Origin of the sequence: Pseudomonas sp. F01002, from assembly GCF_004402115.1 — a bacterium.
GTDB lineage: Bacteria > Pseudomonadota > Gammaproteobacteria > Pseudomonadales > Pseudomonadaceae > Aquipseudomonas > Aquipseudomonas frigoris.
In genome coordinates this window covers 115097-172767 of the sequence record NZ_SOPU01000013.1, presented here as the reverse complement: position 1 = coordinate 172767, position 57671 = coordinate 115097, and the positions used below count along the sequence as shown (strand labels likewise).

The window sequence follows — 57671 nt, the reverse complement described above, 5'->3', positions numbered from 1 at the left end:
TGGTGGCTACCTTGAAGGAAGGTCAGCGTCACATCTACGCCAAGCGTGACTTCTACATCGACGAAGACACCTGGCAAGCGGCCGTGATCGACCACTACGACGGTCGTAATCAACTGTGGCGTGTGGCGGAAGCTCACTCCCAGAACTACTACAACGTTCAAGTGCCGTGGTACACCCTGGAAACCTTGTACGACCTGCAATCGGGCCGCTACCTGGCACTGGGCATGAAGAACGAAGAGAAATCGGCGTATGACTTCGGCTTCACCGCCACCACCAGCGACTTCACTCCGGCCGCTCTGCGCCAGGATGGTGTTCGCTAAGCTGTCCTGAAAAGAGGCCGCATCCTCGAGAAACGCCCCGACTGGTTCGGGGTGTTTTTTTTGCCCGGGATTTGACCCATGAGTCTTCGGTGTCTGTGATGGCCTCTTCGCGAGCAAGCCCGCTCCCACATTTGATCTTCAGTGAGGATAAGATTTGTGGGCAATGGAGATCCAGTGTGGGAGCGGGCTTGCTCGCGAAGGGGGCGATACGGTCTGTCAGGAAAACTTCATCTCAAGCCCCGCAACTTCTGCTTGTATTCTTTTTGTAGCCATTTGTAGCAATAACCTTCATTCCCTCTTCGTTTACCGCTAGGCTGCGGACATCTGCAACGCCGCCAACCGCCATTCAAACAAGAGCCGGCCATGACTGATCTGTCCCCACACCCGGGCCCTGCAAGCGTTGCCGTCGCGGTACTGGACGGGCGTTTTTTTCGGCCTCCGTTGCCCGACGGCCATGTGCTGCGGCCTCGTCTGTGCGAACGCCTGAGTGCGGGCCTCGGTGGCAGGTTGTTGCTGGTCAGCGCACCGGCGGGGTTTGGCAAGAGTTCGTTGGCGGTGGAGTTCTGTCAGGGCTTGCCGGCTCACTGGCAAAGTCTGTGGCTGGGGTTGAGTCCGCGAGACAGCGATCCCGGACGTTTTCTTGAGCGGTTGCTCGAAGGCCTCCAGGACTTTTTTCCGCGACTGGGCAGCCAGTCCCTGGGGCTGCTGAAAATGCGGCAGCGCCACCAGCCGTTTGCCTTTGAAGAATGGCTGGACGGTTTGCTCGATGAGTTGGCCGTGCACCTGTCTGCGAGTACGCCCCTGCTGTTGGTGCTTGATGACTACCATCTGGCGCAGGGCCCGGTTCTCGATCGCTGCCTGCAATTTTTCCTCAATCACCTGCCTGACGGCTTGCTGGTCATGGTCACCAGTCGGCAGCGGCCGGACTGGCATCTGGCGCGCCTGCGGCTGTCGCGGCAACTGCTCGAGTTGAATGAACAGGACTTGCGCCTGACTCACGATGAAGCCTTGACCCTGCTTGATCGGCACAGCAGCTCCTTGCGCGGCGAAGCGCTGGAGAGCCTCATCCAGCGCAGCGAAGGTTGGGTCGCCGGACTGCGTTTCTGGCTGCTGGCGGCGTCTGAAGCGGGCTCCCAGGGTGCTTTGCCGCAGACGCTGCATGGCGGGGAAGGGCTGATCCGCGATTACCTGCTCGAAGAAGTTATCGATTGTCTGCCCGCCGAGGTGCAGTCATTTCTTTACGACACAGCACCTCAGGAACGCTTTTGCAGCGAACTGTGCGACGCCGTTCGCGAAGCCCATGACAGTGCCGAGATCCTGCGTTTTCTGCTGGCCCATCAGGTGTTCCTGGTGCCACTGGATGAGAACGGTCACTGGTATCGCTACCACCATTTGTTTTCCGACCTGTTGCGCACCCGGCCTACCGCGCAAGCGATGGTGCCGGCGGCCAGCCTGCACTTGCGCGCCTGTCGCTGGTTCAATGCCCAGGGGCTGCTCGATGAGGCGGTTGAGCAGGCGTTGCGTGCCGGGCACCTGGACGTCGCAGCGAACCTGGTTCAGAACCTCTCCGAAGAACAACTGCTGGCCGAACAGAACGTCGGCATGTTGCTGCGCTGGAAAATGGACTTGCCCGACAGCCTGCTGATCAGCACGCCACGGTTGATCGTGCTGTACAGCTGGGCGTTGGGGCTGGCTTGTCAGCTGGACGCCGCCGAGGAGCTGGCCAGTCATTTGAGCCGCTTCCTGCCGGCCCCGTCGGCCACTGCGCAGAAATCCATGCTGGCGCAATGGCTGGCCCTGAGCGGGATCATCGCCCGCGGGCGCGGCAATCGCGAGCTGACGCTGCTCTATTGCACCGAAGCGCAGGAGAGCCTGCCCGCCAAACGCTACGGGCAACGCCTGATGTGCCTCTCGACCCTGTCCAACCTGGCCATTGCCGACGGCGACTTGTGGCGTGCCCGCGGGTTGAACCGTGAATCTCTGGAGTTGGCGCAACGGGTCGGCAACCCGCTGTTCGAAGCGCTGGCCCATTACGACCGCGCTCGCGTGCTGCAAGCGCGAGGGGAAATTCTTCGTTCGCTGGATGAAGTGCGTCAGGGGCTGCAACGCCTGCAACGGTTATCTCCGCAACGGCTGTATGCCGTACGCGCCCGACTGACTTTGTACGAAGGTTTTTTGCTAGCCCTGCGCTTGCAGCCCCAAGCCGCACGGGCACGCTTGCAAGCCGGTTTGAATGAGGCACGCGCCTGTCGTGATATCAGCGTATTGATCGGTCATTGCGTGATCGCCAGGCTTGAGGGCAGCAGTGGCGAATTCGCCAAAGCCTTCGCTGAACTCGCCGAAGCCGAGCGCCTGATGCACATCTGGGACGTGCCACCGATCTACTACCTGGCGATGATCACCCTGGTCAAATGCGAACTCTGGCTGGCTCAGGGGCGTACCGATCTGGCCGAAGCCTGGCTCGCTCGCTTGGGTCAGACCTATAACGGTGAACACGCGGCAGCCCCTCCGGAGTTCCATCCGCAACTGCCGCTGCATATCGAGTTGCAGCAGGCCTTGCTGGAGGTCATTCAGGGACAGCCGATGCTGGCCGAAGGACGATTGAATGCGTTGCTTGAGCATGGGCAGCAAACCGGCAGGCAGCTGCTCAGCGTGATGGCACTGACTCAGAAAGTGACGTTATTGCTGGGGTGCGGACGCGAACCCGAGGCCCGCAAGGCCCTGAGTCAGGCGCTGGAAGCGGCGGCCGGGGGAGTTCTGCAACCGTTTGACAGGTTGTTGGCTGAACATTCGGACTGGCTGCGTGGACAACTTCAACTCGGTGCGCTGACGCCCGTTTCACAGAGCCTTTCAGAACAACTTCCGACAGTGGCAGCCCGTCCCGCAGCGGAGTCATCCGCCGCGGCGGAACAGCTCAGTACGCGGGAAATGGCTGTCCTGCGACTGATCGCCCAAGGCTGTTCGAATCAGGAGATTAGCGATCAGTTGTTTATCTCGCTGCACACGGTGAAAACCCATGCCAGCCATATCAACAGCAAGCTTGGGGTTGAACGGCGCACGCAGGCGGTCGCCAGGGCGAAAGAGTTGGGTGTATTGCAGTAATCGCCGTTTGAAGACCTCCGAAGCAAGTTGGGCCTTGCGATCAGAGGTTTTCGGTCATTTCTCCTCTGAGACAGTCACTCCGGATGTCTGCCCCACGTCGATGGAGTGCTTCAGGATCGACAGTAAGCCGATGGAGCAGTCATCTCCGGTTTTACTGGCGATGGACTGTTGCAGGTTGTCACGCAACACTTCCCTCATTTTTTTTCTGGGCAACGTTGCATTCCACTCCAGCAGCTCTTGGATCGCCGGGGCGGGGACGCCGCTGGATTTGTCATAGAGGCTTTCTGCGGTGCCGTCGCTCATGATCGCGAAGCCAGTGGTGGCTTCTATTTGCCCACGGTACAACCTGAGCCGCGACGCCGCTTTATGGTCAGTCAGAAGCAGGGTGGTATTGGCGATCTCGCCATTTTCTGGATGAGAAAGGGCCAGGAGTTGTCCGTCCGCATCAACGCTTGCGATAACGCCATCGCCCAAGTGGCCCGCCAGGTAGCGGCCTCGTGAGTAAGCGACGAACGACAAGGTGCAGGCCAGGTCGTTGATATCGCCGCCGAGCTTTGCAGATTTGCGTCTGAACGCGTCCAGGCAGCGATTGACCAGTCGCTGGGCTGCCTTCACGTTGTGTTTGTCCATGTTTTGCCAGAGGCTTTCAAAGTTTTTGCAGACAAAGGCCAGGGTGGCCGTGACCGCTACTTGGGCGCCGATGTCGGATCTGGCTCTGGAGTCAGCCCCATCGGCCAATGAAATGCACGTCACTTCGTTGGACTCTCTGGCCGCGACATAGTCCTGGCAAGGCGTTTGAGTCTTGAGGTGCGAGCGTCCTGCCACAAACGCGCAGGTTGTTTTACAGCTGAAGTCTTCCGGGATCTCAGGCATGGTTCAGACCTGTGCCCGGGCTTCAATACCTTTAATGTCCTGACGAAGGAGATAGTCTTCTTGCATGGGATTATCCTTTTTAGGCTGAGCGTTACAAATACCGCTTCAAGAATCGTTTGAACCAGGCATTGGCTTCCTGCCGTCTTGTTTCAAAATAGGCGCGGCGCGAGGATAACCTATCAATTTTGCGCATCACAACCGCAGTACCCAGCCTTGGCACCAGGATTAAACCCATGCAAACCCCGAATACAGCCCTCATCCGCGAAACCTTCCCCGTCGGCCCATTGCAGTGCAACTGCACGATCATCGGCGACCCGATTACTAAAAAAGCCATCGTGGTCGACCCGGGCGGCAATCACGAACTGATCCTGGCGCGGCTTGATGCCTTGGGGCTCAAGGTGGTCAGCATCATCCACACCCACGCGCACCTCGACCACTTCCTGGCCTCCGGTCAGCTCAAGGAGAAAACCGGCGCGACCCTCCACCTGCATAAAGAAGATCAATTCCTCTGGGACAATCTGGAGATGCAATGCCAGATGTTCGGCGTCCCTTACACGCCGGTGCCGCCGCCGGATCGCTGGTTGGCCGATGATGAAGAACTGGCCTGCGGCTGCGGCGTGGCGTTGCACACGCCGGGTCATACGCCGGGTTCCATGAGCTTTTGGTTTTCAGAGGCTAAGCTGCTGATTGCCGGTGACACGTTGTTTCGTCGCGGGGTAGGGCGCACGGATTTGTGGGGGGGCGATCAGGCAACCATCGTGCGGTCGATCAAGCAGCGGCTGTACACCCTCGATGAAGAGGCGACGGTGGTGACCGGGCATGGTCCGGACACCCGTCTGGGCGATGAAATGCGCGAGAACCCTTTTGTGCGGGCGTGATTGGTGCAGTTGCGTAGGCACGCCGCGGAATTATTTTCATCCGCAATGATCCAACGCCCGCAAAGATTTAATGCCTTAGTCCGTTGCACCACAGAATGCAAAAAGTAGGAGCTCTTCATGTTCACCAAGCAGCGTTTGATTATTGTCGCTACGGCTGTGGCCTTGCTGTCTGGCTGCGCCTCGCCTAACCCTTACGACAACCAGGGCCAGGCCGACGGTGGTTCCACGGGCATGAGCAAAACCGCTAAATACGGTGGCCTCGGCGCTCTGGCCGGTGCTCTGGCCGGTGCCGCCATCGGTCACGATAACCGTGGCAAGGGCGCGCTGATTGGCGCCGCCGTGGTGGGTGCCTCCGCTGCCGGTTACGGTTATTACGCCGACCAGCAAGAGAAAAAGCTGCGGGCCAGCATGGCCAACACCGGGGTGGAAGTGCAGCGCCAGGGTGATCAGATCAAACTGATCATGCCGGGTAACATCACCTTCGCCACCGATTCGGCGAACATCGCGTCGGGTTTCTATCAGCCGCTGAACAATCTGGCGGGCTCGCTCAAGGAGTTCAGCCAGAACCAGATCGAAATCGTCGGCTACACCGACAGCACCGGCAGCCGCCAGCACAACATGGACCTGTCCCAGCGTCGGGCCCAGAGCGTGGCGACTTACCTGACGTCTCAGGGCGTGAGCGGTGCCAACCTGTCGGCTCGCGGTGCCGGGCCGGATAACCCGATTGCCAGCAACGGTGACGTCAATGGTCGGTCGCAGAACCGTCGGGTCGAGGTCAATTTGAAGGCGATTCCGGGTCAGCAGTATGGTGGTCAGCAGCAGGGTACGGTTCAGCAGTACCCTTGATCGCCTGATTGAACCCCAGGCATAAAAAAACCGCCCGTTCCTCAACAGATCGGGCGGTTTTTTTGTGTCGCCAGTTCTGGCCCCTTCGCGAGCAGGCTCTCTCCCACAGGGGAACGCATTCCAAATGTGGGGGCGAGCTTGCTCCGGGCGGCGTTCCGACGATGGGGCCTGATCAGGCAACAAAAAACCATCAGCAATTAAAAAAGCCCCCGGACAATCACTCATCCGGAGGCTTTTTGTGTCGCGCGAAACCTGATTACTTCTTCAGGCCGTAATGCTCATCGAGCATGCCCGGCGCGTTCGGGGCTTTGGGGGCGTAATCGCGTGGCGGCTCCTGATTGCGCGGTGGCGTCAGGCGTTCGCGCGGGGCCTGGGCCGCGTCGGCGTGCAGGGAGGCCAGCAGGCGTTGGCGGGTTTGCTCGTCCAGGGCCAGGCGGTTGGCACCCTCGGCGAGATGATCCTGCACTTCCTGATAGCTCGCAGTCAGTTTCTTGACCAGCGTTGCAGTGCTGTTGAAGTGGGTGACCACCTCGTTCTGATAACTGTCGAAACGTTCCTGAACGTCATCCAGCTGACGTTGTGTGCTGCTAGGCGCGGCATTCGGCACCAGGCGAGCGATCAGGAAACCAATGGCGACACCCACAACCAGGGCAAGAGTCGGCAACAACCAAACTAAGAGCGAGTGTTCCACGAGTCCTTCCTCTATAAACGGCTTTGCTTTACGTTAACGGCTCGAACCTGCGCTGTATACCGCGATTCACTCGCAATAGATTGGCACAGACAATTTGCTAGACGAGTCGACCCGATTCGAGGTCACGGAGTTCCTTCCTTGCTTATGCGCGAAACCCCTGTAGTGATTGATGGCCCGGTTGGTCAACTGGAGTCCCTCTACCTGGATAACGAACAGCCCCGCGGCCTGGCGCTGATCTGCCATCCGAACCCGGTGCAGGGCGGCACCATGCTCAACAAAGTCGTCTCGACCTTGCAGCGCACCGCGCGTGACGCAGGTTTGATTACTTCGCGCTTCAACTACCGTGGCGTCGGTGCCAGTGAAGGCACCCACGATATGGGCACGGGCGAAGTCGATGACGCCCAAGCCGTTGCCGAATGGCTACGAGCCAAGCACCCCGAGTTGCCGCTGACGCTGTTCGGATTCTCCTTCGGCGGTTTTGTTGCAGCAAGTCTCGGCGGACGTCTGGAAGCCAAGGGTGAGCAGCTCAAGCACCTGTTCATGGTCGCGCCTGCGGTGATGCGTCTGGGCGATCAGGATCAACTGCCGCAACACGGCGAGCTGACCCTGATTCAGCCAGAAACCGACGAAGTCATTGATCCGCAGCTCGTTTACGAATGGTCCGACAAGCTCGAACGCCCCCATGAGCTGCTGAAAGTGGCAGAATGCGGACACTTTTTTCATGGCAAGCTGACCGATCTCAAGGATCTGATCCTGCCGCGTCTTTCGAATTGATTGCAGTCTGACAAGCGATTACCCATGACGACTCGTACCCGTATCCTCACCGGCATCACCACCACCGGCACGCCGCACCTGGGCAACTACGCCGGCGCCATCCGCCCGGCGATCCTTGCCAGCCGTGACAGCAATGCCGATTCGTTCTACTTCCTGGCCGACTACCACGCCCTGATCAAATGCGATGACCCGCTGCGCATCCAGCGCTCGCGTCTGGAAATCGCCGCGACCTGGTTGGCCGGTGGCCTGGATGTGGACCGCGTAACCTTCTATCGCCAGTCCGACATCCCGGAAATCCCCGAGTTGACCTGGCTGCTGACCTGCGTTGCCGCCAAGGGCCTGCTCAATCGCGCCCACGCCTACAAGGCTTCGGTGGACAAGAACATCGAAACCGGCGAAGACCCGGACGCCGGCATCACCATGGGCTTGTACAGCTACCCGGTGCTGATGGCCGCGGACATTCTGATGTTCAACGCCCATAAGGTGCCGGTCGGCCGTGACCAGATCCAGCACGTGGAAATGGCCCGTGACATCGGTCAGCGCTTCAATCACCTGTTCGGTCAGGGCAAAGAATTCTTCACCATGCCCGAGGCGCTGATCGAAGAAAGCGTCGCCACGCTACCCGGCCTCGACGGTCGCAAGATGTCGAAGAGCTACGACAACACCATTCCGTTGTTCAGCAGCGCCAAGGAAATGAAGGACGCGATTTCGCGGATCGTCACCGACTCCCGTGCGCCGGGCGAGGCGAAAGATCCGGACAACTCGCACCTGTTCACCTTGTTCCAGGCCTTCGCCACCCCGGCGCAGTCCGACGAATTCCGCAGCGAACTGTTGCAGGGCCTGGGTTGGGGGGAGGCGAAGAATCGTCTGTTCCAGCTGCTGGACAACGAATTGGGCGAGTCCCGCGAGCGTTATCACCAGCTGATCGAACGCCCGGCGGATCTGGAAGACATCCTGCAGATCGGCGCCAAGAAGGCCCGCTCGGTGGCGACACCGTTCCTTCACGAACTGCGTGAAGCGGTTGGCCTGCGCTCTTTCGTCGCTCAGACCCAGGTCGCGACCACCACCAAGAAGAAAGCCGCGAAAGCCGCGCGTTTTGTCAGTTTCCGCGAAGAAGACAGCAGCTTCCGTTTCCGTCTGCTGGCGGCCGATGGCGAGCAGCTGCTGTTGTCGCGCAACTTCGCCGACGGCAAAACCGCAGGTCAAGTGACCAAGCAGTTGCAATCGGGTCAACCGTTGGATGTGCGCAGTGAAGACCGCAGCTTCAGCGTCTGGCTGGAAGGCGAGTGCGTGGCCGACAGCCCGACTTTCGCTGACGACGCCGCTCGCGACGTCGCCATCGACACTTTGCGGGTTGCTCTGACGCCAGTTCAGGAATAAATCAGCGGCTCGGCCCGACCAAGGGCCGATTGCCATTCCCACGGGCCGTCGCTACAGTGACGGCCCGTTTTTGTTGCCTTGCTAACGAATTATGACGCCCCTAGAACGATATCAAGCTGATCTGAAACGCCCGGAATTCTTCCATGACGCCGCGCAGGAAACTGCGGTGCGCCATTTGCAGCGCCTGTACGACGATCTGGTCGCGGCCTCGCACAGCAAACCGGGTCTGTTCGGCAAACTGTTTGGCAAGAAAGACGCGGCACCGGTCAAGGGTCTGTACTTCTGGGGCGGCGTCGGCCGTGGCAAGACCTATCTGGTCGACACCTTCTTCGAAGCGCTGCCGTTCAAGGAAAAGGTCCGCACTCACTTCCACCGCTTCATGAAGCGAGTGCACGAAGAGATGAAGACCCTCGGCGGCGAGAAAAACCCGCTGACCATCATCGCCAAGCGCTTCTCTGACGAAGCCCGGGTGATTTGTTTCGATGAGTTCTTCGTGTCCGACATCACCGACGCGATGATCCTCGGCACGCTGATGGAAGAGCTGTTCAAGAACGGCGTGACCCTGGTCGCGACTTCGAACATCGTGCCGGACGGTCTGTACAAGGATGGCCTGCAACGTGCGCGCTTCCTGCCGGCCATTGCGCTGATCAAGCAGAACACCGAGATCGTCAACGTCGACAGCGGCGTCGATTACCGTCTGCGTCACCTTGAGCAAGCGGAGCTGTTCCACTTCCCGCTGGATGATGCGTCCCACGAAAGCCTGCGCAAGAGCTTCCGCGCCCTGACGCCGGAATGCACGGCAGCCATCGAGAACGATGTGCTGATGATCGAGAACCGCGAAATTCGCGCCTTGCGTACGTGCGATGACGTGGCCTGGTTCGACTTCCGCGAACTCTGCGACGGCCCGCGCAGCCAGAACGATTACATCGAACTGGGCAAGATCTTCCACGCTGTGTTGCTCAGCGGTGTCGAGCAGATGAGCGTCACCACCGACGACATCGCCCGACGCTTTATCAACATGGTCGACGAGTTCTACGACCGCAACGTGAAGCTGATCATTTCCGCTGAAGTCGAGCTCAAAGACCTCTACACCGGCGGTCGCCTGAACTTCGAGTTCCAGCGCACCCTCAGCCGTCTGCTGGAAATGCAGTCTCACGAATTCCTGTCCCGGGCGCACAAGCCGTAGGAAATTTCGGATAACAAAAAAGGCCTGCATTGCAGGCCTTTTTTGTGCGCTGTGTGTCAGTTTTGAACGAGAAAGCGCGCCACTTCATCTTGTCGCTGGCAGCCGACGAGCAGCCACAGCAGGATTCGGGCTTTGCGTGGACAGAGAAATCCAGCCATCAATGCACCTTTACTGATCAGGTCCATCTCGCTGCCAATAAATCCGTAGGTCGATTGAGCCGTGGAGCCGGAACCTGTCCGGGTGGCAACGATGACAGGGATTTTTCTGGCGATGGTTTCAATTACATCTGCCCAGCTCGCGCCAACGTGTCCTGCACCGAAACCCGCAATCACCAGTCCGTCGTAACCCAGTTCGAGGATGTTCTCGATTAACAGGGTATCGGCGCAAAGTGACGCTTCCAGCAGGGCAATCTTCTGTGTGGTCAGCTGGGGCAGCGGCAGGACCCTGCGCTGGACTGGCAGGCGCAGATAGTTGACGGTGTTTTCCATCAGCATGCCGACAGGACCAACGATGGGGGAGGAAAACGCCTGCAATGCTAATGAATCGGTTTTGCGGACGGCGTTCGCTGAATGAATCTGTCCGTTCATCACCACGTGAACGCCTCGTTGACGGCTGCTTTCAGCCAGTGCAACCCGGCAAGCATCCAGCAGATTCGCCGGACCATCGGCCCCTGCCTGGGCTGCCGAACGCATGGCGCCGGTCAGGACCAACGGCTCGTCGTTGTCCCACAAATAGTCAAAAAATGTGGCGGTTTCCTCGAGGGTGTCTGTGCCTTGAGTGATGACAACACCCACCGCACCTTGTCTGATTTGAACATTAGCCCAGGAAAGGACGCTCAGCAAAAAGTCGAAATCCAGTGAGGCACTGGGCAACAGTCCGAGCGTTTCTACGGTGACCTGTGCCAAGGTCGCCAACTCTGGCACCGAGGCCAGCAGGGTTTCGCCGCTGACGGTCGGGATCACCCCTTCGCCGATGTTGCTGGCTTGCATGCTCACGGTGCCGCCGAGCGCCGCAATGGCCAGTTTGGGCAGGTCCATGTGATACCTCATTAGCTTGTGATGAGAAGTGGCTGTATCCGGAATTGAGTCCGTGATACAGCCCAATCGTGACGTTCGTCAGTTGGCTACCAGCAGTCCGATAAACGGAATGATCAGCAACGTACTAATGGCCATGGCCAGTACATTGCCGATGAAACCGTGCATGTCGGCCGGCAACCGCTTGGCAATCGCGCACGCCAGCGGTGGCGCAATCAGTGCCCCCAGCAGTGCGCTTGAGGCTATGACCTGCCAGCTGCCACCGTACGTCAGAACGGCCGCGGGAACGACTGACACCAATGGAACATAGGTGGGATACCAGCCGCGCAATATCCATTGCCGACGCCAGATCACTACCCCTAACGCCGAGGTCAACGCCTGCGCGGCGATCAGTTGGGGCAGCAAGCCCGTGCCATACACTGGGCTCGTCGGGTTCAAGGTGTAAGCCAGCAAGGCCCCCGCGATCAAGCCGAGACTGGCCCATTCATTGCCGAAGAACGGCGCTTCCGAAAAGTCAGCCAACACCCGACGTAGACTCCACACGACACCATAGTCGGGCGTTTTGGTGATGGCGGGTGCGGGCGCAGGGGCGGACGGCTTCTCGGGTCGGTCGGACTTCACCAGGCTCGGCAGGTAACGGCAGAGCAGAAAAGCGCCGACACTGGCGACCGCCATGCCCGAGACATTGCCAATCACGGCTGGTAATCCGAGGGGATTGCAGACGTAATTGACGATCAGCAAGCACATCGGGGTGACGAACACGGCGCCCATGATTGCGCCATTGATCGTGACCTTCCAGCCGCCACCGAACATCAGCACCATCGCCGCCGGCAACGAAACAAAGGCGGCAAACGTGGGTTGCCAACTAGTGGCCGTCACTGTCCAGCCCCACAGAAGATTGCTCAGCAACAGCCCAAGCAATGAGCTGGTGACGAGCCACGGCCATAATCCGCTGCCGTAGCAAATGGTAAAGCCTTGCCAGGCTTTTCCCGTTCGATTCGCCCAGTAGGCCAGATAGGCGCCTGCAAGCAGCCCGATCGAAGCGAACTCATGTTTGTAGAAAGCCACCTCGCTGATGTCTCCCAGGACCCAACGCAGCCAGGCACTCGGCTCCGGGAGGCTCGATACCATGTGACTGTAGTCTGGCCAATGCGCTGACCAGGATGACCGGTAGGTGAATGAAAGCCAGATGATCAACAATGCTGTGCCGAGCATCAGCCAGATGATCGCCGTATCCAGCGGCGTCCTGGCGGCAAGCCGGTTTTGCGGTTTTTCGTTTGTGGTGTCCATCAGTCATGCCCCTTATCAGCGCGGCAGACAAGGGTGCTGGGTGTAACCGAGCATTTGATCGTAGAGATCGGCTCGACGATCGCGATGCAAATCGTTCAAGTTGTTCCAGATGGGCGCGCTGCGCGAGCTGGTCAGGTCGATGTCGGCAAACAGGATCTCCTGCTTGTCCGCTGAAGCCACCTGGCCAATCGGCCAGCCATTGGTGCCCGCGATCAGCGAACAACCCAGGTAACGTGCACCTCGCTCTTCGCCGATCCGGCTCGCCGCCGCAATAAACACATTATTGACGTGAGCCGCCGTCATCGTCAGGTACGACGCCATGCACTTGCCGGCGTCATCGAACAGGGGTGGCGGGGTCCAGACCCAGTTGTTCAGGCTGCAAATAATGTCGGCGCCTTGCTGGCTCAAAATGCGCGGTACTTCCGGGAACCAGATATCCCAGCAGATCAACATCCCTATACGACCGATTGGGGTGTCGAAAACCGGGAAGCCTAGATCGCCCGGCGTGAACCACAATTTTTCCAGATTCCATAAATGTGCTTTTCGGTACTTGCCGATGAAGCCGTCAGGCCCGACAAGAACGCCGGTGTTGAACAGCTGCATGCCGTCGCGCTCCGTCAAACCGGCGACCAGATAAACCTTGTGCTGGCGGGCAAAGTCCATCCAGCTCGGCCCGCTGGGAACGGCCTCCGAATGATCGAACGCATCCTGCCGGGTTTTAAAGAAGTAACCTGTGCTTGAAAGCTCGGGCAGGACGATGAGATTCGCACCGTCATTTGCCGCTTCCAACGCTAATTCCAGGCTGTTACGCAGATTTGCTTCGCGATTTTGCCTGCCGACTTGTGGATCGAATTGCACGACTGCTACACGAACAGGACTTGTTGGCTCGCTCATTCCGATGACCTCTTTTTATTGTTATTCACGCTGTTTAATTGCGTGCTTATGAGAGTCGAATCGGCTAGAACGCGTAAGTCAGCTACTTCCGTTTAGGGTGTAGTCCGTATCCCAAGATGACTGCGCGAGGCGATCGGCAGGAGGGTCGCCAAAGTAGAGCCAATGCACGTCGTGCATGGCTCCAGGGCAAAGAAGGTGATCAGGTTCTGACGTTATAGTGCGGATAGTCGCTCATGGAAAAACCGCCATGGAAGGCCGCGCCGGTTTTGTTGCAGATATGAATGACCGCATCGACGGCGCCCCGAAAGCACGGCTCGGTCCAGCCAGCATCGACTGAAAACGACTCCCCGGAAAAATACAGACCTGAAACATGCGCGAAGTCCCGGTTGTACTTCATCAGGCTGACGGCGTCGTAGTAGGTGCCGGGTCGGTATAACTTTGCACAACCCAGCGCATTTTTATCGGTGATCCAGCGTTGGACCACGGCTTGATCCAGGGCAATGTAGGGAGTGATTTTCTCCTGGATATTGGCGGCGTTCATGAGGATCCGGTCCAGCTCTTTGGCGCACTTGTTCACCAGTTCCTTGTCGGTGAATGAGGCGAGTTTGGTAGCGTCGTCCTCCCATGTGTAACTTAAAAGGATGCAGTCATAACTGTAGCTATCGTTGTAGCGGTAGGTGTAGACGTCGTGGATAAAACTGTCAGTGACGATGGCTTGCGGGATTTTTCTGTTTTTCGAAAGGAAGGATTTTTTTAACGGTGCGAAGACTTTGCAACTGGTTTCCCAGTGCGCGGTTTTATAGGCATTGATCGTCTCGAACGGCAGCATCTGTGGCGTGAAGTTTTCAAGCTTGATGCGAGTTTCGATCAGCCAGGAGGGAAGGGTCATGATGACCGAATCAAAGTCATCGTAGTGCTCCTGGATTTGCTCGGGTTGACTATGTTTCGAGTTGTAGTAGACGCGTGTTTTCTGGTTCGTCAGTTTTTTAAGTTTTGTAACGGATGAGTCCATGAGCAAACCGTTGTTTCTTTCCTGGCAGTGTTCGTAGAAGGACTTTCCGGTTTCGTCGGTTTTCATGAACAGCAGGCATTCGTCCAACGCTGCAAGACCGATGTAGCGGGGCCTGTCGCAACTCAGCCCCGTCGAGTCAAAAACGGCTTCGCTGTGCAGGCAGGGTGAATCCAGCGGATCGCCAATTGAGTCGACCCGACCATGGATCAATTGCAGTTGGCTGCTGAATCCAAAAATGGCAGTGCGCAGAGGATAAAGGGAGCAGACATCGTAAAAGGCTCCCCAGCTACCGTCGCCGATGCCAATGGCATAGAAGATCGCGGACTCCTGCGCGGACATTCCCATTCCGCCAAAGTCCCCCGGTGAGCGTTCATCCCAAGCTTGCAGGGCGGGCATGCTGACCAGATCGCGAAACGAAACGCTCTCGTATTTTTCGACGATAGCAGCCCACATGGCTTCCCATGCCTGACTGGCGTAAACCTCTGCGACGTGCCGGGTCATGCGATCGGCAAAGGCCTTCCACTTTGCATAAACCTTTTGCAGTTCTTCACCGGGAGGTGGTGTCTGGCCATCTTCATTTTTCCAGATCAGCATCTGCGGAGTCGGTCCGCCGCCCATGCTGCCCTCTCGCAGATAGATACCGGTCGAAGTGACCCACTGGCTTCCGGGATTGGCAAAATCTGAAAACGCCAGGTCGAATGCCTTGGCGTAGTAAGCCATCAGCGACCGGCCCTCTGTCGGTGGCTCGTCCGCCCGATTGAAGAAGGGCATGCGCATGGCCCCCATTTCAAACGGTGTATGACTCATCGCCGAGTTCGGGCTTCCAGGGACGGTCAGGTGTCTGCCGCCTATGCGTCTGGATTGTTCTATGAGGGTGATATGGGTGAACCCGCAACGATAAAGCTCTCTGGCGGCCGTCAGTCCGGTGACGCCGGCGCCAATAATGCAAATTTTATGTTGTGGGTCAGTTGCCTTGGCGATGCCGTTTTCCTGTTCAACCAATGCTCGATAGTCGAAGCACAAATCTGGCGGGTTGGGGAAACGGGCCTTCCACTTGTTTTCCGCCGAGCGTTTTGGGCGAGCGGCATCCTTCGTGGCATAGGAGGGGTAGTTGTAGCTTGATCCGATAGTCACTGTTGATCTTCCCTGATGGTGTTTTCAGGGACGATGTTGAGGTTCTGAACGCGCAGCGTATAGGAGACAAGTAAGGCTCGCAGATACTCTTTATTCGTTTTTTAGCGTGGGAAAAGACCAGCAGGGCTCCGGCTAAGGATCCCTGCGGTATTGGGCTATGCCGCCTGCTGGAACTGCTGCCGATACTGGTTCGGCGACAATTCCGTGTGCTGGCGAAACAACCGCGCGAAGAAGCTCGCATCGTCGTAACCGACTTCATAGCTGATGGTCTTGATGCTCTTGCGGCTGCCGGACAGCAAGCCTTTGGCCGTCTCGATACGCAGTCGTTGCAGGTAATGCAGCGGCTTGTCGCCGGTGGCGGTCTGGAAGCGCCGCATGAAATTGCGGATGCTCATGCCGTGTTCGCGAGCCACGTCTTCGAAGCGGAATTTATCGGCGAAGTGTTCTTCGAGCCAGTGCTGGATCTGCAGGATGATCACATCCTGGTGAAGCTTCTGACCGCCGAAACCGATTCGTCCTGGCGAGTAGCTGCGCTGCACTTCATAAAGAATGTCCCGCGCCACGGCCTGGGACACGTTGGCGCCGCAGAAGCGTTCGATCAGGTAAATGTAAAGGTCGCAGGCCGAGGTGGTTCCGCCAGCACAGTACAGGTTGTCGGCATCGGTCAGGTGCTTGTCCTGATTGAGTTGAACCCGTGGGAAGCGTTCGGCAAACGCATTAAAGAAGCGCCAGTAAGTGGTCGCTTCCTTGCCGTCGAGCAGCCCGGCCTCGGCCAGCCAGAACACCCCGGTGGCTTCGCCGCAGAGTACTGCGCCGCGAGCATGTTGCTGGCGCAGCCAGGGCAGGACCTGTGGATAACGTTGGCAGAGGGTGTCGAAATCGTCCCAGAAGGCTGGAAGGACAATGATGTCGGCGTTTTCCAGGCCGCCGTCCACCGGCATGATCACGTCACTGAAGCTGTTCACCGGTTTGCCGTCGGGGCTGACCAGGCGGGTTTCGAACGCCGGAGTCAGGCCTTGACCCAGTTGTTTGCCGTAACGCAGGCTGGCCAGGTGGAAGAAATCCTTGGCTTGCATGAGGGTGGAAGCGAAAACCCGGTCGATAGCCAGGATGCTGACGCGCCGCAAGGGCGTGGAGACTTGGTTAGACATAATTCAACTTTATTCTTATAGGGGAAAGTGGTCACCAGACGGCTGGATCGTCTTATTTTTTGTCTGATGTGTCCAGTGTCCTGTATCGGATGCGGGGCATAGTCTCTGAAGGTCAATTCCGGCTAACAATAACGACAGGTGCCGCATGATCCCCAGAACCTTGTTCAGCTCCGAGCACGAACTTTTTCGCGACAGCGTGCGAACGTTCCTCGAAAAAGAGGCCGTGCCGTTCCATGGGCAATGGGAAAAACAAGGCTATATCGACCGCAAACTCTGGAACAAGGCAGGGGAGGCGGGGATGCTGTGTTCGCATCTGCCGGAAGAGTACGGCGGCCTGGGGGCGGACTTTCTCTACAGCGCGGTGGTGATCGAAGAGATCGGTCGTCTCGGCCTGACCGGTATCGGTTTTTCCCTGCATTCGGACATCGTCGCGCCTTACATCCTGCATTACGGCAGTGAAGAGCTGAAACACAAATACCTGCCGAAACTGGTGTCTGGCGAGATGGTCACGGCGATTGCCATGACCGAGCCGGGTGCCGGTTCCGACCTGCAAGGGGTGAAAACCACCGCGGTGCTCGATGGCGACGAGTATGTGATCAACGGTTCGAAGACGTTCATCACCAACGGCTTTCTCGCTGACCTGGTGATTGTCGTGGCCAAGACCGATCCGAAGGCTGGCGCGAAAGGCACCAGCCTGTTTCTGGTGGAAGCCAACACCCCGGGCTTCGCCAAGGGCAAGCGTCTGGAAAAAGTCGGCATGAAGGCTCAGGACACCTCGGAATTGTTCTTCCAGGACGTGCGAGTGCCAAAAGAAAACCTGCTGGGGCAAGCCGGGATGGGCTTCGCGTACCTGATGCAGGAATTGCCGCAGGAGCGTCTTACCGTTGCCATCGGCGGGCTTGCTTCGGCTGAAGCTGCGTTGCAATGGACGCTGGATTACACCCGCGAGCGCAAGGCATTCGGCAAGGCGATCGCCGACTTCCAGAACACCCGCTTCAAACTGGCGGAGATGGCGACCGAGATTCAGATCGGTCGAGTCTTCGTCGATCGCTGTCTGGAACTGCACCTGCAAGGCAAACTCGACGTGCCGACCGCGGCGATGGCCAAGTACTGGGGCACTGACTTGCAATGCAAGGTGCTCGACGAGTGCGTGCAGTTGCATGGCGGTTACGGTTTCATGTGGGAATACCCGATCGCCCGGGCGTGGGCGGATGCGCGGGTGCAGCGGATTTATGCGGGGACCAATGAAATCATGAAGGAGATTATTGCGCGGTCGCTTTGACCTTGCGGTGACTGTTAGGCCGCCATCGCGAGCAAGCTCGCTCCCACAGGTATTGCGCAAAACCTGTGGGAGCGAGCTTGCTCGCGATGGGGTCTATGAATCAATCAAGGTGCCGGGTTCGGGTGATCCTTGTGAATCGCCTCGATCCCCTCCAGTACTTCATCCGACAGTTTCAGCTCGAAGCTCGCTAAATTGCTTTCAAGCTGCTCCATCGTCGTTGCGCCAATGATGTTGCTGGTCACAAATGGCTGCTGAGTGACAAACGCCAACGCCATTTGCGCCGGGTCCAGGCCGTGTTCACGCGCCAGTGCCACATAACGACTGCACGCAGCTTCCGACTGCGGGTTGAAATAGCGGCTGAAGCGGCTGTAGAGGCTCAGGCGGCCTTTAGGCGGACGCGCGCCACCTTCGTACTTGCCTGACAGGAAACCGAACGCCAGCGGCGAATAGGCGAGCAGGCCGCACTGTTCGCGGATGGCGATTTCCGCCAGACCGACTTCGAAGCTGCGGTTGAGCAGGTTGTACGGATTCTGGATCGACACCGCGCGTGGCCAGCCACGGGCTTCGGCCAGGGCGAGGAAGCGCATGGTACCCCATGGCGTTTCATTGGACAGGCCGATGTGGCGGATCTTGCCGGCCTTGACCTGTTCGTCCAGCGCTTCGAGGGTGTCCTCCAGCGGCGTGAGGTTGGCTTCGATTTGGTGTTTGTAGCCGAGCTGACCGAAGAAATTGGTGCTGCGCTCCGGCCAATGCAGCTGGTAGAGGTCGATGTAGTCGGTCTGCAAGCGCTTGAGGCTGGCGTCCACGGCTTCGGTGATGTGCTGGCGGTTGTGCCGCAGGTTTTTGTCGCGGATGTAGTCGATGGTGTTGCCGGGGCCGGCGATCTTGCTGGCCAGGATCCAGTCGGCGCGATCACCGCGGCTTTTGAAGTAATTGCCGATGTAGCGTTCGGTGGTGGCGTAGGTTTCGGCTTTTGGCGGCACCGGGTACATCTCGGCGGTATCGATGAAATTGATCCCGGCGCTTTTGGCCCGTTCAATCTGGGCGAAGGCTTCAGCCTCGCTGTTTTGCTCGCCCCAGGTCATGGTTCCGAGGCAGATGGCGCTCACGTTCAGATTGGTTCGGCCTAGCTGGCGATAGTCCATCGGGTGCTCCTTGGGCAAAACAATCATAAAAGCAGGTTGAATTATTTTTCGCAATCTGCATAATTGCGCACCTCTTTCTGCAGTGGAAGTGATGCGCCGCCGCCGAAGAATCTTGCCGTTGAACGGACGCGCCGACCCGAGCCCCCGAAAGCGTCTGTATCCGGCTGCCTTTGACTTGTCAAAGTACGCACTATTCAGTAAGATCCGCCGTCTAATTTACAGGGCGGCCCCTGAGGCTATAAAGAATGAAAACTTTTACTGCTAAACCGGAAACAGTACAGCGCGACTGGTTTGTCGTCGACGCTGCAGGTCAGACCCTGGGTCGTCTGGCCACCGAAATCGCGAGCCGTCTGCGTGGCAAGCATAAAGCTGAGTACACTCCTCACGTTGACACCGGCGATTACATCGTCGTTATCAATGCCGAGCAGATTCGTGTAACCGGTGCTAAAACCACCGACAAAATCTACTACTCCCACTCCGGTTTCCCGGGCGGCATCAAGTCGATCAACTTCGAAAAGCTGATCGCTAAAGCCCCTGAGCGCGTGATCGAGACCGCGGTCAAAGGCATGCTGCCTAAGAACCCGCTGGGTCGCGACATGTATCGTAAGCTGAAAGTCTATGCGGGCGCTGTACACCCTCATACTGCTCAGCAGCCCCAAGAACTGAAGTTTTAACGGAATAGTTCATTATGTCGGCGACTCAAAATTACGGCACTGGCCGTCGCAAGACCGCAACCGCACGCGTTTTCCTGCGTCCGGGTACTGGTAACATCTCCATCAACAACCGCACCCTGGAAAATTTCTTCGGCCGCGAAACTGCCCGCATGGTAGTTCGTCAGCCGCTGGAACTGACTGAGACTGTCGAGAAATTCGACATCTACGTCACCGTGATCGGTGGTGGTGTAAGTGGTCAAGCTGGCGCAATCCGCCACGGTATCACTCGCGCACTGATGCAGTACGACGAAACCCTGCGTGGCGCTCTGCGCAAAGCTGGCTTCGTTACTCGCGATGCACGTGAAGTTGAACGTAAGAAAGTTGGTCTGCGTAAAGCACGTAAGCGTCCGCAGTACTCGAAGCGTTAATTCGCTTTTACGTTCAAAAAGAACGCCCAGTTTCCTCGCGAAGCTGGGCGTTTTTTTATGGGCGCGATTTATCAAAGAATTGCTCTGTGACAACTTGCCACAGCCGTAGAAGCCCTATACTGCAAGGCTTGGCAGTGGAGCCCCTCGGTAATTACCTTGTCAGAATTGGGGCTTTTCATTACCATTCGGCAAAATTTTTATAAGTTCAGATTTTTACTTAGTAGACGCCTGATTTAACAGGCCACAAAGCTGATGGGAGAGGACTGAATGAGCAATGACGGCGTGAATGCAGGCCGGCGTCGCTTCTTGGTAGCAGCCACATCCGTGGTGGGTGCTGCAGGAGCGGTGGGGGCTGCGGTCCCGTTCGTGGGGTCATGGTTTCCCAGTGCCAAGGCGAAAGCTGCAGGTGCACCGGTGAAGGTGAATGTCAGCAAAATCGAGCCAGGCCAGCAGATGATTGCTGAGTGGCGCGGTCAGCCGGTGTTCATTGTCCGCCGAACCGCGGAAATCCTGGGGAATCTGAAAAAGATCGAGGGCCAGCTGTCTGACCCGACCTCCAAGAACTCGACACAACCGACCTACGTCGATCCAGAAACGCGTTCGATCAAGCCAGAGGTTCTGCTGCTGATCGGTATCTGCACACACCTGGGTTGCTCGCCGACCTTCCGTCCAGAAGTGGCACCTGCGGATCTGGGCAAGGACTGGGTAGGTGGTTATTTCTGCCCTTGCCACGGCTCCCACTACGATCTGGCTGGCCGCGTCTACAAGTCGCAACCTGCGCCTTTGAACCTGCCAGTTCCCCCGCATTCCTATGAAACCGATGACGTCATTGTCATTGGCGTCGATACGGAGAAAGCGTGATGAGCAAGTTCATGGATTGGGTTGATGCGCGCTTTCCCGCGACCAAAATGTGGGAAGACCATCTCAGCAAGTACTACGCCCCGAAGAACTTCAACTTCTTCTATTTCTTTGGCTCCCTCGCACTGCTCGTTCTGGTCAACCAGATCGTTACCGGTGTCTGGCTGACCATGAGCTACACCCCGTCGGCGGAAGAGGCGTTTGCTTCCGTCGAATACATTATGCGCGACGTCGAGTACGGCTCGATCCTGCGTCTGCTGCACTCCACCGGCGCCTCGGCGTTCTTCATCGTGGTCTATCTGCACATGTTCCGTGGCTTGCTCTACGGTTCGTACCAGAAGCCGCGTGAGCTGGTGTGGGTCTTCGGCATGCTGATCTATCTGGCGCTGATGGCTGAAGCCTTCATGGGTTACCTGCTGCCGTGGGGCCAGATGTCCTACTGGGGGGCTCAGGTGATCATCTCGCTGTTCGGTGCGATCCCGGTCATCGGCAACGATCTGACTCAGTGGATCCGTGGTGACTACCTGATTTCCGGTATCACCCTGAACCGCTTCTTCGCCCTGCACGTTGTTGCGTTGCCGATCGTGATCCTCGGTCTGGTGGTGCTGCACGTTCTGGCGCTGCACGAAGTCGGTTCGAACAACCCGGACGGCGTGGACATCAAGAAATTCAAAGACGAAAACGGTGTACCGCTGGACGGCATTGCCTTCCACCCGTACTACACCGTGAAAGATATCGTCGGCGTGGTGGTGTTCCTGTTCATCTTCTGCTCGATCGTGTTCTTCTTCCCGGAAATGGGCGGCTACTTCCTCGAGAAGCCGAACTTTGAAGTGGCGAACGCCTTCAAGACGCCAGAGCACATCGCTCCGGTCTGGTACTTCACGCCGTTCTACGCGATTCTGCGGGCGATTCCGGACAAGCTCCTGGGCGTTATCGCCATGGGCGCGGCCATTGCTGTGCTGTTCGTCCTGCCATGGCTCGATCGTAGCCCGGTCAAGTCGATGCGCTACAAAGGCTGGCTGAGCAAGATCTGGCTCTGGGTGTTCTGCATCTCGTTCGTGATCCTGGGCGTGCTGGGCGTACTGGCCCCAACCCCTGAGCGGACGTTGCTGTCGCAGGTATGTACCTTCCTGTACTTCGCCTACTTCATTCTGATGCCGTTCTACACCAGGCTCGAGAAGACCAAACCGGTTCCGGAAAGGGTGACTGGCTGATGAAAAAGCTATTTGCTGTACTGATTCTTGCTGCTTTGCCTGTGCTGTCTTTCGCGGCCGAACACGGTGGTCCTGAGCTGGAAAAGGTCGATATCGACGTTTCCGACAAAGCTGCAATGCAAGATGGCGCGCGTACATTCGCCAACTACTGCATGGGCTGTCACAGCGCCAAGTTCCAGCGTTACGAGCGTGTCGCCGATGACCTGGGCATCCCGCACGACCTGATGCTCTCGAAGGTGGTGTTCACCGGCGCCAAGATCGGCGACCACATGAGCATCGGCATGCAGCCGGCTGACGCCAAGACCTGGTTCGGTGCGGCGCCGCCCGACCTGACCCTGGTCGCCCGCGTTCGTGGCACTGACTGGCTCTACGGTTACCTGAAATCTTTCTACGAAGACCCATCGCGTCCTTGGGGCGTGAACAACAAGGTGTTCCCGAACGTCGGGATGCCTAACGTTCTGGTCGGCCTGCAGGGTCGTCAGGTGGTAGGCTGTAAACAAGTTCAAATCGTCGAAGACGGCAAGAAGCAATACGATCCGCTGACCGGCACGGCTTTGACTCATGAAGCCTGCGACCAGCTGACCATACTGCCGAAAACCGGCACGCTGAACGAAGAGCAGTTCGACGAGAAGGTCAAGAATCTGGTGACCTTCCTGGCCTACTCGGCCAACCCGGTGAAGCTGCAGCATCAGCGCATCGGTACCTATGTGTTGCTGTACCTGGCGTTCTTCTTCGTATTCGCATACTTGCTCAAGCGTGAATACTGGAAAGACGTCCATTGATAATGCTGTAAAATTGCTGTCAATCGCGCGCGCCCAAGGGCGTCTCTGAAGGTGTAACGAGCCTGGTGATCCAGGCGTTACGGGAGGCGCCCTCTGGGCGCGCGCGTTTTTCCGTTTCCGATAATTTCAACAAGCGAGGAGGACCGCCATGGGCGTGACCAATCGGTTGGCCTGTTACTCCGACCCCGCCGACCACTATTCCCACCGAGTGCGTATCGTACTTGCAGAGAAGGGTGTCAGCGCCGAGATCATTTACGTGGAAGCTGGTCGCCAGCCGCCTAAACTGATTGAAGTGAACCCTTACGGCAGCTTGCCCACCCTGGTCGATCGTGACCTGGCGTTGTGGGAGTCGACCGTGGTGATGGAATATCTGGATGAGCGTTACCCGCACCCGCCTTTACTGCCGGTTTATCCAGTGGCGCGTGCCAACAGCCGTCTGCTGATTCATCGTATTCAGCGTGACTGGTGTGGTCTGGTGGATCTGATCCTGGATTCCCGGTCCAAGGAAGCAGCCCGTGTCGTGGCTCGTAAAGAGCTGCGCGAAAGCCTGACCGGCGTGTCGCCGTTGTTCGCCGACAAGCCGTTTTTCCTCAGTGAGGAACAAAGCCTGGTGGATTGCTGCCTATTGCCAATACTCTGGCGATTGCCGATTCTGGGTATAGAACTGCCGCGGCCTGCCAAGCCGCTGCTTGATTACATGGAGCGCTCGTTTGCGCGTGAGGCTTTCCAGGCGAGTCTGTCTGGTGTCGAACGCGATATGCGCTAAGGCTTAAGGAGCCGCTATGAACTCCAGTCGACCTTATCTGGTCCGCGCGCTCTACGAGTGGATTGTGGACAACGATTGCACCCCGCACATGCTGGTCAATTCCGAGTATCCGTCGGTACAGGTGCCTCAGGGTTTTGCCAGTGACGGACAGATTGTCCTGAACGTATCGCCGGCAGCCGTGCGTCATCTGCACATGGACAACGAAGCGGTCAGCTTCGAAGGGCGCTTCGGTGGCGTGCCGCACACCTTGTACGTGCCTATCGCATCGATCCTGGGCATTTACGCCCGGGAGAACGGTCAGGGCATGGTGTTCGATCTGGAATCGCCTATGGAAGACGAGGAAGAGATCGAGCCGGATGACGACATTCCGCCACCCGACAGCGAGCCGCCGCGTCCCAGCGGTCGACCGAGTTTGAAGGTGGTGAAATAAAAAAAGGGTGATCCGCAAGGATCGCCCTTTTTTTATTTCACTTCAAACGTAGGAGCTGTCGAGTGAAACGAGGCTGCGATCTTTTGATCTTTTAAAAGCAAAATCAAAAGATCGCAGCCTCGTTTCACTCGACAGCTCCTACAGGTCGATGGCGATCCAAGGATGCCATCACCTGCAAGCAAATATCAGTCGATGTACTCAAACAGTTTCACGATCTTCTGTACGCCGGAAACGCCTTGCACCAGGTTGGTCGCTTGGGCAGCTTCCTGTTTGGTCAGCAGACCCAGCAGGTAGACGATGCCGTTCTCGGTGACAACCTTGATGCGCGAGCCCGGAATGTTCGGATCGGTGAGCATCTGGGTCTTGATCTTGGAGGTCAGCCAAGTGTCGTTCTGGCGGGCAAGGAAGCCGGAAGGTGGCAGGACTTGCAGTTCGTTGTGGACTGTCTTCACCCGCTGAACAGCCGCAGCGGCCTGTTCGGCCTTGGCCTTGAGGTCGGCACGCGGGGTTTGCCCGGCGAGCAGCACGACGCCATTGAAGCTGGTGACGACGATGTGCGAGTCGTTATCCAGGGCTGGATCGGCCTTGGCAATGTTCACGCCGACCTTGGTGTCGATCAGAGAGTCGTCGATCTTGCTGCCGAAGGTGCGGGTGCCGCGGTCATCTTCGATCGGTGCTTCACGGCTGGCGTTAACCACCGAGGTGCAGCCGCTGATGCCGAGGCACAGGGTCAAGGCCAGAAGGCCTAGGCGATTAGGGGTCATTCTTCACTCCCGAACAGTTGGCTGTCGATCAAATCGCAAAGGCAATGGATCGCCAGCAGGTGGACTTCCTGAATACGTGCGGTGACGTTGGCCGGTACGCGAATCTCGACGTCCTCGGGCAATAGCAACGACGCCATGCCGCCGCCATCGCGACCGGTCAATGCTACGACAATCATTTCGCGATCATGTGCGGCCTGGATCGCTTGAATAATGTTTGCCGAGTTGCCGCTGGTGGAAATCGCGAGCAAAACGTCACCCGGCTGGCCGAGGGCGCGGATCTGTTTGGAGAAAATTTCGTTGTAGCTGTAGTCGTTGGCGATCGAGGTGATCGTCGAGCTGTCGGTGGTCAGCGCGATGGCTGGCAGGCTCGGGCGTTCGCGCTCGAAGCGGTTGAGCAGCTCGGACGAGAAGTGCTGGGCATCACCGGCAGAGCCGCCGTTGCCGCAGGACAACATTTTGCCTTCGTTGAGCAGGGCGTTGACCATCACCTGGCTGGCTTGCTCGATGTGCGGTGCAAGTACGTCCATCGCCATTTGCTTGGTATCGATACTGGCCTGAAAAAGCTGGCGAATTCGGGATTGCATGTCCATCTGTGTGACCTTAATTAGCGCGGCTACTCGGCACATGAATGTGCAGCCCGCAAAGCAAAGAGCAAAAGTGTTGGGTGAAAGTGTCCGGTTCGGAACGTACGCGATCAGCTGTCGAAGGCATTCTGCAACCAGTTCAACTGATCGAGGTTGCTGTCGATGGCAACCACGTCGAAACGGCAAGGGGAATTGGCCCAACGCGACTCGCGCTGAAGAAAATACTGCGCGGCAAAAATCAGTTTCTGCCGTTTGCGCTCATCAATGCTATCGAGCGCGCCACCCCATTGAGTGTTTTTTCTGTAGCGGACTTCAACGAATACTACTGTATCGCCATCAAGCATGACCAGATCAAGCTCGCCGCGTTTACACAACCAGTTCTGCGCCAGCAGGCGCAGACCTTGTTGTTGAAGATGCTCGAGCGCATGGCGCTCGGCATCTTTACCGCTTTGCTGGCGTGACCTGTCGGGCATCAGCGCGGGGTGTCCGGCAGGCGTTGAACCTGACCGCTCACGAACTGTGCCCATGGCAACTGACGCACGACTCGCTGGTTTGCAGTCATGCCCAGGCTGCCCGATTGACCTTCGATGCGGCTGTCCGGCAATGCCTTGAGTTGCCCCAGGCGTGGTGCCAGGCGATAGGCGTCAACGCCCATCGCGTACAGACGACCCAGACTGCCAGCAGCTTGTGGCCATTGAGCGGTAACCTGTTTGCGCAGTGGATCGTTGGCCTCCAGCAACCATGGGGTTTCGCAGAAGCGAATGCCGTTCATGTCGTTGTACTGATTCACATCGCCGCTGGCGCTGAACACGTGGGAGGTGGCATAAACCGGCACGTCGCCAGCGTACTGGAAGTTCAGTGTCGGCTTGATCTGCTGGGCTTGCTGAGGCGTTGCGGCCAGGAAGATGAACTCGATGTCCTGGCGACGCGAAGGCTGGGCGGCTACCTGCCCGCCAACGGTGCTTTGCAGGCTCTTGGCACGACCTTCGCTCTGACGCAGCTGGAACATGTCGGCAATCTGCTGGGCCAGTTGAACCGGTTGGTCGACACGTTCGGTAGCGACGATGCTGCCACCGTTAGCCTGCCAATCCTGGCTGAACGCTCTCAACACGCGATCGCCCCATTCGCCTTTCGGCACCATGATGGCTGCGCGATGCAGGCCATCGGCGCGAGCACGGCGGGACACTTCGCGGGCTTCGTCTTCAGCCGCAAGACCAAACTGGAACAGCTGGGCCGGACCTTGTTCGCCTTCGCTGTAGTTCAGCGCCAGGGTGGTGATCGGCAGTTGCGGGCGAGCGCTGAGCTGTTTGACCAGCGGCTTCTCCAGCGGGCCGACGACCAACTGCACGCCATCGGCTTGGGCCTTGCGGTAGAACTCGTCCATCGAAGTGAGTTTCGAGCTGTCATAGAACTCGATGGCTGGCGGCTTCTGCCCGGCTTGTTGGGCCTGGTAGTGAGCAGCCATGAAACCTTCGCGCAGTGCTTTGCCGACCGACGCCAACGGGCCGTCTTGTGGCAGCAGCAGGGCGATTTTGCTCAGGGGCTGGCTGGCCAGTTCCTTGAGTTTGGTCAGTGGCAACGGCAGTTGAATGGCGGCCGGGTGCTTTGGATTCTGTGCGCGCCAGTTGTCGATCGCCGCTTGCTGTTGTTCCACGGTGCCGGCACTTTTCACTGCCAGCGCCAGGCCCATCCAGCCGCCGAGGTCGTCGGAGGTGTTTGGCTGCAATTGGACGGTCGGCAGCGAAGCGATCAGGGTCCAGATCGCTTCGTGGTTTTTGCTTGCCGCTTCACCTTCGAGCATTGGCGCAATGAAGATGCGCTCCCGTGCGGCAGCCAGGGTCTGGCCATCGGCTTCAAGGGCGCGGGCATGAACAGTGCCGGTGCGAACCTGTTGCTCAACCGGCAGTTCACTCAGGCGTTGCAGGCTCGGATGACTCAAGGCTGTCAGCGCCGCTTTCGGCTGATTGCGAACCATGGCCAGTTCAGCCGCCAGGGTGCTGGCGAAAACCTGTTGGCCAGGCTTGAGTGTTTCGACGGGGACTTGTTGCAGGATTTGCGCGGACTGGCCGGCATTCCCCTGACGATAGGCCAGGTCTGCCGCGCTCAGGCGCAACAGGGAGGCTTTTTCCGGGTCTTTGCTTTGAGCGGCCTGTGCGAGCAATTGCTCGATACTGGCATCCGGGGTCCGTGGAAGTTCGCCAAGGCTGGAGGAGGGCGAGCTGGCGCAAGCCGCCAGCAAGGCAGCGAGGCAGAGGGCAGTGAACAGCCGCAGGCAAGCGATCATGTAGTGTTCCTGATACTCGATCAAATTAGCGTGGAATTGTACCCAAGCACTGGCCGGGGCGCGATGTTACTGGTGTGAATCGATCAATTTAGCTCGTGCAAATGTTGCGGCACTGCACAAAAGGCTGCAAAACCGAGGGTAGCTTGCGCGTATCGCGAACGTCGCGACGCGCTACAATGGCGGCTTTTACCGATCATGAGGTGTGCGCTTTGACTGCTCCAGGTGCTTTGAATTCCGCTGCTGGCTCGCTTTATGTGGTGGCGACGCCCATCGGCAACCTGGACGACATCAGTGCGCGTGCGCTGAAGATCCTGCGCGAGGTCGCCCTGATCGCCGCCGAAGATACCCGTCACTCTCAGCGATTGATGCAGCATTTCGGCATTCCTACACCGCTGGCGGCCTGTCATGAACACAATGAGCGGGATGAAGGTAGCCGCTTTATCACCCGCTTGCTCGCCGGCGACGATGTGGCGCTGATTTCCGATGCCGGCACGCCGTTGATTTCCGATCCGGGTTATCACCTCGTGCGCCAGGCTCGTGCTGCGGGAATTAATGTTGTGCCGGTTCCGGGCGCCTGCGCTCTGATCGCAGCGTTGTCGGCGGCGGGGCTGCCGTCGGACCGTTTCATCTTCGAAGGCTTCCTGCCGGCCAAGGCTGTCGGTCGGCGCGCCCGACTTGAGTTGGTAAAGGAAGAACCGCGCACGCTGATTTTTTATGAGGCGCCACACCGCATCCTTGAATGTCTGCAAGACATGGAACTGGTGTTCGGTGGGGAGCGCCCGGCTTTGCTGGCCCGTGAAATCACTAAAACCTTTGAAACCCTTAAGGGCTTGCCACTGGCTGAGTTGCGCGAGTTCGTCGAGTCAGACAGCAATCAGCAACGCGGCGAATGCGTGGTGTTGGTGGCGGGTTGGTCTGCCCCCGAGACCGAGGACGCCGTCAGCAGTGAAGCCATGCGCATTCTGAATTTGTTGCTTGAAGAAATGCCGCTCAAGCGAGCCGCGGCGTTGGCGGCGCAAATTACCGGCGAGCGCAAGAATGTGCTCTATCAGGTCGCGCTGGATAAACAGAAGGGCGAGTAAAAACCGACGTGCAGGCGCGGCCCAAGGCGTTTAGCGCTTGTCCTTCGGCCGCTCTGCCGTTAATCTTCGCGGCGGAGAGTCGATCGGACAGTCGCTGCCCTCTATGAAAATTAGGGGGGGGAGGAAAGTCCGGGCTCCATAGGGCGAAGTGCCAGGTAATGCCTGGGAGGCGTGAGCCTACGGAAAGTGCCACAGAAAATAACCGCCTAAGCGCTTCGGCGCCGGTAAGGGTGAAAAGGTGCGGTAAGAGCGCACCGCACGTCTGGCAACAGTTCGTGGCTAGGTAAACCCCACTTGGAGCAAGACCAAATAGGGTCCCAAGGCGTGGCCCGCGCTGGGACCGGGTAGGTTGCTAAAGATGTCCAGTGATGGCCATCGTAGACGAATGACTGTTCAAGACAGAACCCGGCTTACAGATCGACTCTCCACCTTTTTCCCCCTCCCTGCTTTAATCATTGAGCAGGGCGCCTGTAGTAGCAATTTCCCTCCTTACAGAATCAACAACAGAAGCACTTTCCTAATACCGAAAAAATCTTACTCTTAACAAATTACTTTAACTTTCGAACGCAGCCTTCTGTGCTGATTCAAGTTATTGAGCAGGACGACAGGTCAGATTCTCGCTACCCCTCCTTTTACACTCCTAAATCTCAGTTCTGTAAGGGTTTTCCTTTAATCCGCGCCTTGACGGTGCGGTGGCCGCATTCCTATAGTGTGCGCAAGTGGCGGAAAGTGGCATGAAGTGGGTTTTTTGAGCTTAAAACGCTAATATTTGGAGAAACGCTGACGTGTTTCGCGGAGCTAACGCTATCAGTCTCGACGCAAAGGGCCGTCTCGCTATGCCGAGCCGGTACCGTGACGAGCTCGTTTCGCGTAGCTCCGGTCAGTTAATCGTCACAATTGATGCCGTTGATCCGTGTTTGTGTGTTTACCCCCTCGACGAGTGGGAAATTATTGAAACCAAACTGCGCGCACTGCCTTCGCTTCGCGAAGAGAACCGCCGCCTGCAACGTTTACTGATTGGTAATGCCGTCGACCTCGAGCTCGATGGCAGTGGTCGTTTTCTGGTTCCGCCGCGTCTTCGTGAATATGCCAAGTTGGATAAGCGCGCGATGTTGGTAGGCCAACTGAACAAGTTCCAATTGTGGGACGAGGATGCCTGGGATGCGGTTTCTGCCGCTGATCTGGCTGCCATTCAACAACCGGGCGCCATGCCTGATGAACTGCGTGATTTGATCCTGTGACTATTGATAGCGGCTTTAACCACATCACCGTACTGCTTGACGAAGCCGTGGAGGCTCTCGCCGTACGTCCTGATGGCTGCTATCTGGACGGTACGTTCGGGCGCGGCGGACACAGCCGGTTGATCCTCAGCCAGCTCGGCCCCGATGGTCGGGTGCTCGGATTCGATAAAGATCCTCAAGCGATTGCCACCGGGCAAACGCTAGCGGCCGAAGACGGCCGCTTTGTCGTTGTACAGCGCAGCTTCGCCGAGCTCGGTTCGGAAGTCGCCGAACGTGGTCTGGCCGGCAAGGTCAGCGGCGTTTTGCTCGACCTCGGCGTATCTTCGCCGCAGCTCGACGACCCTGAGCGCGGCTTCAGTTTCCTCAATGATGGCCCGCTGGACATGCGCATGGACCCGTCCCGCGGGATCAGCGCTGCCGAGTTCGTCAACACCGCCCCGGTGGAAGAAATCGCCCGGGTGTTCAAGCAATACGGCGAAGAACGTTTCTCCGGCCGGATGGCCCGTGCCGTGGCCGAGCGTCGCGACATCAAGCCGTTCGAGCGCACTGCCGATCTGGCTGAAGTCCTGAAAGTCGCCAACCCTGCATGGGAAAAGGGCAAAAACCCGGCGACCCGTGCGTTCCAGGGCTTGCGTATTCACGTCAACAACGAACTGGGTGATCTGGAAGCCGGCCTCGAAGCCGCACTGGAATGCCTGGAGGTCGGCGGCCGCCTGGTGGTCATCAGCTTCCACTCGCTGGAAGACCGCATCGTCAAACTGTTCATGCGCAAACTGGTGAAAGGCGAAGCCGACAACCTGCCGCGCAACCTGCCGGTACGTCACGTCGCCTTCGAACCAATAATCAAAATCCATGGCAAAGCGCAGTCCGCCTCCGAGGCCGAACTCAAAGCCAACCCACGCTCCCGTAGCGCCGTCATGCGCGTCGCGGAGAAGCTGCGGTGAGCAAGCTTTTCGCCAAGCCACTTCCCGGCGGAAGCTTTTTCATGTTTCTGCTGTTTATTGGCGTGCTCGTGTCGGCCATCGGCGTTTCCTATAGCGCCCACTGGAACCGTCAACTGTTGAACTCCCTGTACAACGAGTTGAGCGTGCGCGACAAGGCGCAAGCGGAGTGGGGCCGTTTGATTCTCGAACAGAGCACCTGGACCGCCCACAGCCGTATCGAAGTCCTGGCGACCGAGCAATTGAAGATGCGCATTCCTGGCGCCGCTGAAGTGCAGATGGTGGCGCCATGATGAAACTCGAGGGCGCACTCTTTCCATGGCGGTTCCGCCTGGTGCTGGGTTTGCTCGGCGTCATGGTCGCGGCGATTTCCTGGCGCATTATCGATCTGCAAGTAGTCGACCGTGCCTTTCTTAAAGGTCAGGGCGATGCGCGCAGCGTTCGTCATATCCCGATTCCGGCTCACCGTGGTCTGATCACCGACCGTAACGGCGAGCCTTTGGCCGTGAGTACCCCAGTCACCACCCTTTGGGCCAATGCCAAGGAAATGCAAACGGCCAAAGAGAAGTGGCCTGCACTGGCGGCTGCCTTGGGGCAGGACCCGAAAGCCCTGGCCGAACGTCTCGAGGCCCAGGCCAACAAAGAATTCATTTATCTGGTGCGCGGGCTGACCCCCGAACAGGGCCAGTCGGTGCTCGATCTGAAAGTGCCGGGCGTTTATGGCATCGAAGAATTTCGTCGTTTCTACCCGGCCGGTGAAGTCACTGCCCATATGGTCGGTTTTACCGACATCGATGACCACGGTCGTGAAGGCGTCGAGCTGGCCTACGACGAATGGCTGGCCGGGGTCCCCGGCAAGCGACAGGTGATCAAGGATCGGCGTGGCCGACTTATCAAGGATGTTCAGGTCACCAAAAACGCCAAGGCCGGAAAGCCCTTGGCGTTGTCCATTGACCTGCGTCTGCAATACCTGGCCAACCGTGAACTGCGTAACGCGATCATCGAGAACGGCGCCAAGGCCGGCAGCCTGGTGATCATGGACGTGAAGAGCGGCGAGATCCTCGCCATGGTCAACCAGCCGACCTACAACCCGAACAACCGTCGCAACCTGCAACCGGCGATGATGCGTAACCGCGCGATGATCGACGTGTTCGAACCGGGTTCGACCATGAAAGCGATTTCCATGAGCGCCGCGATTGAAACCGGGCGCTGGAAACCAAGCGACACTGTCGAGGTGTATCCGGGCTCCTTGCAGATTGGTAAGTACACCATCAAGGACGTATCGAAGACCGAAGGCCCAGTGCTCGACCTCACCGGCATCCTGATCAACTCCAGTAACGTCGGCATGAGTAAGGTCGCCTTCGATATCGGTGGCGAAACGATATTCCGTCTGGCGCAAAAAGTCGGCCTCGGCCAGGACACTGGCCTGGGCTTCCCGGGCGAACGCGTCGGCAACCTGCCGAACTACCGCGAATGGCGCAAGGCTGAAACCGCCACGCTGTCGTACGGCTACGGTATCTCTGTGACCGCGATCCAGTTGGTCCACGCCTTCTCGGCCCTGGCCAATAACGGTCGCCTCGCGCCGTTGACCCTGATCAAAACGGACAAGCCACCGCAAACCACACAGGTATTGCCGGAAGCGGTCGCGAAAACCATGCAAGGCATGCTGACCCAAGTGATCGAAGCCCCGCGCGGTGTGTTCCGTGCGCAAGTGCCGGCGTATCACGTGGCAGGCAAGTCGGGTACTGCGCGTAAGACATCTGTGGGCACCAAAGGCTACGCCGAGAATTCCTATCGTTCGCTGTTCGCAGGCTTTGGCCCGATGAGCGATCCGCGTTACGCAATCGTGGTGGTGATCGATGAGCCGACCAAGGCCGGTTACTTCGGTGGTCTGGTATCGGCCCCGGTGTTCAGCAAAGTGATGTCCGGGACCTTGCGCCTGATGAACATCACCCCGGACAACCTGCCACCTACTCAACAAGCGAACGCAGCACCGGTCGTTCCGCTGAAAGCCAATGGAGGGCGCGGCTGATGTCTCTGAGTCTGAACAAGATTTTCGCCCACGCCGGCCGCGATCTGTTGATCCGCGAACTGACCCTGGACAGCCGCAACGTGCGGGCTGGCGATCTGTTTCTCGCCGTTCCTGGCGGCAAGTTCGACGGTCGCGCACACATCGCCGACGCCCTGCAACGCGGCGCTGCCGCTGTGGCGTATGAAGTCGAAGGCGCGACCGTATTGCCGATTACCGATGTTCCGCTGATTCCGGTCAAAGGCCTGGCGGCGCAGCTGTCGGACATCGCCGGGCGTTTTTACGGTGACCCTAGTCGGCACCTGAACCTGATCGGCGTGACCGGCACCAACGGCAAAACCAGCGTGACGCAGTTGGTTGCGCAAGCCTTGGATTTGCTCGGCCAGCACTGCGGCATCGTCGGCACGTTGGGCACCGGTTTTTACGGCGCGCTCGAAAGCGGCTTGCACACCACGCCGAACCCGATCGCCGTGCAGGCAACCCTCGCCGACCTGAAAAAGGCTGGTGCCAAAGCCGTCGCCATGGAAGTTTCTTCCCACGGTCTGGATCAGGGCCGCGTTACCGCGCTGGCGTTCGATGTGGCGGTGATGACCAACCTGTCCCGCGATCACCTAGATTACCACGGCACCATGCAAGCCTACGGTGAAGCCAAGGCCAAGCTGTTTGCCTGGAACGATTTGAAGTGCCGGGTGGTCAACCTCGACGACGATTTCGGCCGGCAACTGGCTGCGGACAAACGTGAATCGCGCCTGATCACCTACAGCCTGGAAGATGCCAGCGCTTATCTTTATTGCCGTGAAGCGCAGTTCGATGACGAAGGCGTGCGCGCCACGCTGGTCACGCCGCAGGGTGAGCATCACTTGCGCAGCACCTTGCTCGGTCGCTTCAACCTGAGCAACGTACTGGCCGCGGTCGGCGCCTTGCTGGGTCTGGACTACGCGCTGGATGAAATCCTCAACGTGCTGCCGAAACTCGAAGGCCCGGCCGGACGCATGCAGCGCCTCGGCGGCGGTACTCAGCCGCTGGTAGTGGTTGATTACGCCCACACACCGGATGCGCTGGAAAAAGTCTTGATGGCCCTGCGTCCTCACGCCAAAGGCCGTTTGCTGTGCCTGTTCGGTTGCGGTGGTGATCGCGATCGTGGCAAACGTCCGCTCATGGCTGAAGTGGTCGAACGTCTGGCTGACGGCGTGCTTGTGACCGATGACAACCCGCGCACCGAAGACCCTGCCGTGATCTTCGACGACATCCGCGCCGGTTTTACCGCTGTGGATAAAGTCACCTTCGTCGCTGGCCGTGGCCAGGCGATTGCCCAATTGATCGCCAGCGCTTCGGCAGATGACGTGATTGTCCTGGCCGGTAAAGGTCACGAGGACTATCAGGAAATCAACGGCCAGCGTCACGCTTTCTCCGATCTGGTCGAGGCCGATCACGCCTTGACCGCGTGGGAGGTGGCCCATGCTTAAGGCCTTGAAACTGAGCGAACTGACCGGCGCGCTGAATGCCCGCTTGGTCACTGCCGATGCCAGCTTCGACGGGGTCAGCATCGACAGCCGCGCGATCAAACCAGGCCAACTCTTTATTGCCCTGACCGGTCCGCGCTTCGATGGTCATGATTATCTCAATGACGTAGCCGCAAAAGGCGCCGTAGCGGCGCTGGTCGAGCATGAAGTCGCCGACAGCACACTGCCGCAATTGCTGGTGAAAGATACTCGTCAGGCGCTGGGGCAACTCGGTGCGTTGAACCGTGCGGCCTACACCCATCCTGTCGCAGCGATCACCGGTTCCAGCGGCAAGACCACGGTCAAGGAAATGCTCGCCAGCATCCTGCGCACGCGCGGTCCAGTGTTGGCGACCCGTGGCAACCTGAACAATGACCTCGGCGTTCCGCTGACCCTGCTCGAACTCGCACCGGAACATACCGCTGCGGTGATTGAACTGGGTGCTTCGCGGCTCGGCGAAATTGCCTACACCGTCGACATGACCAAGCCTCATGTGGCCGTGCTCAACAACGCCGGGACCGCCCACGTCGGCGAGTTCGGCGGGCCGGAAAAAATCGTTGAAGCCAAGGGCGAGATTATTGAAGGGCTGGATGCCGATGGCGTCGCCGTTCTCAATCTTGACGACAAGGCGTTCGACATCTGGAAGACCCGCGCTGCCGGTCGCAAAGTGCTGACCTTCGCCCTGAGCAATGTCAGTGCCGATTTCTACGCCAGCGATCTGGACCGCGACGCTCGCGGTTGCCCAGCGTTCAACCTGCACACTCCTGAAGGTATGGAGCGCGTTCAACTGAACCTGCTCGGCACCCATAACGTCGCCAATGCCATGGCCGCCGCCGCCGCTGCCCATGCGCTGGGCGTGTCGCTGTTCGGCATCGCCACCGGGCTCGGCGCGGTGCAACCGGTCAAAGGTCGCACCGTCGCGCAACTGGCCACCAATGGCATGCGCGTAATCGATGACACGTACAACGCGAACCCCACCTCCATGTGCGCCGCCGTTGATATACTCGCCGGCTTTTCCGGCCGCACCGTTCTGGTGCTCGGGGATATCGGCGAGTTGGGCGATTGGGCGGAGCAGGGGCACCGCGATGTGGGCGAGTACGCCCGCGGCAAGGTTTCCGCGCTTTACGCTGTCGGGCCAATGATGGCCCACGCCGTGAACGCTTTCGGCGAGCAGGCCTTTCACTTCAGCACTCAGGCTGAACTGATCAAGGCCCTGGGCGCCGAGCAAGACACAAACACCACCATTTTGATCAAGGGCTCGCGCAGCGCTGCGATGGAAAACATCGTCGCCGCTTTGTGCGGGACCAGCCTGGAGAAACATTAATGCTGCTGCTGCTAGCGGAGTATCTGCAACAGTTCTACAAAGGCTTCGCGGTCTTTCAGTACCTGACCCTGCGCGGGATTCTCGGTGTGCTGACCGCGTTGGTTTTGTCGCTGTGCTATGGCCCGTGGATGATCCGCACTTTACAGAACCGTCAGATCGGTCAATCCGTTCGTAACGACGGTCCACAATCGCACCTGTCCAAGTCCGGCACCCCGACCATGGGCGGCGCGCTGATCCTGTCGTCCATCGGCGTCAGCACGTTGCTTTGGGCTGACCTGACCAACCGTTATGTGTGGACCGTTCTGCTGGTGACCTTGTTGTTTGGCGCGATCGGCTGGGTCGACGATTACCGCAAAGTGATCGAGAAGAACTCCCGTGGCTTGCCGAGCCGCTGGAAGTACTTCTGGCAATCGGTGTTCGGCCTGGGCGCGGCGATCTTCCTTTATATGACCGCAGCGACACCGGTGGAAACCACCCTGATTTTGCCGATGCTCAAGGACCACAGCATTCCGCTGGGCATAGGCTTCGTCGTCCTGACCTACTTCGTGATCGTCGGCTCGAGCAACGCGGTCAACCTGACCGACGGCCTCGACGGTCTGGCGATCATGCCCACCGTAATGGTCGGCGGCGGGTTGGGAATCTTCTGCTACCTGTCGGGTAACGTGAAATTCGCTGAATACCTGCTGATCCCGTATGTACCGGGCGCAGGAGAGTTGATCGTGTTCTGCGGCGCCTTGATCGGCGCGGGCCTCGGGTTCCTCTGGTTCAACACCTATCCGGCTCAGGTGTTCATGGGCGACGTCGGCGCACTGGCGCTGGGCGCGGCACTGGGCACCATCGCGGTGATCGTTCGTCAGGAAATCGTCCTGTTCATCATGGGCGGCGTGTTCGTGATGGAGACCCTGTCAGTCGTCATTCAAGTTGCTTCCTTTAAGCTCACCGGTCGCCGTGTGTTCCGCATGGCACCGATTCACCACCACTTTGAACTCAAGGGCTGGCCCGAGCCACGCGTGATCGTCCGTTTCTGGATCATCACCGTGATTCTCGTGCTGGTTGGCCTTGCCACCCTGAAGCTGAGGTAGAACGAGTGTCTCTGATCGCTTCTGACCACTTCCGCATCGTTGTCGGCCTCGGCAAGAGCGGCATGTCCCTGGTTCGCTTCCTGGCGAACCGGGGCACGTCGTTTGCCGTCGCCGACACGCGGGAAAATCCACCGGAACTGGCCACGCTCAAGCGTGACTATCCGCACGTGGAAGTGCGTTGTGGCGAGCTGGACGTCGAATTCCTGTGCCGCGCCGACGAGCTCTACGTGAGCCCCGGCCTGGCGCTGGCGACCCCGGCCCTGCAGGCTGCCGCCGCCCGTGGCGTGAAATTGTCCGGTGACATCGAGCTGTTCGCGCGTAACGCGAAGGCGCCGATCGTCGCCATCAGCGGTTCCAACGCGAAAAGCACCGTCACCACACTGGTCGGCGGGATGGCTGCGGCGGCCGGCAAGCGTGTCGCCGTTGGCGGCAACCTTGGCACGCCGGCGCTGGACCTGCTCAGCGACGACGTCGAGCTGTACGTGATGGAACTGTCGAGCTTCCAGCTCGAAACCACCGATCAACTCAACGCCGAAGTGGCGACCGTGCTCAACGTCAGCGAAGACCACATGGATCGCTACAGCGGTCTGCCGGCCTATCACCTGGCCAAGCACCGGATCTTCCGGGGTGCCAAGCAGTTTGTGGTCAACCGTCAGGATGCCCTGAGCCGTCCGCTGATTGGCGAAGGCCAGCCGTGCTGGACCTTCGGTTTGAGCAAACCTGATTTCAAGGCATTCGGTATCCGCGAAGAAGACGGCGAGAAGTACCTGGCCTTCGAATTCCAGAACCTGATGCCGGTGCGCGAGTTGAAAATTCGCGGCGCCCACAACCAGTCCAACGCCCTGGCGGCATTGGCGCTGGGCCACGCGGTCGGCCTGCCGTTCGACGCCATGCTGTCGAGCCTGCGTACTTTTGCCGGGCTTGAGCATCGCTGCCAATGGGTCCGTGACCTGAATGGCGTGGGCTACTACAACGACTCCAAAGCCACCAACGTCGGCGCCGCACTGGCTGCCATCGAAGGCCTGGGCGCGGACATCGACGGCAAGGTCGTGCTGATCGCCGGTGGAGATGGCAAGGGCGCCGAGTTCAATGATCTGCGTGCTCCGGTGGCGGTCAACTGCCGCGCCGTGATCCTGATGGGCCGCGACTCCGACAAGATCGGTGAGGCCATTGGCGATGCCGTGCCGCTGATCCGCGCCGCTTCGCTGATCGAAGCAGTCGAGCAGTGCCGCGCCGCTGCGCAACCGGGCGACGTCGTGCTGCTGTCGCCCGCCTGCGCCAGTTTCGACATGTTCAAGAATTACGAAGACCGTGGTCACCAGTTCGTCCGCGCTGTGGAGGATCTGGTATGAGCCTGATGAACATCATCAAACCCTATCCGTCGCCGATCATCACCGGACGCGGCATCGACCTCGACTTCCCGATGCTCGCCGGCTGCCTGGCATTGATCGGCCTCGGGCTGGTCATGATTGCATCGGCATCGACCGAAGTGGCGGCTGTGCAGTCGGGCAGCGCCCTGTATTACATGATTCGCCACCTTATTTACATCGTGCTGGGCCTGGGTGCCTGCATCGTCACCATGATGATTCCGATCGCCACTTGGCAACGCCTGGGCTGGCTGATGCTGATTGGTGCGTTCGGTTTGCTGGTGATGGTGATCATCCCGGGGATCGGCCGTGAGGTGAACGGTTCGATGCGCTGGATCGGCTTCAGTTTCTTCAACGTTCAGCCGTCGGAAATCGCCAAGGTATTTGTCGTTATTTACCTTGCCGGTTACCTGGTGCGTCGCCAGAAAGAAGTGCGTGAAAGCTGGATGGGCTTCTTCAAGCCGTTCATCGTTCTGCTGCCAATGGCGGGTCTGTTGCTGATGGAGCCGGACTTCGGTGCCACCGTCGTGATGATGGGGGCTGCTGCTGCGATGCTGTTCCTCGGCGGGGTCGGGCTGTTCCGTTTTTCCTTGATGGTTGTCCTGGCGGTCGCGGCGGTGGTGTTGTTGATTCAAGTGCAGCCGTATCGAATGGCGCGCCTGACCAACTTTGCGGATCCGTGGGCCGACCAGTTCGGTGCCGGCTATCAGTTGTCTCAAGCGTTGATCGCTTTTGGTCGCGGCGAATGGCTGGGCGTTGGCCTGGGCAACAGCGTGCAGAAACAGTTCTACCTGCCGGAAGCCCACACCGACTTCGTGTTCTCGGTCCTGGCCGAAGAACTGGGTGCCGTGGGTTCTTTGTGCACGGTAGCGCTGTTCGTCTTTGTCTGTATTCGTGGCATGTACATCGGTTATTGGGCCGAGAAGGCCAAGCAGTTTTTCGCCGCCTACATCGCGTACGGCTTGTCGTTCCTGTGGATTGGTCAGTTCCTGATCAATATCGGGGTGAACGTCGGTCTGCTGCCAACCAAAGGTCTGACCCTGCCGTTCCTCAGTTATGGCGGTAGCTCGTTGGTGATCTGCTGTGCCTGTCTCGGCTTGTTGCTGCGCATTGAATGGGAAAGTCGAACCCACTTGGGCAGCGAAGAGATGGAGTTCCATGAGAGCGACTTCGCCGAGGAGCCGACCCATGGGCGCTAACGTATTGATCATGGCGGGCGGCACCGGTGGCCATGTGTTCCCGGCGCTGGCCTGTGCTCGCGAATTCCAGGCCCGTGGTTACACCGTGCATTGGCTCGGGACCCCGCGTGGCATCGAGAACGATCTGGTTCCGGTGGCCAGCATCGAATTGCATCGGATCAATGCCAGCGGTCTGCGTGGCAAGGGCAAGCTGTCCCTGCTCAAGGCTCCGTTCATGTTGCTCAAGTCGATCTGGCAGGCGCGGGCGATCATTCGTCAGCTGCGGCCGGTGTGTGTCGTCGGCTTTGGCGGTTATGTGACCGGTCCTGGTGGCGTTGCAGCCAAACTGGCCGGCGTGCCGGTGATCGTTCATGAACAGAACGCCGTAGCCGGTACCGCCAATCGGTTGCTGGTGCCGTTGGCCGCCCGAGTCTGTGAAGCGTTCCCCGACACCTTTACCCTGTCGGGCAGCCGTCGGACCACCGGTAACCCGGTGCGCACCGAGCTGTTCCTCGAAACACCGCGACAGGCTCTGGCCGGTCGCAAGGCGCGTTTGCTGATCCTGGGTGGAAGCCTGGGCGCAGAACCGTTGAACAAGTTGCTGCCTGAAGCCCTGTCGCAAGTCGCCCCCGACCTGCGTCCGGAAGTGTTTCATCAGGCCGGCAAAAACCACGATGAAGTGACTGCAGAGCGCTATCGCGCGGCTGGCGTCGAGGCGCAAGTGCAGCCTTTCATCAATGACATGGCCCAAGCCTATGGCTGGGCCGACCTGGTGGTGTGCCGCGCAGGCGCGCTGACCATCAGTGAACTGGCTGCCGCCGGTCTGCCCTCGATGCTGGTGCCTTTGCCCCACGCGATCGACGATCACCAGACCCGCAACGCCGATTATTTGGCCCGTGAAGGCGCTGCCTTCCTGATGCCGCAAAGAACGACTGGCGCAGCGGATCTTGCCGCACGCCTGACAGAGGTCCTGATGCAACCACAACGACTCACCGACATGGCCACCGCGGCACGCCGCCTGGCGAAACCCGATGCAACCCGTAACGTGGTCGATACCTGCCTGGAGGTGGCCCATGGTTGAGAATCAGAAAGCCATGCCGCAACCGGAAATGCGCCGCATCCGTAAAATCCACTTCGTCGGTATCGGCGGCGTGGGCATGTGCGGCATCGCGGAAGTGTTGTTGAACCTGGGCTATGAAGTGTCCGGTTCCGACCTGAAAGCCTCGCCGGTGACCGAGCGCCTGGAATCCTTTGGCGCGCACATCTATATCGGCCACCGCGCCGAGAACGCGGCGAACGCTGACGTGCTGGTCACCTCCAGCGCCGTGAACACCTCCAACCCGGAAGTCGCCACTGCCCTGGAACGCCGCATCCCGGTGGTGCCTCGCGCTGAAATGCTGGCTGAGCTGATGCGCTACCGCCACGGCATCGCCGTCGCCGGTACCCATGGCAAAACCACCACCACCAGCCTGATCGCTTCGGTGTTTGCCGCCGGTGGCCTGGACCCGACATTCGTGATCGGTGGCCGTCTGAATGCAGCGGGCACTAACGCCCAGCTTGGCACCAGCCGGTACCTGATCGCTGAAGCTGACGAAAGCGACGCCAGCTTCCTGCACTTGCAGCCGCTGGTGGCCGTGGTCACCAACATCGACGCCGATCACATGGCGACCTACGACGGCGACTTCAACAAACTGAAGAAAACCTTCGTCGAGTTCCTCCACAACCTGCCGTTCTACGGTTTGGCGGTGGTGTGCCTGGACGATCCGGTGGTGCGTGAAATCCTGCCGCTGGTCAAACGCCCGACGGTCACCTACGGCTTCGGCGACGATTGCGACGTGCGCGCGATCAATGTGCGCCAGCAAGGCATGCAGACCTTCTTCACTGTGCTGCGTCCTGATCGCGATCCGCTGGATGTCTCGGTGAACATGCCGGGCAACCACAACGTGCTGAACGCACTGGCAACCATCTGCATCGCCACCGATGAAGGCGTCAGCGATGAAGCCATCGTCCAGGGCCTGTCCGGGTTCCAGGGTGTCGGCCGACGCTTCCAGGTCTACGGCGAACTGCCGGTAGAAGGCGGCAACGTGATGCTGGTCGACGACTACGGTCACCACCCGACCGAAGTCGCAGCGGTCATCAAAGCCGTGCGCGGTGGCTGGCCGGAACGCCGTCTGGTGATGGTCTACCAGCCGCACCGTTACAGCCGGACCCGCGACCTGTACGACGATTTTGTCAATGTGCTGGCCGACGCCAACGTCCTGCTGCTGATGGAAGTCTATCCGGCCGGTGAAGAACCGATCCCGGGCGCCGACAGCCGCAAGCTGTGCAACAGCATTCGTCAGCGCGGTCAGCTCGACCCGATCTACATCGAGCGCGGTGTTGACCTCGCGCCCATCGTCAAGCCGCTGCTGCGTGCTGGCGACATCCTGCTGTGCCAGGGCGCCGGTGACATCGGCGGTCTCGCACCGAAACTGTTGAAAAGTCCGTTGTTCGCTGGCGCCGTTGCTGCGCCGAGCGTGGGGAAGTTGAAATGACTGCTGCTTACGCCAACCTTGTCTCCACTATTGCGCCGAAAGATTTCGGCCGCGTCGCCGTGCTCTTCGGCGGCAAGAGTGCCGAGCGTGAGGTTTCCCTGAAGTCGGGTAACGCAGTTCTCGACGCGTTGCTGAGCGCCGGTGTGGACGCGTTTGGTCTCGACGTGGGCGATGATCTTTTGCAGCGTCTGCTGAACGAAAAAATCGATCGCGCCTTCATCATTCTCCACGGTCGTGGCGGTGAAGACGGCAGCATGCAGGGCCTGCTGGAATGCCTGGGTATTCCGTACACCGGCAGCGGCATTCTTGCTTCCGCGCTGGCCATGGACAAGCTGCGGACCAAACAGGTCTGGCACAGCCTCGGTATTCCGACGCCACGCCATGCCGTACTGAGTTCTGAGGCCGATTGTATTTCGGCGGCGACGGAACTGGGCTTCCCTTTGATCGTCAAACCGGCCCATGAAGGTTCAAGTATCGGGATGGCCAAAGTGACCTCCGCGTCGGAGTTGATCGACGCGTGGAAAGCGGCCAGTACCTACGATTCGCAAGTGTTGGTCGAGCAATGGATTCAAGGTCCGGAGTTCACCATCGCCACCCTGCGTGACCAGGTGTTGCCACCGATTGCCCTGGGCACGACGCACAGTTTCTACGACTACGACGCCAAGTACGTGGCTTCCGATACCCAGTACCGGATTCCGTGTGGCCTGGACAGCAGCAAAGAAAAAGAACTGATGGACCTCACGGCGAAAGCCTGTGAGGCGCTGGGTATCGCCGGTTGGGGCAGGGCTGACGTGATGCAGGACGCCGACGGGCAGTTCTGGTTCCTGGAAGTCAATACCGCACCGGGCATGACCGATCACAGTCTGGTGCCGATGGCGGCTCGTGCTGCCGGTCTGGATTTCCAGCAACTGGTTTTGGCGATTTTGGCCGCTAGCGTTGCCAATAATGTTGAGCCGCGAGGTTAAGACCATGCAAGGCGCACAGCTGAGACATCAGCCCTCCGCACCACCCGGCCGCAAGCCGGTACCGCGGGGTGCCAGCCGAATGGTGGCCAAAGAGCCGATGTCTGCGCGCCTGCCGAAAGCCAATTTTGGTTTTCTGAAAAGCCTGTTCTGGCCCGTGCTGCTGGTCGCACTGGGTTTCGGTACTTACGAAGGCGCGCAGCGTTTGTTGCCGTACGCCGACCGGCCGATTACCAAGATCAACGTGCAGGGCGACTTGAGTTACATCAGCCAGCAAGCGGTGCAGCAGCGGATCGCCCCGTACGTGGCGTCGAGCTTCTTCACCATCGATCTTGCGAGCATGCGTACCGAGCTTGAAACGATGCCGTGGATTGCCCACGCCGAAGTGCGTCGGGTGTGGCCGGATCAAGTGGTGATCCGCCTGGAAGAACAACTGCCGGTGGCCCGTTGGGGCGATGAGTCGCTGTTGAACAACCAGGGTCAGGCGTTCACCCCGCGTGAGTTGGCGAATTACGAACACTTGCCACAGCTGTTCGGCCCACAACGGGCCCAACAGCAAGTTATGCAGCAATACCAGGTGCTGAGCCAGATGCTCAGGCCGTTGGGCTTCTCGATTGCGCGCCTGGAGTTGCGTGACCGAGGCAGCTGGTTCCTGACCACCGGCGCCGGCAGCGCAGGCCCGGGAATCGAACTGCTGCTGGGACGCGGCAACCTGCTGGAAAAGATGCGCCGCTTCATTGCCATCTATGACAAGACGCTTAAAGAACAGATTACGAACATTGCGCGCATCGATCTGCGCTACGCCAACGGCCTCGCTGTTGGCTGGCGGGAACCTGTAGCGCCCACGACAGCCCAACCCGCTGTCGCGAAGAATTAAGAAGAGGCAGGACCATGGCAAACGTGCAAAGCGGCAAAATGATCGTCGGTCTCGATATCGGCACCTCCAAGGTGGTGGCGCTGGTCGGCGAGGTCTCGGACGACGGCACGCTGGAAATCGTCGGGATCGGTACCCATCCGTCCCGTGGCCTGAAGAAAGGCGTGGTGGTGAACATCGAGTCCACCGTGCAGTCGATCCAGCGCGCGATCGAAGAGGCGCAGCTGATGGCTGGTTGCCGCATTCACTCGGCGTTCGTCGGCGTGGCTGGCAATCATATCCGCAGCCTGAACTCTCACGGCATCGTGGCGATTCGTGATCGCGAAGTCAGCTCCGCCGACCTCGAGCGCGTTCTCGACGCCGCCCAGGCTGTAGCGATCCCGGCTGACCAGCGCGTGCTGCACACCCTGCCGCAGGATTACGTGATCGATAACCAGGAAGGTGTTCGCGAGCCGCTGGGCATGTCGGGCGTACGTCTGGAAGCCAAGGTTCACGTGGTCACCTGCGCCGTCAACGCCGCACAGAACATTGAAAAATGTGTGCGTCGCTGCGGCCTGGAAATCGACGACATCATTCTCGAGCAACTGGCTTCGGCCTACTCGGTCCTGACCGACGACGAGAAAGAGCTGGGCGTGTGCCTGGTGGACATCGGTGGCGGCACCACCGACATCGCGATCTTCACCGAAGGCGCGATCCGTCACACCGCGGTGATCCCGATTGCGGGCGATCAGGTGACCAACGACATCGCCATGGCGTTGCGCACCCCGACCCAGTACGCCGAAGAAATCAAGATTCGCTACGCCTGCGCCCTGGCCAAACTGGCCGGTGCCGGTGAAACCATCAAGGTCCCAAGCGTTGGCGACCGTCCACCGCGCGAGCTCTCCCGCCAGGCCCTGGCCGAAGTGGTCGAGCCGCGTTACGACGAGCTGTTCACGCTGATCCAGGCCGAACTGCGTCGCAGTGGCTACGAAGACCTGATCCCGGCCGGCATCGTGCTGACCGGTGGTACGTCGAAGATGGAAGGCGCGGTCGAATTGGCCGAAGAAATCTTCCACATGCCGGTCCGCCTAGGCGTGCCGCATGGCGTCAAGGGCCTGGACGACGTGGTCCGTAACCCGATTTATTCCACTGGCGTTGGCCTGTTGATGTACGGCCTGCAAAAGCAGTCCGACGGGATTTCGTTCTCGGGCATCAGCAGCCGCGACAGCTACAGCAATGAAGAACCGAAAGTCGCCTTGCTCGATCGCTTCAAGAGCTGGGTACAAGGCAATTTCTAAAGATTTACCGCAGCACCGCAGCAAAAAGCAGTAGGCGAAAAAACTAGAGAACGTAAAGGAGAGGGAAAATGTTCGAACTCGTAGACAACATCCCCGCAAGCCCGGTTATTAAAGTTATCGGTGTTGGCGGAGGCGGCGGCAACGCCGTCAACCACATGGTCAAGAGCAACATTGAAGGCGTTGAATTCATCTGCGCCAACACTGATGCCCAAGCGCTGAAAAGCATCGGCGCACGGACCATCCTGCAACTGGGCACCGGCGTGACCAAAGGTCTCGGCGCTGGCGCCAACCCTGAAGTAGGTCGTCAGGCCGCTCTCGAAGATCGTGAGCGCATTGCCGAAGTCCTGCAGGGCACCAATATGGTGTTCATCACCACTGGCATGGGCGGTGGTACCGGTACCGGTGCTGCGCCGATCATTGCGGAAGTGGCCAAGGAAATGGGGATTCTCACCGTTGCGGTGGTGACTCGTCCGTTCCCGTTTGAAGGCCGCAAGCGCATGCAGATCGCCGATGAAGGCATCCGTCTGCTGTCTGAAAGCGTCGACTCGTTGATCACCATTCCCAACGAGAAGCTGCTGACCATCCTTGGCAAGGACGCAAGCCTGCTGTCCGCATTCGCCAAGGCCGACGATGTACTGGCCGGTGCCGTTCGCGGTATCTCCGACATCATCAAGCGTCCGGGCATGATCAACGTCGACTTTGCCGACGTACGGACCGTGATGAGCGAAATGGGCATGGCGATGATGGGCACTGGCTGCGCCAGCGGTCCGAACCGTGCACGTGAGGCCACCGAAGCGGCCATTCGCAACCCATTGCTGGAAGACGTGAACCTGCAAGGTGCACGCGGCATCCTGGTGAACATCACCGCCGGTCCTGACCTGTCCCTGGGTGAGTACTCCGACGTGGGTAGCATCATCGAAGCCTTTGCTTCCGAACACGCAATGGTCAAGGTCGGTACCGTTATCGATCCGGACATGCGCGACGAGCTACACGTGACCGTAGTTGCCACTGGTTTGGGCGCGAAAATCGAGAAGCCTGTGAAGGTTATCGACAACACCATGCACACGTCCGTGGCATCGCAGCCGCAGCAACAAGCCTCTGCTCGTCAGGAAGCGCCTGCGGTAAACTACCGTGACCTGGACCGTCCGACCGTCATGCGCAACCAGGCTCAGGCCGGTGCTGCGACTGCCGCGAAGATGAATCCGCAAGATGATCTGGACTACCTGGACATCCCGGCTTTCCTGCGTCGTCAGGCCGATTAATGGAATGTATCAGGGCTATGAAGGTGATTGGTGTTCAGCAAAGGTCTGGTCTGCTATCATCGCCAGCCTTTGTTGATACCAGTTCGCAATTTGCGCTGAAGCGGCCCAAGCCATGATTAAACAACGCACACTGAAAAATATTATCCGTGCTACAGGTGTAGGCCTGCACTCCGGGGAGAAGGTATACCTGACCCTCAAGCCCGCACCTATCGACACCGGCATTGTGTTTGTTCGTGCCGATCTCGACCCTGTGGTGCAGATTCCTGCCCGCGCGGAAAACGTTGGTGAAACCACGATGTCGACCACATTGGTCAGTGGTGACACCAAAGTGGATACGGTGGAGCACTTGCTCTCGGCCATGGCTGGCCTGGGCATCGATAACGCCTACGTCGAGCTCTCCGCGTCTGAAGTTCCGATCATGGATGGTAGCGCTGGACCTTTCGTATTCCTGATCCAATCGGCCGGCCTGGAAGAACAGGACGCCGCCAAGAAGTTCATCCGGATCCTGCGGGAAGTGACAGTGGAAGACGGCGACAAGCGCGCCACTTTCGTCCCTTTCGAAGGTTTCAAAGTGAGCTTCGAGATCGATTTCGATCACCCGGTTTTCCGTGACCGCACACAAAGTGCAAGCGTGGATTTTTCCAGCACTTCGTTTGTAAAAGAAGTCAGCCGCGCCCGTACCTTTGGTTTCATGAGTGATATCGAGTACCTGCGCAAGCACAACCTCGCACTCGGCGGCAGCGTTGAAAACGCTATTGTGGTCGACGCGGATGGTGTACTGAACGAAGACGGCCTTCGCTATGAAGACGAATTCGTGAAGCACAAGATCCTCGATGCAATTGGTGACCTCTACCTGCTGGGCAATAGCCTGATTGGTGAGTTCAAGGGCTTCAAGTCCGGACATGCATTGAACAACCAGCTGCTGCGCAAGTTGATTGAGCAGACAGATGCTTGGGAAGTCGTGACTTTCGAAGACGCCAGCACTGCACCGATCTCTTACATGCGTCCAGTTGCGGCCGTGTAAGTAAAAAACCTCTCTAGTTTTTTAAAGGCTGCCTTCGGGTGGCCTTTTTTTATGCCTGGATCCAGGATCAAAAGATCGCAGCCTTCGGCAGCTCCTACAGAGAAACGCGTTCCAAAATGAGCTGCCGAAGGCTGCGATTTTTTGATTCTGGCTTCTAATCCGCGCAAACCACCCGATTACGCCCGCTTTCCTTGGCCTGATACAGCGCCTTGTCCGCTGCAAACAATAGCTGTTCCAGACTGATCTCGGCGGAGGTGGTCCAGGTACTGATACCGATACTGACAGTAATCGGCGACTCGGCATCTGCCACCAGCGGCAATTGCTCCACTGTCGCTCGGATGTGTTCGGCAATCTGTTGCGCACCCTGGCTGTCGGTTTCCGCGAGAATCACCGAAAACTCCTCGCCGCCGTAACGGGCGACCAGATCGGCTGGTCGTCTCACATTGTCAGAGATCAACTTGGCCACCGAGCGCAACGCATCATCGCCAGCCTGATGCCCATGACGGTCGTTGAAGGCCTTGAAGTGGTCGGCATCAATCATCAGCAGCGATAACGGCTGGCCGGAACGTTGAGCGCGGAACCACTCATGACGCAGGACCTGATCCAGCGTTCGGCGGTTGGCCAGGCCGGTCAAGGCATCGGTGGCCGCCAGTTGCGCCAGTTCCTGTTCGGCGTTGTGGCGCAGGCGCAGTTCTCGGCTGAGCAGCCAAGTCAGCCAGAGCAAGCTGATGCACAGCGCAATAGTCGCAACGCTAACCACTACCGTCGTACGCTTCCACGAGGCAAACACTTCATCACTGGACAGTGCAACGATGACGATCAACGGCAAGTTGCCCACCTTGGAGAACGTGTACAGGTGTTTGTCCTTGTAGCGGCTTGAAACACCGGTGAAGCTGCCGTTGCCTTCTTTGACGATGCGCTGAAAGTTGGGACGGTTGCTGAAGTCTTTGCCAATCAGCTCTTCAGCCAGGCGGGGTTCCTGAGCCAGAAGAATCCCGTCCGAGCTGATCAGGTTGACCGAGCTGTCACGACCGATGCTCAAGCTGTTGAACAGCTGATCGAAATAACTCAAGCGCATGGCGGCTTCGGCCACGCCAAGAAATTCGCCCTGTGAGCCGCTGACCCGGCGACTGAAGCTGATTCGCCATTCATGTTCAGCCTGTCTGGACCGGAAGGGACGGCTGATGAGCATGCTCGGATCACGATTGGTCACGTGCGACTGAAAGTATTCGCGGTCAGCAAAATTGCCCTTTCTAGGCTCTACCGAGGCCGAGTCAGCGATCACGTCGCCCTTGTTGTCCAGCAACAAAATGTCGCCCTTGTACGGCGCGGCAGTGGCACGGTCAAACAAGGCCAGATGCCGGATAGCCGGGGAGACGTTCTTGAGGTCTTCACGCTGCGAGGCAGCGATCAAGCCGAGCAAGGACAGGTCATAGAGTTCGACATTGCGCAGCACGTCGGCGTCGATCAGTTGCACGATGTTGGTTGCTGCGCGAGTGGCAGACTGTTCAGCATTGGCGCGTTCGCGTATGAGCAGGAACGCCACGATGCTCAATATCGCAATCACCAGCAGCAAACTGCCGAGAACCAGAAGCCGCTCCGATCGCGTCGACCGGATCGGCTGGTGAGATGTTGCACTGCTCACACTCATGGTTCTGACTTCTGCTAATGAGGCGTTATGAAAGTGTTTTGCAAGACTCGGGCAGAATCCCAGAAACCGTTTGCGTTCGGAGCGCCTGTATAAATCCCGGATAAAAAAAAGGCCAGCAAAACGTGCTGGCCTTTTACTTATTGAAGCTTAGAAGACATTGAGCGGGTAGTCGACGATCACCCGGTATTCATCGGTGTCCTGATCCAGCGCGCCGTAGCCGTTGCCTCCACGGTTGGTCGCCCATTGCAGGCGCAGCGCCAGGTTTTTGGCCTTGCCGCCCTGAACCACGTACTTGAGATCAATGTCGCGTTCCCAGTGCTTGGCGTTTTTGCCATCAGCGCTGTACCACGAAGCATAACCGGGGCTGGCCGGATCGACCTTGGTCAGGTCCAGTTCACCTCGGGAGTAAGAGACCTCCGAGGTCACGCCGGGCAGGCCGAGCCCGACAAAGTCGTAGGCGTACTTGAGTTTCCATGAGCGTTCGTTCGGGCCGTTGAAGTCCGAATATTGCTGGGAGTTGTCGAGGTAGACGCTGTCACCCTGGCTGATGTAGTCGAACGGCGTGTTGCCATTGACCCGCTGATAGGCGGCGGTAACGCTGTGATTGCCCACACCAACGGTGAAATGCAGGCTGTAGGTGTTGTTGTCGATGTTGCCCAGCAGCGCATTGCCGGTGTCTTGCGTGTGATAGGCGTGCAGACCCGGGTTGAGGCTGACCAGATCATTCAGCGCGTAGGTGTAGTCCAGATCGTAGTAATACTGGTTCCAGATGTCCTTGAGTTCGGAAGCATAGAGGCTGCTGGTCAACCCCGGCAGGCCGCTCCAGGCCACGCCGGCCCAATTCAGGTGCTTACTTTCGTCACCGTCGGCCAAGCTGCCGTAGGACGTGCCGATTCGGGTGTGTCCGCTCTGGTTGTAAGGCTTGGTGAAACTTGCCTGGCCACCTTCAATCATCCAGCCGTCAAAACTGTGGTTGGTCAGGCTGACGCCGCGAAAGGTCTGGGGCAGCATGCGGGTTTCGCCGTCGGCGATCACCGGGTTGGTGATAAACAAATCACCGGCCTTCAGTTCGGTATCGAAGGCACGCATTTTCAGCGTGCCGCCCGCCGTCGAGAACGAACTTGGCGCTTTGCCGTTGCCATCGCTGATCGGCAGGATACTCGACCCGTCGGTACCGCCACCGCCGTCGAGCTTGAGCCCGAGCATGGCGTGGGCATCAACACCGAAACCGACGGTGCCTTGGGTGTAGCCCGATTCGAAGAGGCCTAGGAAACCCTGGCCCCATTCAATATTGTCGTCCGTCTGCTGCAGGCGATTGCGGTTCATGTAGTAGTTGCGGGCGTTGAGGTTGAGGCTCGATCCTTCAACGAAACCTTCGGCGTTTGAGTCGTCTGCGGCGTGAGCAGCAGGCGTCACCGTTGCAGTGATTGCAATGAATAACGGGCTGAATCTAAGAGGGAAACGCACTAGCGGTAAAGCTCCTTGGGTCAACTAAGAGCCTCAATGTTTGAGACTCAGGATGTTTCTTGTTAGGGAAGACGAACTGAAGCTGTTTAAAACCACAACGAAAAAAAGCCGCTGATAGCAGCGGCTTTGAAGACAACTTTTCAAAGGGAAGAGCCGGTGAAAAGTGTCGAGGGAAACAAAGTGATACTGGGCAATCAGCTGTCTTTCTCAACCGTTGGCTGGGCCTGAGTGGTCGACGCTTGAGGGGTTTGCGCAGCTTCCTGAGCCTTGGCTGTCATTTCGCTCTGATACTGTTCGAATGCAGCAGCGCGTGCGGAATTTTGCGCGACGAACGTCTGCGACTCTTCAGCGATGGCGAACGGAGACAGAAACAAAGAGGACAAAACGAAAGCGCTGGCAATACCCATAGTGTTGGACATCTTTAAACCTTCTTGCTTGGCAAGTGCTGTTTGGTGCGGCAAAGATAAGGGGGATTGGAGAAGGGAAAAAGAGCGGATTCATGAAAGGACTGTTGCGCTGAAAGCAATAGTTGGCAGACCGGCGCCCGAACCTGTAGCAGCTGGCGAAGCCTGCGTCCGGCTGCGAAGCAGTCGCGAGATCAAGCGCTGCAGTCTGTCAGATAGACCGCGCGTGTAGGGTTTACGACTGCTAGGCAGCCGGACGCAGGCTTCGCTGCTACAGGACCGGGGGCAGTCCGGGTGTCGTATGGGGTCAGACAGGGAGGTGAATCCCAAACGTATTCATCCCATGATCACTGCGCACAAACACATCCCCGCCGTGCATCAGTGCAATCGCCTTGACGATCGCCAACCCCAACCCATGGTTGTTGCCACTGTTGCTGCGCGATGCATCCACCCGATAAAAACGCTCAAACAACCGCGACAAATGCTCGCTGGCAATCGGTGACCCAGGGTTCGCAACCCCGATGCTCACTTGATGCTCCTCAACCTCGATGCGCACCTCAATCACCTGCCCAGGTTCGGTGTGTTGCACCGCGTTGCTCAGCAGATTAATCAATGCCCGGCGCAGATGAGCAATCTCGATCCGCACCTGCGCGTCTCCACTGACCTGCACCCGAACCTGCGCGTCCTCAAGGATGAAATCCAGATACTCCAGGGTCGTCGCCACTTCATCGGCCAGCGACGTAGAGGTCAGTTTGGTGGCCTTGCTGCCTTGATCCGCGCTGGCGAGAAACAGCATGTCATTGATGATCGAGCGCAGTCGCTCAAGCTCTTCAAGGTTCGATTGCAGCACTTCAAAATAGTGTTCGGCGGATCGCCCGCGAGTCAGCGCAACCTGGGTCTGGCCGATCAGATTAGTCAGCGGCGAGCGCAGTTCATGGGCGACGTCCGCGTTGAACGACTCAAGGCGCGAGTAAGCCTGTTCGACCCGCTCCAGTGTCGAGTTAAACGAATTGACGAACTGATTCAGTTCCGGCGGCAGAGGCGACAATTGCAGGCGACCGGACAACAGCGGCGGGGCCAGCCGCTGGGCTTCCTGGGACAACTTGATCAGCGGTTTGAGGCCGATCCGCGCCACCCAATAACCGAGGGCCGACGCCAGCAACACGCCGATGATCGCCAGGCTGATCAGGGCAATCAGCAGATGATGTTGAGTCTGCAGAAACGTCTCGGTGTCGATGCCGATCATGAAGCGCAACGGTGGGCGTTGATCCTTGGCCGGGAACTGGCTGACCAGCACTTTCAGCGGATAAGGCTGATCCGGCAGATTCAAGTCGCGCATGCCCAGCGGGCCTTCGGCAAAGGCGCGGATCTGCGGTGTCAGGTTGCCGTATTCGTAGTGCGGATCACCGCTGATGATCCAGAAGCTGATGCGCTTGTCTTCTTCGCCGAGCAGCTTGAGCTTGTTGTTGATCTTCACCCAATGCTCGGGCGTGCCGTAACGGCCGACTGTGGATTCGAGCACGCTGTAGCGCGCGTCCAGCTCAGCCTCGGGCAACAAACCCAGGCCTTTATCGACCTGTTGATAAAGTGCCCAGCCAATTAACAGAAACACCAGCAGCGCCACCAGCGTGAACATCTCGCTGAGGCGCAGAGCAATCGAGTTACTGGACACTACGGCTCTCCAGCACATAACCCATGCCACGAATCGTGTGCAGCAGTTTCTCGTCGAACGGCCCGTCGAGCTTGGCCCGCAGGCGTTTGATCGCGACTTCGACAACGTTGGCGTCGCTGTCGAAATTGATGTCCCAGACCATCTCGGCGATGGCGGTTTTCGACAGGATTTCACCCTGACAGCGGGCCAGTACGCTCAGCAGCGAGAACTCCTTGGCGGTCAGGTCCAGGCGAGTGCCGGCGCGGGTGGCTTTGCGGCTGATCAAATCTATCCACAGGTCGGCGATGCTCACCTGCACCGGTTCATGGCCACCGCTGCGGCGGGTCAGCGCTTGTAGGCGCGCCACCAGTTCGAGGAAGGAAAATGGTTTGCCGAGGTAATCGTCGGCACCGTCGCGCAGGCCTTTGATCCGGTCTTCCACTCGCTCACGGGCGGTGAGCATGATCACCGGGGTTTGCTTGCGTGCACGCAACGCGCGCAGTACGCCGAAGCCGTCGAGGCCCGGCAGCATAACGTCGAGGACGATCACCGCGTAGTCGCTTTCCAGCGCCAGGTGCAGGCCTTCGACGCCGTCTCGCGCCAAGTCCACGGTGTAACCCTGTTCCGTCAGGCCGCGGTGCAGATAATCCGCGGTTTTTTCTTCGTCTTCGATAATCAGAACGCGCATGACCCCGCCTCAGTCTGTGGTTGCCAGCGCCGGCATCGGTGCGGGTTTGGGCTTATGGAAAAGCCGCTCAAGCCACAAGTATATGACCGGAGTGGTGAACAGCGTCAGCGCCTGGCTCACCAGCAAGCCACCGACCACCGCGATCCCCAAGGGCTGGCGCAGTTCGGCGCCGGTGCCGTAGCCGAGCATCAATGGCAGCGCGCCGAGCAGGGCGGCGAGGGTGGTCATGATGATCGGCCGGAACCGCGTAATACAGGCCTGGTAGATCGCCTCTTCCGGCGGCAGCCCGCCCTTGCGTTGCGCTTCGAGGGCGAAGTCGATCATCAGGATGCCGTTCTTCTTCACGATCCCGATCAGCAGCACCAGCCCGATCAGCGCCATGATCGAAAAGTCCTGCCCGCAAATCCACAGCATGATCACCGCGCCGAGCCCCGCCGACGGCAGCGTCGAGATGATGGTCAACGGATGCACGAAGCTCTCGTAAAGCACGCCGAGAATGATGTACACCGCCACCAGCGCCGCCAGGATCAACCACGGTTGGCTGGCCAGCGAACTCTGGAACGCCTGGGCCGCGCCCTGGAAGTTACCGCTCATGGCCGCCGGCATGCCGATTTCGGCCTTGGCCTGGTTGAGCATGATCACCGCATCGCCTAGCGCCACACCAGGCGCGAGGTTGAACGACAGGTTGGCGGCCGGGAACATGCCGTCATGGGCGATGGACAGCGGACCCACGGTCGGCGCATCGAATTTCGCCAGCGCTGACAGCGGCACCATTTCCCCGCTCAGGGGCGAGCGCAGGTAGAAATAGTTGAGGCTTTCGGCCTTGCCGCGCTGCTTGGTATCCAGTTCCAGAATCACGTTGTACTGGTTGATCTGAGTCTGGAATTCATTGATCTGCCGCTGGCCGAAGGCGTCGTACAGCGCTTCATCGACATCGCTGGCGGTCAGGCCAAAACGTGCCGCGGCGCTGCGGTCGATGCTGATGTGGGTGATGCTGCCGCCCAGTTGCAGGTCGTTGGAAATGTCACGGAACGCCGGGTTACTGCGCAGTTTTTCCGTGAGGCGCTGGGTCCAGGTGCTGAGAACTGCACCGTCGTTGCTCTTGAGCACGTATTGGTATTGTGCGCGGCTCGGGCCGGAGCTGAGGTTGATGTCTTGGCCGGCGCGCAGGTACAGCACGATGCCCGGGACTTTCATCAGTTGCGGACGAATCCGGTCAATGAACTGGCTGGCGGAGACGTCGCGGTCGCCGCGTTTTTTCAGGGATATCCAGAAGCGACCGTTGGCGATGGTCTGGTTACTGCCAGAGACGCCGACCGAGTGGGAAAACGCCGCGACCGCCGGATCCGCCGCGACGATTTCGGCCATCGCCAGGTGTTTTTTCACCATGTCGCCGTAGGAAATATCAGCGGCGGCCTCGGTGGTGCCGAGGACAAAACCGGTGTCCTGCACCGGGAAGAAACCCTTGGGGATAAAGATGTAGCCGGCAATCGCCAGGCCCAGAGACAGGCAGAACACCCCGATCATCAGCTTCTGGTGGGCAAGGGCGCGGCGCAGAAGTTTTTCATAGCCTGTCAGCAAGCGTTCGCCAAACGTAGGTTTGCTGTGGGCGTGATGCACCGGGGCGCGCATGAACAGCGCGGCAAGCGTTGGCGCCAACGTCAGTGAGACCACCACCGAAATCATGATGGTCGAAGTGGCGGTCAGGGCGAACTCCTTGAACAGCCGTCCGACCACGCCGCCCATGAACAGCAACGGAATAAACGCCGCCACCAGCGAAAAGCTGATGGAGACCACGGTGAAACCGATCTCGCCGGCACCTTTGATCGCCGCCTCGCGCATGCCGTCACCAGCTTCAAGGTGACGGTGAATGTTCTCCACCACCACAATCGCATCGTCGACCACAAACCCCACGGCCACCACGATCGCCACCAGCGTCAGGTTGTTCAGGCTGAAACCCATGATGTACATCAGGGCGAAACTGGCGACCAGCGAAACACCCAGCACGGCGGACACGATCAGGGTCGCCGACCATTGGCGCAGGAACAGCGCCATCACCGCCACCACCAGCATGATCGCGATCAGCAGGGTGACTTCCACCTCGTGCAGCGAGGCGCGGATGGTCTGGGTGCGGTCGACCAGCACCTTGACCTGCACCGAGGCTGGCAGCATGGCTTCGAGGCCGGGCAGGGCGGCCTGGATGCGATCCACGGTTTCGACGATGTTGGCGCCCGGTTGCCGGGAAATCACCAGGTTCACCCCAGGCTTGTCACCGGCCCAGGCTTGCACGTAGGCATCTTCCGAACCGTTGACGACTTTGGCCACATCCTTGAGGTGAACCGGGGCACCGTCCTTGTAGGAAACGATGAGTTGGCTGTATTCCTCAGGATGGAACAACTGGTCGTTGGTCGACAGCGTCGAGATGCTCGACTCGCCGTACAAAGCACCTTTGGCCAGGTTGAGGCTGGTTTGCTGGATCGCCAGACGAATGTCCGCCAGTGTCAGGCCGATGGCCGCGAGTTTGTCCGCCGAGGCTTGAACGCGGATCGCCGGACGTTGCTGACCGGTGATGTTGATTTGGCCCACACCGTCGATCTGACTGATCTGACGGGAGAGCAAGGTTTCCACCAAGTCGCTGAGTTCGGTGCCGGGCATTTGGGTCGAGTTGACGCTGAGGATCAGCACCGGGCTGTCGGCCGGGTTGACCTTCCTCCAGGTCGGCAGGGTCGGCATGTCTTTGGGCAGTTTGCCGGCGGCGGTGTTGATCGCGGCCTGAACTTCCTGAGCGGCGGTGTCGATGCTTTTGTCGAGGGTGAATTGCAGGGTCAGGTTGGTCGAGCCCAGTGCGCTGCTAGAGGTCATTTGGGTCACGCCCGGGATGGCGCTGAATTGCACTTCAAGCGGCGTGGCCACCGACGACGCCATGGTCTCCGGGCTGGCACCGGGCAATTGCGCGGCGACCTGGATGGTGGGGAATTCGGCTTCCGGCAATGGCGCGATGGGCAGGCGCGGGAAAGCGATGACACCGAGCAGCACCAACGCAAAGGTCAGAAGAATCGTCGCAACCGGATGGTCGATGCACCAGGCAGAGACCGAGCCATGGCCCTTCATGGTTTCGGCTCCGATTGAACCACTTGCGGCGGGTCAGTCACTACGTGCACCGTCGAACCGGGCTTGAGCCGCGACTGGCCGTCGCTGACCAGCACGTCGCCCGGTTTGACACCTTTGATGATGTCCTGACCGCTGCCTTGATAGACCATTTGTACGGTGACGGTTTCGACCTTGTCGCCGTTGACCCGGTACACGAAATGTTGATCGAGACCGCGTTGTACGACAGTGGGTGGCACCACCAGCGCATCTTTATCCAGAGCCGTCTGAATCTTTACCGTCACCAGCAGGCCCGGCCAGAGTTTCTGCCCGGGGTTGTTGAATTCAGCTTTGGCGCGAATGGTCCCGGTGTTGGCGTTGATCTGGTTGTCGATCAGGGTCAGGTGGCCTTCGCCCAGTAGATTGCCGGTTTCGCCGTCAGTGTCGGCGCCGATGTAGGCCTTCACCTGAGCATGTTCCGGATCGTTGATCAGACCCTGCAGGGTCGGCAGCATTTGCTGTGGCAGGGAGAACTCCACGGCGATCGGGTCGATCTGGGTCACCGTGAACAGGCCTTGAGCGTCGGTCATGCGCAGGAAGTTGCCTTCGTCTACCGTGCGAATACCGACGCGACCGGTGACCGGAGATCGAATCTGTGTGTAGGAAAGCTGCACCTGAGCGGCGTCGATCGAGGCCTGGTTACCTTGGGCGGTGGCTTTGAGTTGGTTGACCAGGGCTTGTTGCTGGTCGTAGGTCTGCTTGGAAACGCCGTCATCGACGCTCAACAGTTTGTAGCGCTTGAGGTTGACCAAGGCCACTTGCAGCTGCGCCTGGCTTTCACCGAGTTGCGCCCGGGTCTGATCGAGGCTGGCGCGGATCGAGCGGTCGTCGATGGTGGCGAGCAGGGCGCCTTTGTTCACCAGTTGGCCTTCTTTAACCAGGATTTTGGTGAGGATGCCATCGATTTGCGGACGCACTACCACGCTGTGCAGCGACAGCACCGAGCCGATGCCGCTGACGTAGCGGGGGACGTCTTTTTCGGTGACGCTGACGACCCGTACGGGAATGGCGGTCGGAGCGGCCAGTTTTGCCGTGGCGGGTTTGGTGAGGTACCACGTGCCCAGCGCTGCCAAGGCAATCAGCAGACCTGCGATCAAGGCGGTTTTTTTCTGAATTCGCATGCGAGTGAGGCGCCGGGCTAAGTGGTCGGGGTTTTGTCAGGTTTATACCGTCCTTTATAAACCTGTTCGCCCGTCAGGAAGGTGACTGCTAACTGACGGCGCTGTCAG

The 57671-nt window shown here is 58.9% G+C and carries 51 protein-coding genes and 1 other RNA gene (1 of these 52 cut by a window edge); 33 read left to right on the top strand and 19 right to left on the bottom strand.

Going from position 1 to position 57671, the window contains the following annotated elements:
• Positions 1-320, top strand: partial view of a DUF1329 domain-containing protein gene (locus E3W21_RS07900; protein WP_129441335.1) — the 3' end only. 1045 nt of this gene lie to the left of the window's left edge; the window shows 320 of its 1365 coding nt (coding positions 1046-1365); the start codon falls outside the window, past its left edge; the stop codon is at positions 318-320.
• Between the two features lie 363 nt (positions 321-683).
• On the top strand, positions 684-3422 hold the full coding sequence (locus tag E3W21_RS07895; protein ID WP_134418977.1) for a LuxR C-terminal-related transcriptional regulator: 2739 nt from the start codon (positions 684-686) through the stop codon (positions 3420-3422).
• Between the two features lie 54 nt (positions 3423-3476).
• Here the strand turns inward: E3W21_RS07895 and E3W21_RS07890 are convergent, their stop codons facing one another.
• Positions 3477-4295, bottom strand: coding sequence for a PP2C family serine/threonine-protein phosphatase (locus E3W21_RS07890; RefSeq protein WP_129441339.1), 819 nt, complete (start codon positions 4293-4295; stop codon positions 3477-3479).
• Positions 4296-4528: 233 nt separating this feature from the next.
• Here E3W21_RS07890 and E3W21_RS07885 point away from each other — a divergent pair, with 233 nt between their 5' ends.
• Together E3W21_RS07885 and E3W21_RS07880 are read left to right on the top strand one after the other, a co-directional pair.
• Complete coding sequence (locus tag E3W21_RS07885) at positions 4529-5173, top strand: MBL fold metallo-hydrolase (RefSeq protein ID WP_046048274.1); 645 nt, start codon at positions 4529-4531, stop codon at positions 5171-5173.
• Between the two features lie 117 nt (positions 5174-5290).
• A complete protein-coding gene (locus E3W21_RS07880) occupies positions 5291-6019 on the top strand; it encodes an OmpA family protein (RefSeq protein ID WP_134418976.1) in 729 nt (242 codons plus the stop codon).
• Positions 6020-6275: 256 nt separating this feature from the next.
• Here the strand turns inward: E3W21_RS07880 and E3W21_RS07875 are convergent, their stop codons facing one another.
• Positions 6276-6710 carry a YhcB family protein gene (locus E3W21_RS07875; protein ID WP_129441343.1) on the bottom strand — a complete coding sequence of 145 codons (435 nt, stop codon included), beginning with the start codon at positions 6708-6710 and terminating at the stop codon, positions 6276-6278.
• A 144-nt stretch (positions 6711-6854) separates the two neighbouring features.
• Between E3W21_RS07875 and E3W21_RS07870 the strand changes: the two genes are divergently transcribed.
• From E3W21_RS07870 to zapE, 3 genes are all read left to right on the top strand, one after another.
• Positions 6855-7484: an alpha/beta hydrolase gene (locus E3W21_RS07870; RefSeq protein WP_134418975.1), complete on the top strand. Its 630-nt coding sequence runs from the start codon at positions 6855-6857 to the stop codon at positions 7482-7484.
• A 24-nt stretch (positions 7485-7508) separates the two neighbouring features.
• On the top strand, positions 7509-8864 hold the full coding sequence (locus E3W21_RS07865; protein ID WP_129441347.1) for a tryptophan--tRNA ligase: 1356 nt from the start codon (positions 7509-7511) through the stop codon (positions 8862-8864).
• A gap of 91 nt (positions 8865-8955) precedes the next feature.
• Positions 8956-10050 (top strand): cell division protein ZapE, encoded by a 1095-nt coding sequence (zapE, locus tag E3W21_RS07860; protein ID WP_008155962.1) that lies wholly within the window; start codon positions 8956-8958, stop codon positions 10048-10050.
• Positions 10051-10106: 56 nt separating this feature from the next.
• Here zapE and E3W21_RS07855 read toward each other — a convergent pair whose 3' ends face one another.
• The 5 genes from E3W21_RS07855 to E3W21_RS07835 form a co-directional block, all read right to left on the bottom strand.
• The gene (locus E3W21_RS07855) at positions 10107-11087 is read right to left on the bottom strand and encodes an asparaginase (RefSeq protein WP_134418974.1); all 981 of its coding nucleotides are present in this window, start codon (positions 11085-11087) and stop codon (positions 10107-10109) included.
• 78 nt (positions 11088-11165) lie between these two features.
• Complete coding sequence (locus E3W21_RS07850) at positions 11166-12374, bottom strand: hypothetical protein (RefSeq protein WP_134418973.1); 1209 nt, start codon at positions 12372-12374, stop codon at positions 11166-11168.
• A 15-nt stretch (positions 12375-12389) separates the two neighbouring features.
• Positions 12390-13268: a nitrilase family protein gene (locus tag E3W21_RS07845; protein ID WP_134418972.1), complete on the bottom strand. Its 879-nt coding sequence runs from the start codon at positions 13266-13268 to the stop codon at positions 12390-12392.
• Between the two features lie 199 nt (positions 13269-13467).
• Entirely contained in the window at positions 13468-15414 is a 1947-nt protein-coding gene (locus tag E3W21_RS07840) for an FAD-dependent oxidoreductase (RefSeq protein WP_134418971.1), read from the bottom strand.
• A 155-nt stretch (positions 15415-15569) separates the two neighbouring features.
• A complete protein-coding gene (locus E3W21_RS07835; protein WP_173860460.1) occupies positions 15570-16466 on the bottom strand; it encodes a GlxA family transcriptional regulator in 897 nt (298 codons plus the stop codon).
• A 244-nt stretch (positions 16467-16710) separates the two neighbouring features.
• Here E3W21_RS07835 and E3W21_RS07830 point away from each other — a divergent pair, with 244 nt between their 5' ends.
• On the top strand, positions 16711-17847 hold the full coding sequence (locus E3W21_RS07830) for an acyl-CoA dehydrogenase family protein (protein ID WP_134418970.1): 1137 nt from the start codon (positions 16711-16713) through the stop codon (positions 17845-17847).
• Positions 17848-17951: 104 nt separating this feature from the next.
• On the opposite strand, the gene E3W21_RS07825 is transcribed toward E3W21_RS07830, so the two are convergent.
• Positions 17952-18992 carry an NADP(H)-dependent aldo-keto reductase gene (locus E3W21_RS07825; protein ID WP_129441359.1) on the bottom strand — a complete coding sequence of 347 codons (1041 nt, stop codon included), beginning with the start codon at positions 18990-18992 and terminating at the stop codon, positions 17952-17954.
• A 245-nt stretch (positions 18993-19237) separates the two neighbouring features.
• Here E3W21_RS07825 and rplM point away from each other — a divergent pair, with 245 nt between their 5' ends.
• The 7 genes from rplM to E3W21_RS07790 all read left to right on the top strand — a co-directional run bounded on the left by rplM (position 19238) and on the right by E3W21_RS07790 (position 24123).
• Complete coding sequence (gene rplM, locus E3W21_RS07820) at positions 19238-19666, top strand: 50S ribosomal protein L13 (protein ID WP_007905295.1); 429 nt, start codon at positions 19238-19240, stop codon at positions 19664-19666.
• A 14-nt stretch (positions 19667-19680) separates the two neighbouring features.
• The gene (gene rpsI, locus E3W21_RS07815; RefSeq protein WP_003216038.1) at positions 19681-20073 is read left to right on the top strand and encodes a 30S ribosomal protein S9; all 393 of its coding nucleotides are present in this window, start codon (positions 19681-19683) and stop codon (positions 20071-20073) included.
• Between the two features lie 267 nt (positions 20074-20340).
• Positions 20341-20934 (top strand): ubiquinol-cytochrome c reductase iron-sulfur subunit, encoded by a 594-nt coding sequence (gene petA, locus E3W21_RS07810; protein ID WP_129441361.1) that lies wholly within the window; start codon positions 20341-20343, stop codon positions 20932-20934.
• Positions 20934-22145 (top strand): cytochrome bc complex cytochrome b subunit, encoded by a 1212-nt coding sequence (locus tag E3W21_RS07805; RefSeq protein ID WP_008155974.1) that lies wholly within the window; start codon positions 20934-20936, stop codon positions 22143-22145. The genes petA and E3W21_RS07805 overlap by 1 nt, the downstream gene beginning before the upstream one ends.
• Complete coding sequence (locus E3W21_RS07800; protein WP_129441363.1) at positions 22145-22927, top strand: cytochrome c1; 783 nt, start codon at positions 22145-22147, stop codon at positions 22925-22927. Before E3W21_RS07805 ends, E3W21_RS07800 begins: the two co-directional genes overlap by 1 nt.
• Positions 22928-23075: 148 nt before the next feature.
• Complete coding sequence (locus E3W21_RS07795; RefSeq protein ID WP_008155978.1) at positions 23076-23693, top strand: glutathione S-transferase N-terminal domain-containing protein; 618 nt, start codon at positions 23076-23078, stop codon at positions 23691-23693.
• 16 nt (positions 23694-23709) lie between these two features.
• Positions 23710-24123 carry a ClpXP protease specificity-enhancing factor gene (locus E3W21_RS07790; RefSeq protein WP_008155980.1) on the top strand — a complete coding sequence of 138 codons (414 nt, stop codon included), beginning with the start codon at positions 23710-23712 and terminating at the stop codon, positions 24121-24123.
• A 185-nt stretch (positions 24124-24308) separates the two neighbouring features.
• Here E3W21_RS07790 and E3W21_RS07785 read toward each other — a convergent pair whose 3' ends face one another.
• The 4 genes from E3W21_RS07785 to E3W21_RS07770 form a co-directional block, all read right to left on the bottom strand.
• A complete protein-coding gene (locus E3W21_RS07785; RefSeq protein ID WP_008147477.1) occupies positions 24309-24887 on the bottom strand; it encodes a BON domain-containing protein in 579 nt (192 codons plus the stop codon).
• Positions 24884-25477 carry a phosphoheptose isomerase gene (locus tag E3W21_RS07780; protein ID WP_008025961.1) on the bottom strand — a complete coding sequence of 198 codons (594 nt, stop codon included), beginning with the start codon at positions 25475-25477 and terminating at the stop codon, positions 24884-24886. Before E3W21_RS07780 ends, E3W21_RS07785 begins: the two co-directional genes overlap by 4 nt.
• Positions 25478-25581: 104 nt before the next feature.
• Complete coding sequence (locus E3W21_RS07775; RefSeq protein ID WP_019582357.1) at positions 25582-25944, bottom strand: YraN family protein; 363 nt, start codon at positions 25942-25944, stop codon at positions 25582-25584.
• Positions 25944-27755 (bottom strand): penicillin-binding protein activator, encoded by a 1812-nt coding sequence (locus E3W21_RS07770; protein ID WP_134418969.1) that lies wholly within the window; start codon positions 27753-27755, stop codon positions 25944-25946. Before E3W21_RS07770 ends, E3W21_RS07775 begins: the two co-directional genes overlap by 1 nt.
• 176 nt (positions 27756-27931) lie before the next feature.
• On the opposite strand from E3W21_RS07770, the gene rsmI reads away from it, so the two are divergent.
• The 18 genes from rsmI to lpxC all read left to right on the top strand — a co-directional run bounded on the left by rsmI (position 27932) and on the right by lpxC (position 47434).
• Positions 27932-28837 carry a 16S rRNA (cytidine(1402)-2'-O)-methyltransferase gene (gene rsmI, locus E3W21_RS07765; RefSeq protein ID WP_165353260.1) on the top strand — a complete coding sequence of 302 codons (906 nt, stop codon included), beginning with the start codon at positions 27932-27934 and terminating at the stop codon, positions 28835-28837.
• 75 nt (positions 28838-28912) lie between these two features.
• Positions 28913-29266: RNase P RNA component class A (gene rnpB / locus E3W21_RS07760), an RNA gene on the top strand.
• A 356-nt stretch (positions 29267-29622) separates the two neighbouring features.
• Positions 29623-30078: a division/cell wall cluster transcriptional repressor MraZ gene (mraZ, locus tag E3W21_RS07755; protein ID WP_008147486.1), complete on the top strand. Its 456-nt coding sequence runs from the start codon at positions 29623-29625 to the stop codon at positions 30076-30078.
• On the top strand, positions 30075-31022 hold the full coding sequence (rsmH, locus tag E3W21_RS07750) for a 16S rRNA (cytosine(1402)-N(4))-methyltransferase RsmH (RefSeq protein WP_008147489.1): 948 nt from the start codon (positions 30075-30077) through the stop codon (positions 31020-31022). The genes mraZ and rsmH overlap by 4 nt, the downstream gene beginning before the upstream one ends.
• Positions 31019-31312: a cell division protein FtsL gene (gene ftsL / locus E3W21_RS07745; protein ID WP_033053422.1), complete on the top strand. Its 294-nt coding sequence runs from the start codon at positions 31019-31021 to the stop codon at positions 31310-31312. Before rsmH ends, ftsL begins: the two co-directional genes overlap by 4 nt.
• The gene (locus E3W21_RS07740) at positions 31312-33051 is read left to right on the top strand and encodes a penicillin-binding protein 2 (RefSeq protein ID WP_178084128.1); all 1740 of its coding nucleotides are present in this window, start codon (positions 31312-31314) and stop codon (positions 33049-33051) included. Before ftsL ends, E3W21_RS07740 begins: the two co-directional genes overlap by 1 nt.
• The gene (locus E3W21_RS07735) at positions 33051-34514 is read left to right on the top strand and encodes a UDP-N-acetylmuramoyl-L-alanyl-D-glutamate--2,6-diaminopimelate ligase (RefSeq protein WP_134418967.1); all 1464 of its coding nucleotides are present in this window, start codon (positions 33051-33053) and stop codon (positions 34512-34514) included. Before E3W21_RS07740 ends, E3W21_RS07735 begins: the two co-directional genes overlap by 1 nt.
• Positions 34507-35874, top strand: coding sequence for a UDP-N-acetylmuramoyl-tripeptide--D-alanyl-D-alanine ligase (murF, locus tag E3W21_RS07730; RefSeq protein ID WP_134418966.1), 1368 nt, complete (start codon positions 34507-34509; stop codon positions 35872-35874). Before E3W21_RS07735 ends, murF begins: the two co-directional genes overlap by 8 nt.
• Complete coding sequence (mraY, locus tag E3W21_RS07725; RefSeq protein ID WP_033061333.1) at positions 35874-36956, top strand: phospho-N-acetylmuramoyl-pentapeptide-transferase; 1083 nt, start codon at positions 35874-35876, stop codon at positions 36954-36956. The genes murF and mraY overlap by 1 nt, the downstream gene beginning before the upstream one ends.
• A gap of 5 nt (positions 36957-36961) precedes the next feature.
• Complete coding sequence (gene murD, locus E3W21_RS07720; protein ID WP_134418965.1) at positions 36962-38308, top strand: UDP-N-acetylmuramoyl-L-alanine--D-glutamate ligase; 1347 nt, start codon at positions 36962-36964, stop codon at positions 38306-38308.
• On the top strand, positions 38305-39522 hold the full coding sequence (ftsW, locus tag E3W21_RS07715; protein ID WP_095130486.1) for a putative lipid II flippase FtsW: 1218 nt from the start codon (positions 38305-38307) through the stop codon (positions 39520-39522). The genes murD and ftsW overlap by 4 nt, the downstream gene beginning before the upstream one ends.
• Positions 39512-40582, top strand: coding sequence for an undecaprenyldiphospho-muramoylpentapeptide beta-N-acetylglucosaminyltransferase (gene murG / locus E3W21_RS07710; RefSeq protein ID WP_134418964.1), 1071 nt, complete (start codon positions 39512-39514; stop codon positions 40580-40582). The genes ftsW and murG overlap by 11 nt, the downstream gene beginning before the upstream one ends.
• Positions 40575-42035, top strand: coding sequence for a UDP-N-acetylmuramate--L-alanine ligase (murC, locus tag E3W21_RS07705; protein WP_134418963.1), 1461 nt, complete (start codon positions 40575-40577; stop codon positions 42033-42035). Before murG ends, murC begins: the two co-directional genes overlap by 8 nt.
• Positions 42032-43000, top strand: a complete 969-nt coding sequence (locus tag E3W21_RS07700; RefSeq protein WP_129441379.1) for a D-alanine--D-alanine ligase — start codon at positions 42032-42034, stop codon at positions 42998-43000. The genes murC and E3W21_RS07700 overlap by 4 nt, the downstream gene beginning before the upstream one ends.
• 4 nt (positions 43001-43004) lie before the next feature.
• Entirely contained in the window at positions 43005-43874 is an 870-nt protein-coding gene (locus tag E3W21_RS07695; RefSeq protein ID WP_008147517.1) for a cell division protein FtsQ/DivIB, read from the top strand.
• A 14-nt stretch (positions 43875-43888) separates the two neighbouring features.
• The gene (gene ftsA / locus E3W21_RS07690; RefSeq protein ID WP_033061341.1) at positions 43889-45148 is read left to right on the top strand and encodes a cell division protein FtsA; all 1260 of its coding nucleotides are present in this window, start codon (positions 43889-43891) and stop codon (positions 45146-45148) included.
• A gap of 68 nt (positions 45149-45216) precedes the next feature.
• Positions 45217-46410 (top strand): cell division protein FtsZ, encoded by a 1194-nt coding sequence (gene ftsZ / locus E3W21_RS07685; protein ID WP_134418962.1) that lies wholly within the window; start codon positions 45217-45219, stop codon positions 46408-46410.
• A gap of 112 nt (positions 46411-46522) precedes the next feature.
• Positions 46523-47434: a UDP-3-O-acyl-N-acetylglucosamine deacetylase gene (gene lpxC / locus E3W21_RS07680; RefSeq protein WP_095130494.1), complete on the top strand. Its 912-nt coding sequence runs from the start codon at positions 46523-46525 to the stop codon at positions 47432-47434.
• A 154-nt stretch (positions 47435-47588) separates the two neighbouring features.
• On the opposite strand, the gene E3W21_RS07675 is transcribed toward lpxC, so the two are convergent.
• The 7 genes from E3W21_RS07675 to E3W21_RS07645 form a co-directional block, all read right to left on the bottom strand.
• Entirely contained in the window at positions 47589-49085 is a 1497-nt protein-coding gene (locus E3W21_RS07675; RefSeq protein ID WP_134418961.1) for a sensor domain-containing diguanylate cyclase, read from the bottom strand.
• A 147-nt stretch (positions 49086-49232) separates the two neighbouring features.
• A complete protein-coding gene (locus tag E3W21_RS07670; RefSeq protein ID WP_134418960.1) occupies positions 49233-50552 on the bottom strand; it encodes an OprD family porin in 1320 nt (439 codons plus the stop codon).
• Positions 50553-50746: 194 nt separating this feature from the next.
• Positions 50747-50971, bottom strand: coding sequence for a hypothetical protein (locus tag E3W21_RS07665; RefSeq protein ID WP_129441387.1), 225 nt, complete (start codon positions 50969-50971; stop codon positions 50747-50749).
• Positions 50972-51263: 292 nt separating this feature from the next.
• The gene (locus E3W21_RS07660) at positions 51264-52628 is read right to left on the bottom strand and encodes a heavy metal sensor histidine kinase (RefSeq protein WP_134418959.1); all 1365 of its coding nucleotides are present in this window, start codon (positions 52626-52628) and stop codon (positions 51264-51266) included.
• On the bottom strand, positions 52618-53295 hold the full coding sequence (locus E3W21_RS07655) for a heavy metal response regulator transcription factor (RefSeq protein WP_134418958.1): 678 nt from the start codon (positions 53293-53295) through the stop codon (positions 52618-52620). The genes E3W21_RS07660 and E3W21_RS07655 overlap by 11 nt, the downstream gene beginning before the upstream one ends.
• A 9-nt stretch (positions 53296-53304) precedes the next feature.
• Positions 53305-56406, bottom strand: a complete 3102-nt coding sequence (locus tag E3W21_RS07650) for a multidrug efflux RND transporter permease subunit (protein WP_134418957.1) — start codon at positions 56404-56406, stop codon at positions 53305-53307.
• Positions 56403-57563: an efflux RND transporter periplasmic adaptor subunit gene (locus tag E3W21_RS07645; protein ID WP_134418956.1), complete on the bottom strand. Its 1161-nt coding sequence runs from the start codon at positions 57561-57563 to the stop codon at positions 56403-56405. The genes E3W21_RS07650 and E3W21_RS07645 overlap by 4 nt, the downstream gene beginning before the upstream one ends.
• Between the last annotated feature and the right edge of the window lie 108 nt (positions 57564-57671).

Excerpts from the sequence above, each read along its gene's own strand:
- murG (WP_134418964.1), top strand. The coding sequence starts at position 39,512 with ATGGGCGCTAACGTATTGATCATGGCGGGCGGCACCGGTGGCCATGTG.
- E3W21_RS07790 (WP_008155980.1), top strand. The coding sequence starts at position 23,710 with ATGAACTCCAGTCGACCTTATCTGGTCCGCGCGCTCTACGAGTGGATT.
- E3W21_RS07675 (WP_134418961.1), bottom strand. The coding sequence starts at position 49,085 with ATGAGTGTGAGCAGTGCAACATCTCACCAGCCGATCCGGTCGACGCGA.
- E3W21_RS07890 (WP_129441339.1), bottom strand. The coding sequence starts at position 4,295 with ATGCCTGAGATCCCGGAAGACTTCAGCTGTAAAACAACCTGCGCGTTT.
- E3W21_RS07650 (WP_134418957.1), bottom strand. The coding sequence starts at position 56,406 with ATGAAGGGCCATGGCTCGGTCTCTGCCTGGTGCATCGACCATCCGGTT.
- rsmI (WP_165353260.1), top strand. The coding sequence starts at position 27,932 with ATGGCGGCTTTTACCGATCATGAGGTGTGCGCTTTGACTGCTCCAGGT.
- E3W21_RS07895 (WP_134418977.1), top strand. The coding sequence starts at position 684 with ATGACTGATCTGTCCCCACACCCGGGCCCTGCAAGCGTTGCCGTCGCG.
- ftsZ (WP_134418962.1), top strand. The coding sequence starts at position 45,217 with ATGTTCGAACTCGTAGACAACATCCCCGCAAGCCCGGTTATTAAAGTT.
- E3W21_RS07870 (WP_134418975.1), top strand. The coding sequence starts at position 6,855 with ATGCGCGAAACCCCTGTAGTGATTGATGGCCCGGTTGGTCAACTGGAG.
- rplM (WP_007905295.1), top strand. The coding sequence starts at position 19,238 with ATGAAAACTTTTACTGCTAAACCGGAAACAGTACAGCGCGACTGGTTT.
- E3W21_RS07880 (WP_134418976.1), top strand. The coding sequence starts at position 5,291 with ATGTTCACCAAGCAGCGTTTGATTATTGTCGCTACGGCTGTGGCCTTG.
- E3W21_RS07665 (WP_129441387.1), bottom strand. The coding sequence starts at position 50,971 with ATGTCCAACACTATGGGTATTGCCAGCGCTTTCGTTTTGTCCTCTTTG.
- E3W21_RS07885 (WP_046048274.1), top strand. The coding sequence starts at position 4,529 with ATGCAAACCCCGAATACAGCCCTCATCCGCGAAACCTTCCCCGTCGGC.
- E3W21_RS07830 (WP_134418970.1), top strand. The coding sequence starts at position 16,711 with ATGATCCCCAGAACCTTGTTCAGCTCCGAGCACGAACTTTTTCGCGAC.
- murF (WP_134418966.1), top strand. The coding sequence starts at position 34,507 with ATGCTTAAGGCCTTGAAACTGAGCGAACTGACCGGCGCGCTGAATGCC.
- E3W21_RS07845 (WP_134418972.1), bottom strand. The coding sequence starts at position 13,268 with ATGAGCGAGCCAACAAGTCCTGTTCGTGTAGCAGTCGTGCAATTCGAT.
- mraY (WP_033061333.1), top strand. The coding sequence starts at position 35,874 with ATGCTGCTGCTGCTAGCGGAGTATCTGCAACAGTTCTACAAAGGCTTC.
- rpsI (WP_003216038.1), top strand. The coding sequence starts at position 19,681 with ATGTCGGCGACTCAAAATTACGGCACTGGCCGTCGCAAGACCGCAACC.
- zapE (WP_008155962.1), top strand. The coding sequence starts at position 8,956 with ATGACGCCCCTAGAACGATATCAAGCTGATCTGAAACGCCCGGAATTC.
- E3W21_RS07795 (WP_008155978.1), top strand. The coding sequence starts at position 23,076 with ATGGGCGTGACCAATCGGTTGGCCTGTTACTCCGACCCCGCCGACCAC.
- E3W21_RS07645 (WP_134418956.1), bottom strand. The coding sequence starts at position 57,563 with ATGCGAATTCAGAAAAAAACCGCCTTGATCGCAGGTCTGCTGATTGCC.
- E3W21_RS07700 (WP_129441379.1), top strand. The coding sequence starts at position 42,032 with ATGACTGCTGCTTACGCCAACCTTGTCTCCACTATTGCGCCGAAAGAT.
- E3W21_RS07695 (WP_008147517.1), top strand. The coding sequence starts at position 43,005 with ATGCAAGGCGCACAGCTGAGACATCAGCCCTCCGCACCACCCGGCCGC.
- E3W21_RS07805 (WP_008155974.1), top strand. The coding sequence starts at position 20,934 with ATGAGCAAGTTCATGGATTGGGTTGATGCGCGCTTTCCCGCGACCAAA.
- E3W21_RS07740 (WP_178084128.1), top strand. The coding sequence starts at position 31,312 with ATGAAACTCGAGGGCGCACTCTTTCCATGGCGGTTCCGCCTGGTGCTG.
- E3W21_RS07850 (WP_134418973.1), bottom strand. The coding sequence starts at position 12,374 with ATGGACACCACAAACGAAAAACCGCAAAACCGGCTTGCCGCCAGGACG.
- E3W21_RS07655 (WP_134418958.1), bottom strand. The coding sequence starts at position 53,295 with ATGCGCGTTCTGATTATCGAAGACGAAGAAAAAACCGCGGATTATCTG.
- petA (WP_129441361.1), top strand. The coding sequence starts at position 20,341 with ATGAGCAATGACGGCGTGAATGCAGGCCGGCGTCGCTTCTTGGTAGCA.
- E3W21_RS07735 (WP_134418967.1), top strand. The coding sequence starts at position 33,051 with ATGTCTCTGAGTCTGAACAAGATTTTCGCCCACGCCGGCCGCGATCTG.
- E3W21_RS07800 (WP_129441363.1), top strand. The coding sequence starts at position 22,145 with ATGAAAAAGCTATTTGCTGTACTGATTCTTGCTGCTTTGCCTGTGCTG.
- ftsW (WP_095130486.1), top strand. The coding sequence starts at position 38,305 with ATGAGCCTGATGAACATCATCAAACCCTATCCGTCGCCGATCATCACC.
- E3W21_RS07780 (WP_008025961.1), bottom strand. The coding sequence starts at position 25,477 with ATGGACATGCAATCCCGAATTCGCCAGCTTTTTCAGGCCAGTATCGAT.
- E3W21_RS07775 (WP_019582357.1), bottom strand. The coding sequence starts at position 25,944 with ATGCCCGACAGGTCACGCCAGCAAAGCGGTAAAGATGCCGAGCGCCAT.
- E3W21_RS07865 (WP_129441347.1), top strand. The coding sequence starts at position 7,509 with ATGACGACTCGTACCCGTATCCTCACCGGCATCACCACCACCGGCACG.
- E3W21_RS07785 (WP_008147477.1), bottom strand. The coding sequence starts at position 24,887 with ATGACCCCTAATCGCCTAGGCCTTCTGGCCTTGACCCTGTGCCTCGGC.
- ftsA (WP_033061341.1), top strand. The coding sequence starts at position 43,889 with ATGGCAAACGTGCAAAGCGGCAAAATGATCGTCGGTCTCGATATCGGC.
- lpxC (WP_095130494.1), top strand. The coding sequence starts at position 46,523 with ATGATTAAACAACGCACACTGAAAAATATTATCCGTGCTACAGGTGTA.
- E3W21_RS07855 (WP_134418974.1), bottom strand. The coding sequence starts at position 11,087 with ATGGACCTGCCCAAACTGGCCATTGCGGCGCTCGGCGGCACCGTGAGC.
- E3W21_RS07825 (WP_129441359.1), bottom strand. The coding sequence starts at position 18,992 with ATGGACTATCGCCAGCTAGGCCGAACCAATCTGAACGTGAGCGCCATC.
- murC (WP_134418963.1), top strand. The coding sequence starts at position 40,575 with ATGGTTGAGAATCAGAAAGCCATGCCGCAACCGGAAATGCGCCGCATC.
- E3W21_RS07770 (WP_134418969.1), bottom strand. The coding sequence starts at position 27,755 with ATGATCGCTTGCCTGCGGCTGTTCACTGCCCTCTGCCTCGCTGCCTTG.